38 protein-coding genes and 5 pseudogenes (1 of these 43 running past the window's edge) are annotated in these 57,671 nt (G+C 65.2%); 27 read left to right on the forward strand and 16 right to left on the reverse strand.

The genetic code is table 11. The annotated features are described in order from the left end of the window. Positions 1-411: 411 nt before the first annotated feature. On the forward strand, positions 412-1,239 hold the full coding sequence (locus tag AC0685_RS14005; RefSeq protein WP_478226159.1) for an APH(3'') family aminoglycoside O-phosphotransferase: 828 nt from the start codon (positions 412-414) through the stop codon (positions 1,237-1,239). A gap of 128 nt (positions 1,240-1,367) precedes the next feature. Here AC0685_RS14005 and AC0685_RS14010 read toward each other — a convergent pair whose 3' ends face one another. Both AC0685_RS14010 and AC0685_RS14015 read right to left on the reverse strand, forming a co-directional pair. After that, entirely contained in the window at positions 1,368-1,952 is a 585-nt protein-coding gene (locus tag AC0685_RS14010; protein WP_478225864.1) for a DUF6262 family protein, read from the reverse strand. After that, positions 1,949-2,581: a hypothetical protein gene (locus AC0685_RS14015; RefSeq protein WP_478225865.1), complete on the reverse strand. Its 633-nt coding sequence runs from the start codon at positions 2,579-2,581 to the stop codon at positions 1,949-1,951. The genes AC0685_RS14010 and AC0685_RS14015 overlap by 4 nt, the downstream gene beginning before the upstream one ends. A 31-nt stretch (positions 2,582-2,612) precedes the next feature. Between AC0685_RS14015 and AC0685_RS14020 the strand changes: the two genes are divergently transcribed. The 3 genes from AC0685_RS14020 to AC0685_RS14030 all read left to right on the forward strand — a co-directional run bounded on the left by AC0685_RS14020 (position 2,613) and on the right by AC0685_RS14030 (position 5,324). Then, entirely contained in the window at positions 2,613-3,641 is a 1,029-nt protein-coding gene (locus tag AC0685_RS14020; RefSeq protein WP_478225866.1) for an integrase core domain-containing protein, read from the forward strand. Positions 3,642-3,704: 63 nt separating this feature from the next. Further along, a complete protein-coding gene (locus tag AC0685_RS14025; RefSeq protein WP_478225867.1) occupies positions 3,705-4,040 on the forward strand; it encodes a hypothetical protein in 336 nt (111 codons plus the stop codon). Between the two features lie 372 nt (positions 4,041-4,412). Next, a complete protein-coding gene (locus tag AC0685_RS14030; protein ID WP_478225868.1) occupies positions 4,413-5,324 on the forward strand; it encodes a DUF4238 domain-containing protein in 912 nt (303 codons plus the stop codon). Positions 5,325-5,427: 103 nt separating this feature from the next. Here the strand turns inward: AC0685_RS14030 and AC0685_RS14035 are convergent, their stop codons facing one another. Both AC0685_RS14035 and AC0685_RS14040 read right to left on the reverse strand, forming a co-directional pair. Then, positions 5,428-6,462: a hypothetical protein gene (locus AC0685_RS14035; RefSeq protein ID WP_478225869.1), complete on the reverse strand. Its 1,035-nt coding sequence runs from the start codon at positions 6,460-6,462 to the stop codon at positions 5,428-5,430. 1,078 nt (positions 6,463-7,540) lie between these two features. Then, positions 7,541-8,800 carry an AlbA family DNA-binding domain-containing protein gene (locus AC0685_RS14040; protein ID WP_478225870.1) on the reverse strand — a complete coding sequence of 420 codons (1,260 nt, stop codon included), beginning with the start codon at positions 8,798-8,800 and terminating at the stop codon, positions 7,541-7,543. A gap of 46 nt (positions 8,801-8,846) precedes the next feature. On the opposite strand from AC0685_RS14040, the gene AC0685_RS14045 reads away from it, so the two are divergent. The 3 genes from AC0685_RS14045 to AC0685_RS14055 all read left to right on the forward strand — a co-directional run bounded on the left by AC0685_RS14045 (position 8,847) and on the right by AC0685_RS14055 (position 15,005). Continuing rightward, positions 8,847-8,999 carry a hypothetical protein gene (locus AC0685_RS14045; RefSeq protein ID WP_478225871.1) on the forward strand — a complete coding sequence of 51 codons (153 nt, stop codon included), beginning with the start codon at positions 8,847-8,849 and terminating at the stop codon, positions 8,997-8,999. A gap of 224 nt (positions 9,000-9,223) precedes the next feature. After that, positions 9,224-10,618 carry a hypothetical protein gene (locus AC0685_RS14050; RefSeq protein ID WP_478225872.1) on the forward strand — a complete coding sequence of 465 codons (1,395 nt, stop codon included), beginning with the start codon at positions 9,224-9,226 and terminating at the stop codon, positions 10,616-10,618. A gap of 130 nt (positions 10,619-10,748) precedes the next feature. Next, positions 10,749-15,005 (forward strand): DUF7779 domain-containing protein, encoded by a 4,257-nt coding sequence (locus tag AC0685_RS14055; protein ID WP_478225873.1) that lies wholly within the window; start codon positions 10,749-10,751, stop codon positions 15,003-15,005. A 35-nt stretch (positions 15,006-15,040) separates the two neighbouring features. Here the strand turns inward: AC0685_RS14055 and AC0685_RS14060 are convergent, their stop codons facing one another. Beyond that, positions 15,041-18,526 (reverse strand): DEAD/DEAH box helicase, encoded by a 3,486-nt coding sequence (locus AC0685_RS14060; protein ID WP_478225874.1) that lies wholly within the window; start codon positions 18,524-18,526, stop codon positions 15,041-15,043. 283 nt (positions 18,527-18,809) lie between these two features. After that, a complete protein-coding gene (locus AC0685_RS14065; protein WP_478225875.1) occupies positions 18,810-19,085 on the reverse strand; it encodes a GNAT family N-acetyltransferase in 276 nt (91 codons plus the stop codon). Between the two features lie 16 nt (positions 19,086-19,101). Between AC0685_RS14065 and AC0685_RS14070 the strand changes: the two genes are divergently transcribed. Then, positions 19,102-20,307: a WD40 repeat domain-containing protein gene (locus tag AC0685_RS14070; RefSeq protein ID WP_478225876.1), complete on the forward strand. Its 1,206-nt coding sequence runs from the start codon at positions 19,102-19,104 to the stop codon at positions 20,305-20,307. Positions 20,308-20,524: 217 nt separating this feature from the next. On the opposite strand, the gene AC0685_RS14075 is transcribed toward AC0685_RS14070, so the two are convergent. The 5 genes from AC0685_RS14075 to AC0685_RS14095 form a co-directional block, all read right to left on the reverse strand. Then, positions 20,525-20,794 (reverse strand): hypothetical protein, encoded by a 270-nt coding sequence (locus tag AC0685_RS14075; protein WP_478225877.1) that lies wholly within the window; start codon positions 20,792-20,794, stop codon positions 20,525-20,527. Positions 20,795-20,863: 69 nt separating this feature from the next. Beyond that, positions 20,864-23,701, reverse strand: a complete 2,838-nt coding sequence (locus tag AC0685_RS14080; RefSeq protein WP_478225878.1) for a CHAT domain-containing protein — start codon at positions 23,699-23,701, stop codon at positions 20,864-20,866. A gap of 88 nt (positions 23,702-23,789) precedes the next feature. Further along, on the reverse strand, positions 23,790-24,461 hold the full coding sequence (locus tag AC0685_RS14085; RefSeq protein WP_478225879.1) for a hypothetical protein: 672 nt from the start codon (positions 24,459-24,461) through the stop codon (positions 23,790-23,792). 1,087 nt (positions 24,462-25,548) lie between these two features. Beyond that, positions 25,549-26,196: an HdeD family acid-resistance protein gene (locus tag AC0685_RS14090; protein ID WP_478225880.1), complete on the reverse strand. Its 648-nt coding sequence runs from the start codon at positions 26,194-26,196 to the stop codon at positions 25,549-25,551. 77 nt (positions 26,197-26,273) lie between these two features. Then, complete coding sequence (locus AC0685_RS14095) at positions 26,274-26,702, reverse strand: hypothetical protein (RefSeq protein ID WP_478225881.1); 429 nt, start codon at positions 26,700-26,702, stop codon at positions 26,274-26,276. 633 nt (positions 26,703-27,335) lie between these two features. Between AC0685_RS14095 and AC0685_RS14100 the strand changes: the two are divergent. Next, a pseudogene (locus tag AC0685_RS14100) lies at positions 27,336-28,712 on the forward strand (PHP domain-containing protein); the annotation flags it as partial. A 201-nt stretch (positions 28,713-28,913) separates the two neighbouring features. On the opposite strand, the gene AC0685_RS14105 reads toward AC0685_RS14100, so the two are convergent. Beyond that, on the reverse strand, positions 28,914-29,366 hold the full coding sequence (locus tag AC0685_RS14105) for a hypothetical protein (RefSeq protein ID WP_478225882.1): 453 nt from the start codon (positions 29,364-29,366) through the stop codon (positions 28,914-28,916). A 430-nt stretch (positions 29,367-29,796) separates the two neighbouring features. Here AC0685_RS14105 and AC0685_RS14110 point away from each other — a divergent pair, with 430 nt between their 5' ends. From AC0685_RS14110 to AC0685_RS14130, 5 genes and pseudogenes are all read left to right on the forward strand, one after another. Further along, complete coding sequence (locus AC0685_RS14110) at positions 29,797-30,477, forward strand: hypothetical protein (protein WP_478225883.1); 681 nt, start codon at positions 29,797-29,799, stop codon at positions 30,475-30,477. Position 30,478: 1 nt separating this feature from the next. Then, the gene (locus tag AC0685_RS14115) at positions 30,479-31,600 is read left to right on the forward strand and encodes a sensor histidine kinase (RefSeq protein WP_478225884.1); all 1,122 of its coding nucleotides are present in this window, start codon (positions 30,479-30,481) and stop codon (positions 31,598-31,600) included. Continuing rightward, the gene (locus AC0685_RS14120; RefSeq protein ID WP_478225885.1) at positions 31,597-32,238 is read left to right on the forward strand and encodes a response regulator; all 642 of its coding nucleotides are present in this window, start codon (positions 31,597-31,599) and stop codon (positions 32,236-32,238) included. Before AC0685_RS14115 ends, AC0685_RS14120 begins: the two co-directional genes overlap by 4 nt. A gap of 47 nt (positions 32,239-32,285) precedes the next feature. Beyond that, positions 32,286-33,154, forward strand: a pseudogene (locus AC0685_RS14125) (IS5 family transposase). A 556-nt stretch (positions 33,155-33,710) separates the two neighbouring features. Then, the gene (locus tag AC0685_RS14130) at positions 33,711-34,124 is read left to right on the forward strand and encodes a hypothetical protein (protein WP_478225886.1); all 414 of its coding nucleotides are present in this window, start codon (positions 33,711-33,713) and stop codon (positions 34,122-34,124) included. On the opposite strand, the gene AC0685_RS14135 is transcribed toward AC0685_RS14130, so the two are convergent. Both AC0685_RS14135 and AC0685_RS14140 read right to left on the reverse strand, forming a co-directional pair. Beyond that, complete coding sequence (locus tag AC0685_RS14135; protein WP_478225887.1) at positions 34,071-36,008, reverse strand: site-specific integrase; 1,938 nt, start codon at positions 36,006-36,008, stop codon at positions 34,071-34,073. The two genes, AC0685_RS14130 and AC0685_RS14135, sit on opposite strands and share 54 nt — an antisense overlap. Then, positions 36,005-37,186, reverse strand: coding sequence for a tyrosine-type recombinase/integrase (locus tag AC0685_RS14140; RefSeq protein ID WP_478225888.1), 1,182 nt, complete (start codon positions 37,184-37,186; stop codon positions 36,005-36,007). The genes AC0685_RS14135 and AC0685_RS14140 overlap by 4 nt, the downstream gene beginning before the upstream one ends. Positions 37,187-37,346: 160 nt before the next feature. Between AC0685_RS14140 and AC0685_RS14145 the strand changes: the two are divergent. Continuing rightward, a pseudogene (locus tag AC0685_RS14145) lies at positions 37,347-39,290 on the forward strand (error-prone DNA polymerase); the annotation flags it as partial. 685 nt (positions 39,291-39,975) lie between these two features. Continuing rightward, on the forward strand, positions 39,976-41,550 hold the full coding sequence (locus AC0685_RS14150; protein WP_478225889.1) for a hypothetical protein: 1,575 nt from the start codon (positions 39,976-39,978) through the stop codon (positions 41,548-41,550). Positions 41,551-42,075: 525 nt separating this feature from the next. Here the strand turns inward: AC0685_RS14150 and AC0685_RS14155 are convergent. Further along, entirely contained in the window at positions 42,076-42,477 is a 402-nt protein-coding gene (locus AC0685_RS14155) for a hypothetical protein (RefSeq protein WP_478225890.1), read from the reverse strand. Positions 42,478-43,106: 629 nt separating this feature from the next. On the opposite strand from AC0685_RS14155, the gene AC0685_RS14160 reads away from it, so the two are divergent. Further along, positions 43,107-46,214, forward strand: coding sequence for an AfsR/SARP family transcriptional regulator (locus AC0685_RS14160; RefSeq protein ID WP_478226160.1), 3,108 nt, complete (start codon positions 43,107-43,109; stop codon positions 46,212-46,214). A 393-nt stretch (positions 46,215-46,607) separates the two neighbouring features. Here the strand turns inward: AC0685_RS14160 and AC0685_RS14165 are convergent, their stop codons facing one another. Then, complete coding sequence (locus tag AC0685_RS14165; protein ID WP_478225891.1) at positions 46,608-46,805, reverse strand: hypothetical protein; 198 nt, start codon at positions 46,803-46,805, stop codon at positions 46,608-46,610. Positions 46,806-47,310: 505 nt separating this feature from the next. On the opposite strand from AC0685_RS14165, the gene AC0685_RS14170 reads away from it, so the two are divergent. From AC0685_RS14170 to AC0685_RS14215, 10 genes and pseudogenes are all read left to right on the forward strand, one after another. Then, positions 47,311-47,901, forward strand: a complete 591-nt coding sequence (locus AC0685_RS14170; RefSeq protein ID WP_478225892.1) for a cysteine hydrolase family protein — start codon at positions 47,311-47,313, stop codon at positions 47,899-47,901. 56 nt (positions 47,902-47,957) lie between these two features. Then, complete coding sequence (gene hypE, locus AC0685_RS14175; protein ID WP_478225893.1) at positions 47,958-48,983, forward strand: hydrogenase expression/formation protein HypE; 1,026 nt, start codon at positions 47,958-47,960, stop codon at positions 48,981-48,983. A 31-nt stretch (positions 48,984-49,014) separates the two neighbouring features. Continuing rightward, positions 49,015-51,348 (forward strand): carbamoyltransferase HypF, encoded by a 2,334-nt coding sequence (gene hypF / locus AC0685_RS14180; RefSeq protein ID WP_478225894.1) that lies wholly within the window; start codon positions 49,015-49,017, stop codon positions 51,346-51,348. Further along, positions 51,345-52,334: an NAD-dependent epimerase/dehydratase family protein gene (locus AC0685_RS14185; RefSeq protein ID WP_478225895.1), complete on the forward strand. Its 990-nt coding sequence runs from the start codon at positions 51,345-51,347 to the stop codon at positions 52,332-52,334. Before hypF ends, AC0685_RS14185 begins: the two co-directional genes overlap by 4 nt. Before the next feature lie 31 nt (positions 52,335-52,365). Next, positions 52,366-53,538, forward strand: a complete 1,173-nt coding sequence (locus AC0685_RS14190) for a DegT/DnrJ/EryC1/StrS family aminotransferase (protein WP_478225896.1) — start codon at positions 52,366-52,368, stop codon at positions 53,536-53,538. Further along, positions 53,535-53,993 carry an NUDIX hydrolase gene (locus AC0685_RS14195; protein WP_410602526.1) on the forward strand — a complete coding sequence of 153 codons (459 nt, stop codon included), beginning with the start codon at positions 53,535-53,537 and terminating at the stop codon, positions 53,991-53,993. Before AC0685_RS14190 ends, AC0685_RS14195 begins: the two co-directional genes overlap by 4 nt. After that, positions 53,990-54,808: an inositol monophosphatase family protein gene (locus AC0685_RS14200; protein ID WP_478225897.1), complete on the forward strand. Its 819-nt coding sequence runs from the start codon at positions 53,990-53,992 to the stop codon at positions 54,806-54,808. The genes AC0685_RS14195 and AC0685_RS14200 overlap by 4 nt, the downstream gene beginning before the upstream one ends. A gap of 23 nt (positions 54,809-54,831) precedes the next feature. Next, positions 54,832-56,091, forward strand: a complete 1,260-nt coding sequence (locus AC0685_RS14205) for an MFS transporter (protein WP_478225898.1) — start codon at positions 54,832-54,834, stop codon at positions 56,089-56,091. Beyond that, positions 56,075-56,560 (forward strand): annotated as a pseudogene (locus AC0685_RS14210) (carbamoyl phosphate synthase preATP-grasp domain-containing protein); the annotation flags it as partial. The gene AC0685_RS14205 and the pseudogene AC0685_RS14210, both read left to right, overlap by 17 nt. 276 nt (positions 56,561-56,836) lie before the next feature. Then, a pseudogene (locus AC0685_RS14215) lies at positions 56,837-57,671 on the forward strand (ATP-binding protein); its annotated part runs 89 nt beyond the window's last position; the annotation flags it as partial.

Consider the following 57,671-nt stretch of genomic DNA (forward strand, 5'->3'; position numbering starts at 1 on the left):
TTGAACGCTTTCTCGATCACCTTCAGTGACCGCTGGCCGGGCGCTGAGACCTACTGACAACCACGGCCGGAAACACCGTTCGCGTTACAGTCCCCGTGGCGGCCCATGGAGTGCGTGTGACCTGCGTTGATCCGAAACCTACATGTTCGCGACGTCGTTGCGGCGCATGTGCCGGTCGGCGCGTCGGGGTAACTACGGTGCCGTCGTGGCGACGAGTGGCGGGCTGGGTGAGGAAGTTCATAAAGGTTTCCGGTGGGCGTTGCTCGATGAGGTTTTGGGTGTCTTGCGGCTCCGCCGCAAGAAAGGATCGGTAGTCCCGGTAAGGCGAATTCTGCGCCGTGATCTGCATCTGCATCACCTCGGATGAGGAACCAGGTAAACCGGTGGAAGCTGAGCATGCCGCTGGCTACGATGATCTTTGTGAGTGGGTCACCGGTTCATGAGTGGGAGTTCTTGCTTGCCCAGCACCATCCGGGCGGGTGGGAGCCCGTCACGAGTGGAGAGTCTGGCGCTTATGTCTTTCGCAGTGCCGACGGCTCGCGGTTCGCCAAGTGCGTACCGGCGGGGCAACAGGATCTCTTGGTGCAGGAACGAGATCGGGTCGATTGGCTCAGCGCCAGTGGCATCTCGGGGCCCAGGGTGCTCGACTGGATCGCTGACGCTGGTGACGGGTGTTTGGTAACCAGCGCCGTCCGCGGGGCCTCTGCCGACAGTGTGTCGGCAGAGGCGCTTCGGCAGGCGTGGCCTTCCATCGCTGAGGCCGTGCGTGGGTTGCACGCGCTGCCAGCGAAGGACTGTCCGTTCACCCGAGACCTGGAGGAGATGTTCGCCACCGCCCAGGACGTCGTCGCGCGCCGTGCAGTCAACCCGGATTTCTTGCCGGTCGAGCAGCAGCAGACGCCGCCGGCCGAGTTGCTCGATCGACTTGCCGAGCAAATCGGTCGGCGCCTTCGGCAGGAAGGCGCCGACACGGTCGTCTGTCACGGCGACATCTGCCTGCCCAACATCATCCTGGACCCAGGCACGCTCAACTTTGCGGGATTCATAGACCTCGGACGCCTCGGCCGGGCGGACCGGTATGCCGACATCGCCCTGCTGCTCGCCAACGCCCGGGAAACGTGGGACGACGAGAACCAGGCGATCGCCGCCGACGATGCTTTCGCCCGTAGTTACGGCATCACACTTGACACCGACCGGCAACAGTTCTACCTCCACTTGGACCCTCTCACTTGGGGATAGATTGCGGTGCCGGAGCACCGATTTCGTCGCCGGATGCTGCGTTGACGTACGGTCTGCGTCTTCGTCGTTTGCTGGCTGGCAGGGTCCATCCGATGGACAGGATGGGCGCCCGCGGTTCATGTGCCACTTCAGCTCCGCGTGCTGGGGTCGAGTAGCTGCACTTCGAGTCCGGCGATCCGCTTGTCTTGGAAGCGCACGTTCGAGCGTGCCGCTTTGAGGCGCTCGTCGAGTGCCTGGTTTTCCTTGGTGAGTTGGTGGACTTGTTGTTTGAGTGTGGTGCTCTCGGTGGTGATGCGTTGGATTGAGTCTTCTGTCCATTCGGTCTCCAGGTCGCGGACCTGTCCCATGATGTCGCCGATGTGGTTTCGCTGTTTGACGATTTCCTCGTGCGCGGTCTTCAACATGGCCTCGGCGTTGAGCGCTCGTTCCCGCCAGGACGCCTCGACCTCAGCTCGGTGGTGGGCATCGGCTGCTTCACGGTCGGCTGTTGCCGCAGTCCTGATTGTGGTGATCGTGGTTCGTGCCGTGGGGTTCTCGTAGAGGAAGGTGCGGGAGACGTCGGCTCGTCGTGCGACGCCGGCGATCGTGATGTGGGTCTTCTCCCGGCGCATGCGGGTGACGGCGTCCTGGACGCGTTTGAGCGCTGCGGTCGTCTTTTCCTGGCGGGCTGCGGTCGCTGCTGCCGTGCGAGACGAGTGACGGGGGTTGTTCACGGTTGAGGCTCCGGGGTTTCATCGGAGTTGATGGGGGAGGCGTCTGCGAGGTCGGATGCCCGGAAGGACAGGCTCCAGATGCGCTGGAAGTAGTCCTGGGGGCGCCGGAGGTCCAAGGCGAGGGCTTCGTCGAGCAGGCCCATGCCTGCTAGTGCTTTCTCCAAACCGTCGATGGCCCGGGCGGTGGGCTCGAAGACTTGGTGGAGGTAGTCGGCGCTGGCATCGTCAGGCGCGCGTTCGGCGATGGAGCGCCACTGCTCGCGTTTGCGGCGCCAGTAGAGAAGGTCGGCACCGGAAAGGACGAACTTGTCGCAGTTGTGGCAGTCCAGTTTCCAGGGGCAGGCGTCACCGTTGACGACCGGTTGGAAGGTGCAGAAGCCCCCTTCGGCCGGAGTACTGTGCCGGGACAGATCGATGGCGAGAGCATGAGCTTGCTCGCGGGTCATTGCGCTTGTGTCACGGGAAAGCAGTTCGCCGGGGTAGGGCGCGGCGGGTCCGGCGACCCATACGTGCTGGAGGACGTCTTCGATCTCGGACACGGCGACATGGGTGTAGCGCTCGGTCATGCGGTCGGACACGTGCCCGAGGTAGCGGCGGATGTGGATCAGGCTGGCGCCGTAGCGGAGCAAGGTCGGGGGTCTGTATCTGCTGGTGACGCGGGTGTTCGGTTGGCTGGTGCTGTGCTCGCGGTCGAATGCTGCGAAGGATGCGGAGATCCTGGTGTTGCGTCATCAGCTCGCGGTGCTTCAGCGTCAGGTGGCGCGGCCGCGTTTGACCTGGGCTGATCGCACGTTGTTGGTGGCGTTGGTGCGGCTCGTGCCGGGCTGGCGTCGGTTGCGGTTGATCGTGTCGCCGCGCACGATCCTGCGGTGGCACGCGATATTGGTGCGGCGTCGGTGGACTTACGGGCGTCGGCCGGGTCGGCCACGGGTTGCTGTGGTGATCCGCCGGTTGGTGCTGGAGATGGCGAGGGACAATCCGTCGTGGGGTTACCGGCGAATCCACGGCGAACTCGTCGGGCTGGGATACACGATCGCGGCGTCGACAGTGTGGAAGATCCTCAACGATGGGGGAGTGGACCCGACACCGCGCCGATCGGGACCGACGTGGAAGCAGTTCCTCGCGACCCAGGCCAAAGGCATCGTGGCGATGGACTTCTTTCACGTAGACACGGTGTTGCTGCGCCGGTTTTACGTGCTGTTTGTCGTCGAGCACGATCGTCGCCGGGTACACATCGTTGGGGCGACGGCTCATCCGACTGCGGAGTGGCTGGTGCAGCAGGCCCGGAACCTGCTGGTGGAGCTCGACGATCGAGTGGGGAGCCTGCGATTTCTGATCCGTGACCGCGACGCGAAGTTCACCGACGCGTTCGATGCGGTGTTCACGTCGGTCGGCATCGACGTCCTGCGGAGCCCTGTCCGAGCTCCTCGGGCGAACGCGATCGCCGAGCGATGGGTAGGCACGGCGCGTCGCGAGTGTCTGGATCGGATACTCATCGTCAACCAGCGTCATCTGGAGCAGGTGCTGGCCGAGTACGTCGATCACTTCAACCAGCATCGCCCCCATCGCTCCTTGGATCAACAATCGCCTGACCGGAGGCTGCTTCCCGACCAGATCACGGGCGTCGGACGGGTTCGTCGGCGTGATCGGCTCGACGGACTGATCCGCGAATATCAGCAGGTCGCATGATGTGACACAGTTTTCAGCACCTACAGGCTGCGTGACAACGAGCAACTCGCCAAAAGCGGGTTAGTGGAGATCAGCGAATTCACCCAGACCAATGATGCCGACATCGAAGACATCTTCGATCCCGCCTTCTACCTGGACTTGGTCAACCGGGCCTACGCCAAAGACCTGGGCGGCACGCCGATCACTACCACCGACCTCAACACCAAGGACCCGAGGATCGTCCGGCAGATCGAGAAGCACTTCCGCGGCAAGGACATCGCCGGGGGCAAGTTCAGCCACCTCAAGCCCGCGACCACGCTCCTGCGGGAACAGGCCGTGCTGGTTCCGACTCTCGATCAGACCGTTTTGACCAGGGCGGAGAACCTGTTCATCCGGCTCAACGGTCTGCTGCCCTCCTAACGCCCAACCAGGGCAGGCCCTCTTCACCAGCCAAGATAGGAGATGGTGGCCTGGCCTGGCCTGGCCTGGGCCTGCTGTTCCTGCCCTCCACCGCAGCCACCAGCGCGAGTGTCGACCCGGCCAGCACCTGGAATCATTACTTGCCCGCCCGGGACGCCAACATCACTGCCGTCGCTGCGGTGCTTGCCGCATTGGCCGGCGACTTTCTGTTCCAGTCGCTACAGCCAGCACCCTCCAACACCTGCACCGAGCTCGCGCAGCCCTGGCACGCCGTCGCCGAGCGAGAGGGACTGTCGGCCTGCGAGCTCGTCCTTCACTCGTTGTTCCCCGATCAACTGGACTGCCCGGCCGAACAGGAGTATGGGCTACAGCGTGAGCGTTCCGCAGAAGCACCACTACGTGCCGCAGTTTCTCCTTCGGCGGTTCGCGGGCCCCGACAAGAAGCTATTCGTCTACCGCACCGACAAGGAGGAGCGACCCGGTCGGGTCCACGTGCGCAAACTGGCGCAGACCTTCCGTGGGCACACGTTGTACTGGCCCGGGCGCGAGCCCGACCACGCCACCATCGAGGCCGGTATGGGCTCGATCGAAACCGCCACGGGCAGCGTCGTCGCGGCATTGCTGGGCAGCCGAGCTCGCACCCCTTCGCCGGAGCAGCGGGAAGTGCTCGGGTTCTTCATCGCCCTGCAGTGGCATCGTTCGCGCTTTCTCCTGGACCTGCTTCGGCGGGAGACCCTCGCCCCGGACGCCCAGGAGGACGATCTCGCGCGATCGGCCGGCGTCCGACTGATCATGCGGTCCGTGCTCTTCCCCTGGTTCGCGCGACGCGACGAGGAGTTCAGCCGGCCCGACGAATCACATTGCGATGTCGCCGACCGGCTCCAGCATGGACCCTGGCAGTGGCGCCTCTACCGCCCCGCCGGACCGAAGCTGGTGGTGAGCGACAACATTGTCTGCCTGTGGGGCATCGCCGACGGCGAAGCCAGTGAGATGCCCGAGCCGTGGACGCATCACGGAGTGGGTGTCGGGTTCGGCAACTGTGCACGGGTTACTATGCCGCTGGCCCCGAATCTCGGACTGATCATCCACCGGACCAACCGGCTAGACCTGCAGAACCTCACTGCTGCCGAATTCAACCGCGCCACCATCTACAACTCCAGGGAGTTCGTCGCCCGTCACCCCCACGGCTTGCCCGACCAGGGTCTGCGATGGGCATTACTTGTAGACCTGGCGACCCAGCGTCAGTGCAACCAGATCATCATTGAAGCCGCGCGGTACTTCTGACGTCGTGTTTCGGCTACCCGACAACGGGCCGGGACGCGCACCTGGCAAGGCCTGACCCTGCAATGGTCAAGCCTTGCCAGGCCCAGTCTGCTCTGGAGCGTTGCTAGTGAACTTTCGCTTCCGGTTCAGGGAGGTCGGTGTAGCGTTTTGTGACTACGAAGGACGTTCCGGCCAGCTTTCGACCGACGGGTGTAGCAGCCCATGCGCGAAGCTGCTCTGGCTGTCCGTCGCTGAGATTCAGCAGTTCGACGAGTTGGGAAGCATCGGGCGGAACCGGCATCGTGCAGCGGAGCACCGTTTCGCCTGAGGCAGAGCTTGGCTCTTCCTCATCGTCGTCGGCCGGATCCAGTTCCCACCAGCCTAATTCTACGGTCCAGCCGGTGCGGTCGAGCTCGCTGTTGGGGAGCGGTGCGAGCACGTCGAGGAAGAATCGGTCCGGTCCGTAGGGGTCGGGATCGTCAGAGATGTTGAGGTCGTCCAGTATGAGCCGTGCCTCGCGGTTGCTGCACTGCTCATAGGCATCGATCAGCAAGCGCATGCCATCCACCCCCTCCGCGAGCTCAACCTCTGTCGCGCCGAGCTCGAGGCGATCAAGGCGGTCACGATCAGACTCGCTCAACCCTTCGAAACCGCCACCGAACAGGACAAAAGGCAGATCTGAATCCCACTCCCGCCGACTGCTGCTCGAGGGAGGCTCGATGCCCTCCGTGTACTCGGCTAGCGCATCGCGGAGATCCCGCGCTTCCTTCTCCAGCTCGGCTGTGATCGCGGTCTGGACGGGAGCAGGCACGCTGGCTGTCGAGCGGTCGAGATCGGTCAGTGCCTGATGGAGGAGTAGCTTGACGTGCTCGTACCACAAGCTGTGCGTACCGACTAGCAGGGTTGAGCGGGCGTCCCGGTCAGTCAGCGCCGCGAGGTGCTCGTTGGGATAGAGCTCGAAGCCACCGTGTCGGCGATCTGAGCAGCACAGGGGCACGGTGGCGCAGGCGGAAGTCCGGTTGAGCGCAGAAACGATCTTCGTTGCTGTTGCCTCGTCGTCGACGCTGGTGACAGTCGCCGACTGCACGCCTATGGGGCCGCGAAAGGTAGCGAGAATCTGAACTTTCCCGCGGTTTGGATGCTGGGAGTAGATGGTCATTGGTGTCGCCTTTCGGTCGACAGCCCATGTGCGGGACGTCGACGATCGCTGAGGAACGCTGGAAAAGGTGGTGGCGAAGGCGCGATCCAACGCTCCATGCCTTGAAAGGATGTGGTGGTGGCTCAGGTCCGATCCCGAGCTCCTTGCCTAGCGAGAACCGTACCCGAGGTGTTCTGTGCAGGGCAACTGCTCGGACCAGCACCGCCGATCAAGGGTACGAACATGTGTTCTACTGTGGTGGCAGGCCGCATGGCCGATCGCGCCGTGGGGTGAGGAGGTGTGCAGGCTGAGTTGGCTGTTGCGGGAGCGTGCGACTGGGCGCGAGTGGCGTGTCGAGACAAGTGATATGGCTTGGGAAGCCGGCGGCTATGACCTTCGGCGTTTCGAAGTCCATGTAATGAGCGAACGGGTGGTCGGTGCTCCTGATGGTTACCCGGACCTGGCACCTACGGTGAGTCCTGCTGGAGGGGCGACTGACGTCGCCGGGCTGGTCAAGCACATCAGGCCGTGACTGAAACCGTGGGCGACGGCTTGAACGTGGTCGAGGTGTTGAGTCCGCCGAAAGGCCGAGGGTGTCGGTCTTGACGGACCTCAGCGGTTCTCGCTCAGCCACCAGTTAGGGGTACGGATCGGAGCGCTGCCGCTGTTGATGTCCGCGGAGTGCGACTGCAACCAAACGTGAGCGCCAACTAGCGGACAATTGCCCGGCTTGTCACGGTCACGATCGGACTGGTCATCGGGCTCGCTTTTCTCTTTCGGGTTCGGCAACGTGTTGAACCTGGCGCTGAAGCTGCAGGTGCCAGCGTTCGTGGCACCGCTGGTGGCGCCGGCTGTTGATCTGACTTGTGTTAGGCGCCACCCTTTTGGGCGCGCAGCTGGTATCCGAGGTGGCCGAAATCGGGGTGGGCCGGTGGCTAAACCGGCGCGGCTCCCAATGTCCTGATGACCGCCGGGTCGCAGCTGGCGGTCCCGGCGGTGGTGCTGGCCGCGACCGCGCAGAACCTGGCGAGGTTTCCTCACGGCGTGGTTAGTGCTCGCGGCGACGCTAACCGATCACGGGCGCTCCACGCTTCAGCCACTAGTCAGGTGTGCGCTCAACCCGAGCGGGCGGGTGGATCAGGTGCACTTCGGACACCCCGCCCTGATTAACGCAATCCTCTGCCAGGTCGCGCACTCGCCAATAGAAGTCAGTGGGTGCGCATGCAGCGTTGACGGTTGTCTCGACGGGCTGGAACCGGCGCACAGGGACCGACACCCCGTCGTAGTCGAAACCCATGTAGTCCGTGGTGACTAGCTTCAGCGGGTCGCCACCGTTCCACTCGATGGCGACCCGCACGTCGTACTCGTCGTTGCAGGTCATCTCCGCAGTTGCGCGCATGAGTGCCATCACGTCGGCGATGGCACATTCGACAGCTGCGGACTTGATCTCGGAGCCCCCTCGATACTCGCCATCCCGCGTCCGGTGCCCGCCGATGGCAGTTGCGAGGGTCACTGAGCCGTCGTGGTGGATGCTGATCCACGACTCTTTCCATGACGAAGTCGCCTCCGTGGCAGCGTTTACCGCTAGCCATCGGCGCAACCCGGGGCGAGGGTTGAGCCGATCCACGCTCTCCAGCGGATGGACCTCGGCTTGTGTCGCGTAGACCAAGGCGAGCCCTTCCGCAGTCTTCAAGATCTTTCGCGCATCATCCCGAGTCAAACGGCTCAAAGAAACCGGAATCCGCGGATGCGCCACCGCGATCAGCCACGCTCGGTCAACCGTGTCCCGGCCAGCGGCAGCATCAGCTGTAAGCGTATCCAGCGCCTCGGACGCATGGCGACGCTCGTCGAACCGGGCCCGGTACATGGCCTCGATCTGGCGCTCCTTCATCCAGACGGTATCGGCATCGTTCCTCACCGGAGCGCCGAAGTAGTCGTTCCGGTAGATCAGATGAGGCCCGTCGACGCTGGGCGGAACTTCGATCACCACGGCACGGTTTCCCTCCATGCCCAAGCGGTGCACGTTCAGGCCGAACACGGGTGGGGAGATCGCCGTGATCGCAGCACTCCGCAGAGATCGCTCGTAGCCTTCATCAAGAACGCCCACGTCGACTCGCGCCACCGCTGCTTTCTGCTCTTCGCGGACACCGTAGACGATCACACCGCCTCCGCTGTTCGCCATCGCCGCGACATCTTTCGGGAAATCCGTCTGCACGATCCCCTTCGCGGGCGGGAGCTCGGACTTCCAGTCCAAGTCACGCGACTCAGTCGCGCCTGCAGCGACTGCAGCGTCAAGAAGCTCGTCCACCAGCGGCCCTGGGTCCGCACCTACAACGCGATGAAGTGCAGTAAAGGTCATGCGGTCAGACTAAGCCGACCACCGCAACGAACCGAGGACATACGGCGTGAGCGGCGCCATCGGCCTATCGAACCAGCAACTACCACCGCAGGTTCCGCAGCTGCTGGTGGGATGGCTCGGCATCGCTCACGATGCAGTGGACAGCCGAAAGCACCTCTCCGCCGGTTCGTACACCTCCGTTGATCCTGATCAGGCATAGTCCTGCCGGAGCATTCACGCGCGCTGCTACACGGATCCTGCTTAGGCGGTTGCGGCAAGCGGGTGACTCCAGCTTGCCACGGTGGCGGATTTGTCGGTGGTGCGTTCTAACCTCAGGGCGTGCCGAAGTCAAAAGGGCGAAAGTCGAAGCGATCGAGCTCGGCGGCGGGATCCGGAGGCCGATCGGCGCCGCCTGTGATGCGCGCCGGCGAGGTTTCAGGGACTGTGAGCGGGAGCGAGGTGCATGTCTCGGCATTTCTGGATTTGGACCAGATCAGTCCGGACTTGCTTGTCGAGCAGTTGCTTCCGTTGTTGTGGCTCTGTCACCCGGGTGGTCCGACTGGGAACCTGTCGGTTGACAGCGCGATGGTGTTGCAGGCTGCCTACGCCCAGCTCGGCATCGTCGCTCAGGTATACACGGTCGCCGTGGTAGTCGAGGATCCGACGACTGGGGAGCGCACCCGCAATGGGAGTCTCGATCCGTCTTGGGACGGTGAGACCTTCCACGGGCACTGCGTACTCTGGCTACCCGGGTCGAATCGGTTGGTCGACACAACAGTGGAGCAGTTCCGAGAAGTTGCTCGCCACCAGGTTGGACCGATCGTGGGCAGAGCAGCCCTTGTCGATGGACATGGCTTGCAGGTCGCCGCGATGAGTCGAGACATGCTACCCGGGGGCATGATACTTCCGGTACTTCGAGATAGCGGGCTCGTGGTGCTCTACACCATCACCGGAGCGCGCTATCAAGACATCGTCACATCAGCAGCACCGGTGCTGCAGCACGAAGAAGAGTACCGGCGCGCGGGAATCAACCTGGCGAGCCATGCGCTGACGCTGTTCCGCCTCCCTAAGGTTACTCAAAAGGTCCGACAGGCACGGTACCCCCGGCTACATGCGTTGCTGGACACGATCGGGCTCACGGAGTTCGTCACAGACCGCGCCGGCGACTTCTACTTCAGACTCACCACAGGCGGCGCGGAGAGAAGCGTTCGTCTCGACAAAATTTCATTGTCAGATGAATTTGTCGGTGACTCATTCGCTGCGTCGGAGCACAATCTGCCTCATGTCAATGCCGATCCCGCGCAGGTGAAAGCGATCCTCGAAGAGGTCGACACCGAGGCTAGGACCGTGCTCAAACAGTCGAAGGCGATGGGCGGCGGAGATATCCCCGCTGTTCTGTTCGAGCCCCGCGCAGCCGTCGGTATTCAGCCACGCGGCGGAGCGGCGGTCGAGGCGCAGGCCGAGGGGATCATCGCTGCTGGCTTCGCGCGATTCGTTCTTGATCTCCGAGATCCGCCGCAACTGTGGTCCTGGTCCGTGCGAGTCACGCAGACCGGTCTTGAGCTGTGGGATCACGGCGGAATCTGGGCTCGCGCGACCTTAGAAGTTGAGCAGGCTTGGCTCGCGGCCGCAGCCGAGCATGGTGTGGTCCGGGTGATCTACGGAGTCTGTGTCGGTGTTCGTGTTCCCAGCTGGGCGACCTCATACACCAACGACGACCGCGACGCCGAACTCATGGACAGCCGAGATAGTGGAATCGTTGCGATCGCCGAGATTCCCTGGGCTGGCAACCATCGAGTCTCGAGGTCGTCCTTGTGGCGCAGGAGGCGATCGGCGTGATCCACAAAGATAGGACTTTGGCGCTCACCAGCATGTTCATCCGCCCACGGCACGGCAAGATCGCAGAGCTGATGGCTACTGGTGGAACCGACGGCTTCGGGGACTCCAGCAGTCGCGGGTGGGTGGCAGCGTGAGTGGCGAACTCGGCCTGGCTGGCTACCGGTTCCAGTATCACGTCATTGTGTTGACGGCGTTGGAGCTGTGGGCTGGCACAGAGGACACCCAAGTTGACTCCATCGTGGTCGAGGGACGCCCGGGGGCCGAGAAAGTCGACTACGAGCTGGTCGGCCGCGATATCCACGATGACGCAGTCGTGCAGGTAAAGAGCCGCTGGGGCAAGAAGACCTGGTCAGTTCGTGAGGTGTTCAAGATCCTCAAGTCTCTCGGGCTCGACGAGGAGCGCCCAGTCCGAGTTGAATTGGTGGCGAACGGCGTATTCAGCAGTCCTGCCCGGAAATTCGCCGACCTGCTGGTCGAGGCTCATCACTTGGATGACACGACCCTCATCAGGCGGTTGAGGGAACTCAAGGTCGCGGACCGGCTCGACGCTCGTACGCTTGCCATCCTTCGGCGCTGCGTCGTCACTGCGCGTTCAGAAGGTTTGCCCGAACTGAGGGATCAGGTGCGTGGGTACCTCAGACGGCTCCGCGCCGAAACCGGCCATAGCGTCGGGGACCAGGCCGCGGAACTGCTGCGGGCGTACCTGCTGAGCCTCGCGATGGACAAGGCCGGCGCCAACGATGTTGCCGGGCGCACGCTGACCCGGGGAGAGTTCTTGGCGGCGGCAGGCGCTTCGCGTACGACATTGGAGGAAGCACTAGCGTCCCGATGGGGCGTGCCCGCACGTCTCGACCATCGTGAGCTTGCCATACGGCGTGAACTCCTGCTCAACGAACTGGGAACCCATCTCAAGTCCGATACCGGAGCGCACGCGATCGACGGTCGGATTCGCACGTGCGTACTCGTAGGGCCCGCTGGCATCGGCAAAACAACGCTCGCACAACAGTACGCGCTCGACAACGCGGCCGAATTCGACTGGATCTACCAACTCACAGCTCGCAGCGACGACGATACCACTTTGATCGAAGATGTCCTGAACGAAGAACTGGAGCAATTTGCCAACTGGCTGCGGGACCGAAATATCGATGTGCAGCGCCATCGCGAACAGTCGTTGGACGACACATGTCGTGCTATAGCCGACTCCCTGTCTCGATGCACACAGTCGTGGCTGCTCATTATCGACAATGCCGTAGCCGCAGACGCGGTCATGCCGGTTCTTCCGGCTTCCGGCCACGGGGTCGTTCTGATAACGACACGAAACAGCGCTTGGCACGGGCAACAACCGGTCGTCAGAGTTGGCGAACTCACATCCGAGCAAGGGCGGGAGCTCGTGCTACGACGCCTTGCGGGTCACACCGTGGACGAGGAAGACGTCGACTCGCTCTGCGACCAGCTGGACTTCTTACCCTTGAGCCTGGTCACTGCGACAAGCTACCTGCGTAGTACCCGGGAATCCATCCGGGAGTTTCTGAGCACTCTCGCCGACGAAATGCGACGACTCGATGCCTTGGACTTCCCACTGCAACGGCTGGATGACTACGCGCGTACGGCTGTCGCAGCGGTAAACCTGGCGCTGCGGAAGTTGAAAGGCAAAAACGATGATCTCTCAACGGAGGCAATGACCGTTCTGCAACGCGCTAGCGTTGTCTTCCCTGATCGTATCCCTTCAAGTCTGCTGGCGCACGACCGTCACGAGTTCAACACGTCGGTTGCCGTCCTCGCGGAATTCTCCTTGATCGACCGCTGGCAAGACCAAGACGAGCGAGACTGGGTTCGCATACACCGCATCATCCAAGATGTCGTCCGCGCTGAACTATCCACGCATCAGGATGGCCTGGATCAAATACTTCGGGACGTTGAAATCAAGGCAACGGAACTGATGAGAGAATGCTCCCAAAGCTGGGACCTTGTGACAGGGGGAGCCTTGCGTCTGCATGCCATAACTCTGGCAGAGCGGCTCAAGCAGCATAAGCTGCAGAGCTGGCAGACGACCACGCCTATGCTTTCCAATGCGGGCATGATTGCGCAAGTTCAAGGTGACTTTATCGAAGCGCGGCGCCTTGTTGGCGAAGCCTTGAAGCTCATTCCGTCCGGCGACTATGACCCCCATGTGGCCGGGCGCCGCGGGAAGACGCTCATGGTGCTCGCCGGACTGCAACTTGAACACAATGAAATCGACGTTGCACGGGCGACCGTGCAGCGTGCGCTGCGGGCCCATGAAATTCACAGAATGATTCCGACGCACAACGAGGCTTGGATCTGTTGTCTGGCAACACAGTATCGAATAGATGCCTATGGTGGAAGCGAAGACACGGTTCGACGGCAGTTCGAAAAATTGCGGGAATTACCTGAGGCGACCCCTCAGGCCGCTTTGGTGCGCGCGGCAAATATGGTCAGAATTGCTCGCGATATGGACTGGAAGACAGGAAGTCGCGGCGATTTTGAAAAATGCGCAGAACGACTGCTTGCCTTGTCTGGGAATCAGGAATCCCAGGAGCCAATGGCCGCCGCAACTGCACACCTGTGCCTGGCGGAAACTCATGGGTCTAAAGGTGGAGTGGAAGCCGCGCTGCGACACTATCGACGCTCACATGAACTCATCTCGCAAGTAACTGAAATGGACCCAACTTTTGGTCCGGATGAATCACTGGAGCTCGTCCTAGGGTTGCTGGCTGTGCATCAGGATCAAGTTACTGCTCTCCCGTATCGTGACATCGACTACCTTATTTGTGAACTAATCAGAGACATTGATCGGCAAATGGATCAAGTGGATTGGAATTTAACTCAACGAACCTGGCTGACGATCAAGCTGCATGCCATCAAGGCAGCCCATGCTGCACATAATGGTGCTTTGAAGAGGTACTCGTTGCATGCGCGCGAAGTGAAATATTTCCTGCGCAAATATAAAGGTCAATTGCCGGGCAACGTTGTCAACCTGGCCGCCGGTGTTGCACTTATGGCGGAAATGGCCAAAAGACAGCATGAGCGAAAGGGTGGTCTCGGTGCGACAGGGGAACTTTCACAATCGCTCGCGGCGCCAGCCAGGCCGCAGTGTCAACCTGCGGTCTGTCTGCACTTTGACGCAACTGATGATGTTCGTCGAGTTGAACCGCCCGCAGGCCGAGCATTTGAAGAGGGGGGCAACAGCGTTCCTGGGTTGACGATCGACCGCCCACGGTCGATCATGCTACACGGGATTCTGCTGCGCCGGCTTATCCAAGATGGCGAGCCGGCACATGAGAGACTCGTAGAGGAATTGCATGCGCTCCGGGAGCGTCGGCAGGAAATCCTGGACCACATTATCGGTGCGTGGCGAATGGTTGACACAACATCATACCAGATCGGCCGGATATCAGGGCAAGCCATCGATGATATCCGAGAACGCTGCGATCGCGACCTGATTCGATGGCAACACGATGACAACGGCGACACTGTGCCAGCACGAGCTATCTTGCGCTGCCTCAACAATAGCTGGTACCCGGAGCTGAACAACGTCTTGAAGCAGGCGAACCAAGATGTAATGTCCCGCGTCTTGAGCGACCTCATTAAATTGGAATATCGACTTTTCGCCGAGCTTGCCCAGTTGACTGGCCGGAGCGTCCAGGATACCGCTAGAAATACCGAAGAGATCGCCGCGACGTTCGACAGTGAAATTATGTACGACGGCAGTCGATCCTACGATCCGCAGGACGGATGTATTGAGGTTGGACAGGACATCATCGGAGAAAGGATAAAGTTCCGACTTCATGATCCCGAAGCTGGCGGAGTTGATCACGCCCTGATACTCGGAGAAGATGGGCTTGGAAAGTCAGCGCTTCTGAGATTGATTACGTTGCAAGCGGCCATCTCAGGAGTGTTTTGCGTTTTTCCGGCGGATCCACGAAATGAGCACAATTATGTGCATGCGTGGGAATCTGCGGTCGATTCACCAGCTTGGATCGCCACTAATGTGAGCGAAACCTTGAATAATCTCGACGCCGTGAGTCGCATCATTGATGCGCGAAGGTCCGCAGGCGGGTACTGTCGACCGTCGCGTGAGCGCCCAGGAATTCTGTTCACGCTGGATGACGCCGACGACATTCTCTCGCTTCCCCGTGGTCGGTTGTTAATTGAAAAGCTCGTTACGCAGGGGTCTAATGTCTCCGTTGGTCTTGCGCTTGTCATCCGCGACCTTGGGAATCTGGAATTGAGCGAGGATCTGCTGCGTGCACTGATTGGTATTCATAACCAGACATTTTTCGGGCAAGATGGCGCCGAGGCGTTGGAAAGACTGAAGTCGGCTTGTGGTGAAGAAGGTGATCGCATCGGGGGCTGCATGACGCAATGATTTCGGCATGCTTGCATGTCAACTGAGGTCTGGCGCTAATTTCGGGCGGCGGGGATGGTGGTGGCGAGGATGTTGAAGTAGCGGAGGTGTTTCCAGTTGTCGTGGTTGCCGATGATGTAGAGGCGGCGTTTGGCGCGTGAGGCGGCGACGTTGAGGAGGTTGGGTTTTTCGGCTGCCCATGCGCGTGCGCCGGTCCCGTTGGGTTTGCTGCCCAGAACGAGGATCACGACGTTGGCTTCCTGCCCCTGCACGGTGTGGACGGTGCCGACGTTCTTGTCGACGAAGGCCCGGATGTGGTCGTCGCGGCGGAATCGTTCGGTGATGATGTCTTTGCTGCCTCGGACGACGTCGCGGAATGGGCTGATCACGCGGATCTCGTGTGGTTTGACGCCGTCTCTGGCCAGGTCGGTGAGTAGTTGGAGCAGGGCCTCGCCTTCGGCGGGGATCCAGTTGCCTTGTGACTGCCCGGATTGGACGTCGATCCAGGTGTTCTGCCCTGGGTAGTCCCCGTCGTGGTTGGTGCCGTAGATCATGAGGTCTCCGCCGTAGGCGATGGTGTTGGAGATCTCGAACATGGGGCGGTCGCAGCGGCGGTGGACTCGCAGGGGAGCGCCGACCCATACAGTGCCGCCGTCGGGTTCGGGGAGGGCGGTGCCGTGTCGCGCATGCCGGTCAGCGACGCGTTGAGCCGAGGTGTTTTCCGGGGTCCACTGTTCGTGCACGTCATGGTGGCGGCGCAACGCGTGCTGAGCGGGCAGGGGGAGCGTGACGATCGGCTCGAGCTGCTGCGGATCGCCGACGATCACGGCGCGGCGGCATCGCCAGAGACCGCCGACAGCCTGCTGGGGTGTTGCCTGGCCGGCCTCGTCGATGAACAACCAGCCGAAACTTTCGCTGCCCAGCCCGGAGAACAGTCGCGGCAGCGAGGCGAAGGTCGTGGAGATCATCGGCACGACCAGGAACAAGGCCTGCCACGCGGCCAGCAGAGTCTGCGGCTTGAGCTGGCTCTTGAGCGTGCCACCGATGACGGCGGCGATAACGGCCAGGTTGCCGCGGGCGTGCGGCTCCGCGGTCAGCAGGAAGGTCTTGTGCAACCGCAGCGCGGCCAGGAACAGCTGATTACGTGCCGTGGTGAACTCCGGGTCGGCCCACGGCGCGCACAGCTGAAATCGTGCCTCGTCGGCGAGCTCGTCACCAAAAGGCACAGTGGTGGGCCACTCGGCTCGGGCGGCATCGATGCGAGCCTGCACCGCGGCCAGCGTGTAGGTGGCATCGCTCAGGGCATTCTCGTTCCGCTGATTCTGTAGCACGGCTTCGTGCAAGGCGGACTTGCATTTGGGGACGAATTCAGTCCACTGAGCGAGGGTGGTTTTGGCGTTGTCCCGGGCCTTCCGCAACTTGCCATGCTGGGTGTCCCATTCCTTGCCGGCCCGGAAGCCGGTGGACAATGAGACCCAGCATCCTGGCCTGTGGTTTGGCCAGTCCTCGTACTCCTCGTCGGCTTTCCGGTAGGCGTGTTCCGCTCTGTGACACTGCTCGGTGGCATGGCGCAGATCGTTGTTGAGCTGCTCGCAGGCGGCCTGTGACTGCCGCAGTCTGCCCTCGGCCTCACGGACCGCATTCCGGCGGGAATTGAACTCTGTAATGGCTTCGGCGGCGATTTGACGAGCGGCGGCGAGTCGCTGGACCTCTGCTTGCGCGTCGGTGAACGCGGTGACCGCGGTGTCCCAGTCCTCAACGATGTCCGGGTCCGCGCGTACCTGCTTCATCAGGTTCAACAGGCCGACATTGCCGGATTCGTCGTTCAGCTCGTCCGTGTCAGTCTCATCGTCCGCATTCTGGCTTCCTGCCTCGTCCGAGGTCTGGCGGGCGCCGTCACCCCACCAGAATCGGCTGGCGAAGCTGTTGCGGTTCTTCATGTTGCCGAGCGCCGCAGCGATCATTCCCCAGGCTGGGCTGCCCAGTACATGCGAGGCGAGGTCGGTGAAGTAGTCGACGGCCAAGGCCTCGTCCTCGGCCCCGCGTACCGCGTCCATGGCCGGGATCTCCGCTGTCACATTGGCTGCCGCGTCGTTGCTGGCGGTGGCGACCACCACCTCGAACCCGGTCAGCTCTGCCCGCAGTCCCCGCACAGCGGCGCTGTATCGCTGGCCGAGCGCCACCCTCTCGGTCACGTCTGTGAAGGCGTCCTTGGGGTTCTGCAGCGTGGCCAGGTGGGTAGCGCGTTCGACGACGATGGCGGCCAGGACGTCACGCAGCATGGTGGTCTTGCCGGTGCCGGGCGGACCGTTGACCGCGAACAAGCCTGAGTTGTCGCCGAGTTCGGACATGATCTGGTTCACGGCGAACTGCTGGCTGATCACCAGTGGCCGCGACACCGCGGTCGGCCAGCGTCCACCCGGGATGCAGCGCGGCTGGACACCGTGGATCAGCGGGTCGCGCCCGGCGCGCACATCGACCCGGCCCGCGGCCGGGACGTCGGCGAGGTAGCTGGTCAGCCCGGCGCCGACATTCCCGGAGTGCACGGCGTCCTCGATCTCGGCCAGGTCGGCGGCGATGTAGCTGTTCAGGAAGTTTTGCCCACCAGCCTGATCCACCTTGGTCTCCGGGACCTGCGTGCAGGCCACCCGGACCCCGTGGGCGTCCAGCACGTCCGCAACTCCCAGAGCAGAGGCCAGCTCCGAGACGAACGTATTCAGCGCGGCCGCGGTCATCCGCAGCCGCGGAACCGTCATACCTGCCTCGCTGTCGCCTGCGGGCCGGTCCGCGGCGTCACCCTCGTTCTTGGGCGAGGACTCCGAGTCGCGCGGGGTCAGCAGCTTTTCCGCGAAGGTGCCAGCGACCGCTCCGGCGATCCCACCGACAACCGGACCCGCGACCGCGCTGACTCCGGCGCCGACCGCCGTCGTCACCGCGGCGCCCGTGGCTTTCGCGCCGGCCGCGACCGCCTCCTTGGCGGCGCCTTTCGCCTGTTCGGTGACCGCCTTTCCCGCAGTGGTCAAAGCAGACTTGACCACGCCGTTCCCCGTCGACCTTGGCTCCCGCTTGGGAGGTACCAGCTTGTTCAACGCGGCCACGAACTCGCGCTCGTGATGCGCGAACCCGTCCAGCCAGGTGCGGTCGTCCGGTCCGGGTGAGGCCAGCCTGCTGATCGCCCACGCGCACGCGGACAACGTGGCCGAGTTCTCCACCAAGCATCCCTCCGCGTCGAGGGTGAACGCGAACAGTGCGGTCTCGCCGTCGTTCCCGCGGGCATCGGCCGGCACACTGTCCTCACCGAACGCGGTGGTCAACGCGGCCCGCGCCGCCGCCACGTCGTACAAGCCGCCATACACCGTGAACTGCCACGTCTTACCCTCGCGCGGCCGACGCCGCGCGATCGGATGAGAAGCCTGCCACGGCGCCGGTTCATCGCGGGCGACATCCACGACCACCTGCGTCGAGTCCTGCCGCTGCCCGGCTGGAGTGAGTTTCGGAACCCCCGGCGGACTGAACATCTCGATGGTGCGCCAGAACCGCACTACCCGCTCCGACTGCGCATGATCCCGCACCAGAATGGCTCCCCTCCACTCACGATGATCACGCACCCTACGGCAAGATCCACAGCAGAGTTGAGTTTGGTCATTCACCATGCCGATCAGCGCCTCCGCTGTCACGATCGCCCCACCCGGTTCGTATCGCCAGCACACCCTGACATGGCCGACAACGCCATCACCTACGCAAGCGGGCATCCAGGTTCGGCTAGGCGACGATCGCTGGCTTCAAGAGTGAGTTTTGACCTCACCTGCTGGCCGCCTGCCTCGGTCAGCATTGCGGAGTCCGACGTTCCTCTGGAGAGGACTTCGGATTCGGACAGGCGTTCAGAAACGCGGCGCCTGCGGGGGTGTATGGCCCCTCGACGCTGGAGACCGGAAACCGAGACCTTGCCTCGGCCAGTAACCGCCGCGCGATCCCGCGGCGTTGCCATGCTGTCGCAGTCCAGATGTGGCCTACCGACTCGTAGGCGCCGTCCTTATCGCGGTCGTATAGCACCACAAATCCGGCAAGGCGGCCACTGTATACTGAGGTCGCCGTCACCACCGGTTATGACGACACCGTGCGGATCTGGCACCTCGCCACAGGCGAGGAGATCACCACCATCGCCGTCCACATCAAATCGGTGACGGCGGTGGCCTGCAGCAGGCTCGACAGCCGACCAATCGCCGTCACTGTCAGCCACGACCACACTGCGCGGGTGTGGGATATCGCCACGGGCGAGGAGATCACCACCTTCACCAACCACACCCGTGCGGCGCTGGCGGTGGCCTGCAGCATGCTCGACGACCGACCGGTCGCCATCAGCGCTGGCGAAGACCGCACTGCGCGGGTGTGGGATATCGCCACCGGTGAGGAGATCACCACCTTCACCAGCCACCCCAGCTCGGTGCGGGCGGTGGCCAGCAGCATGCTCGATGGCCGACCGGTCGCTATCACGGGTGACTACGAGGGGGTTGTTCGGGTGCGGGATATCGCCACCGGTGAGGAGATCACCACCTTCACCAGCCACACCGACTCGGTGATGGCGGTGGCCAGTAGCACCCTCGACGGTCGACCTGTCGCCATCACCGCCGCCGACGACACAACTGCGCGGGTCTGGCGATTTCCTGCCGTGGCCACAACTTCGCCCGCATCCCGCGGCCACTCTGCCAATATCTGCGCCGAGACAAGCAGCGTGCTGGATGGCCGACCGGTTGCGGTCACCAGCGGCGACGACGGCACTGTGCGGATCTGGGATCTCGCAACCGGCGAGGAGATCACCACTCTCGGCAACCGCGCAGACTTAGTGATGGCGGTGGCCAGCGACACTCTCGATGGCCGACCGATTGCCGTCACCAGCGGCAAAGATGACACCGTGCAGGTCTGGGACCTTGCGACCGGCGAAGACATCACCACCTTCACCCACCACACCGGCCCGGTCATGGCACTGACCTGCAGCAACCTCAATGGCCGACTCGTCGCCATCACTGGTGACTACGATGGTGTCGTCCGGGTTTGGGACCTCGCCACCGGCGCTGAGATAGCCACCTTCACCAGCCACACGGATACGGTGATGGCGGTGGCCAGCAGCACCCTCGACGGTCGACCCGTCGCCATCACCGCCAGCGAAGACGACACCGTGCGGGTCTGGGACCTGGACACCGGCGACGAGGTCGCAATCTTCGACCTTCGCAGTATTCGCGGCGTAGCGATTGGGCCGGGGGGTGAACTCATCATTGCGGCAGGGTGGGATCTCACAGTCCTAGATCGCATCGCGAGACGCTGAATCCGCGGAGGAACGGCCACTTCCCACGTGCCAGAAAGTCTGGGGAAACCCGTTGTGGCGGCGGCAACATAGCTTCTTTCTACTGGTGCAGTGCACATATTCGATCGTGCGGAATTGGCCAGACCCATCTCGCTCATGTCCCGGCGGCGTCGGTCAGCGACGCCTCACAGGTGGCGCACAGCCCTTCGTTGGTGAGTCGCGCGACCGGGTTGGGTAGTTACGGTTCGTCGATGACAGCGCGTAGGGTGCGGTAGAGCCGCCGGAACAGAGCTTGCTGGTCCTTTCTCCCTGCGTAGCGGTGGGGCTGATGTAATGGGGTCTCGGTACCGGCGAAGGTACGAGTCAGGTCGGCGAGGTGGCGACGTACGACGCGGGCGCCGTTGGCCTTGAAGTTGGTCGCCGCCCGCTTCTGTTCCGGCGGAGTGAGAGTTGGGTCGGCGGGCGGCTTGCGGTCGGGAGCGAACAGCACCAGTTCCAGACGGTTCATCGCCACGCCTGGCGATGCCGATATGGGCTTCGGCGGCGCTGAGCCCGATCGTGAAATGAGCCACGACGGTTACCCGCCCAGATAAATGAACGCGCCCCAGTCTCGATAACTGGGATGATGCTCGCGGGTGTGTCGCTGAGCCTTGTGAAAGGCGGACACGGGCGCGATATTTTCACGCAGGCCGGTGTAGAACCGGACGAAGAAGGTGTGGGCCACGTCCGGAGCGACCGGCCACAGCGCACCGACGACTGCGTGTGCGCCCGCACGCAGGAACGCGGCGGCAAGTCCGTGCAAATTGTCGTGGAAGTCGTATCGCAGGAGGGCGGACTCACAAGCGCTCAGCGTCACCAATTCGACGCCTCGCAGATCCTGCCGGAGAATATCGATGGCATGGAGCGACGTTCCCTCCAGATAGACCCTGGCGAACATCGGCGCGTCCGCGTCTTGACGGCCATGGGCGGCGATATGGAGGTATCGCCGACCGGGTAGCTGTTTGAAAACGGCGGAGGGAGTGGCGTCCTCGCCGACAAGGGCGGCGGAGCCGAATAGTGCCGCGATGTGCCGTGCTTGTTCGTGGAGTGAAGGCTCTTCGGTCAGTCCTACCGGGACACCACCGGCGGCCGAAGCGACCGCGAGCACGCCGCCGGGCGCGGCTGCGGCCGGGCGGAAGAGGCATTCCGTGGACGGGATGACACTGATCGCGAATCTGTCGGCGAAGATCCCGTCTCCGAACGGGATTAGATGCAACGGCAGGAAATACGTCGACTCGTGTGGCCACAGGATCAGGTGGTCCCGCTGCGGGCCCGCGATCTCGTCGAGTGCACGGAGAAAGGGCTCATGCAAGTAGCCGGCGATATCCCGCAGCTCGGCGGTCGCCGCGCGGGTGACCACCCGATGCAGCGGCTCGTCGGTCACTGCCCGGCGCAATGACTCGACCGCACGGCCGAAGTCCGAGAAGACCGTCTGACCGATTTCGAGGTCGTCCCCGGGAAGCGTGAGACTGCTCAGCATCCGTCCAGGTTTGACCGGGTCGTACATGCCCGCGATCATGGCCTTGTCGGAGGTGATGATCATGCCGTGATATCCGCGGGTCAGCTTGGCCCCCGCGGCCCCGACCAGCAAGGCGAGCAGTACCGCGTCCTTGGGCAGCGCCCGTTGGATCTCCTGGAGCGATCGGGCAGGCGCTCCGGCGGTGGAGAGCAGCAGCCGGTCGGTGTCGGAGGTTTGGATCCGGCGACGCAGGTTCCGCTGTTGCTCGGCCGGCGTCGCGCCGGGCTCGCGTTCTGCCGGTTGCAGATAGGCACTGAGCAACATCTCGTCGTCGACGAATTCCGTGATCGGGCTGTCTCGTTCGATCTCCGCCGTCGACAGGTCTGTCAGCGGCCATTCGTTCCGCGGATCCGGCGTCATCGGGCCTGGAGCCGCCAGCGCCACGCTCAATCCGCGGCCTTTGACCTGTTGGAGAACGCTCAGCACGGCCTCGATTGTGATCGAGCGGTCGGCGACCCATCGGCCGAGCAAGGAGGTGAGGCAGTCGTTCATGATCGACCACGCGGCCTCGGGCAGATACGGCAGGACGTCGCGGCCGAGTTCCGTCAAGTCTTCCACCACGCCGCGATCCAGGTCCACGAGATCCTCGGACGACGCGGCCTCCAGCAGCTGCGCGACGGCGTCGAGGGAGAACGTCGCCCAATCCGTGTGGGACCACTCGGCGAGCGCGCGGGCAGCGGCGATGAGCGCGGGCACCGATCGGGCCGGTGAGTGGTTCAGCTCCATACGCGACCGATAAGCGGCTACATGCGTCGAGACCCTGGCGAGCCTGTCGGTCAGTTCTGGGGCGTACTCTCGCACGGCTTCGGCGGCCCGGCCATCGGAGGCGTCGTAGGTATGGATGAGCGCGTGGATCCGGCCCAAGGCTACAGCCCAGCCGGCAAGTCCTTCCTCGTCCTCGTCCGTGGGTGGGCCGGCCCGCTCCAGTTCGAGGCAGCTTGGGAGCTCGTCCGGGACGCAATGGGCGATCGCGATTTCGGCGAACCGGCGCTGACTCTCCATCTCGGGGTCCTCGAGGAGCGGAACCAGCATCCTGATCACCTGCTCGAGCTCCTGCGAGAGTCCCAGCGCGCCGAGCGCCCGCATGGCGGTCATACCGGCGGTGACCGTACTCGCCGGTCCGTCCGGCATGGTGTCCACAAGCGGCGCCACGACATTTCGCGACAACATGGCGCTTTTGCGTCCTCGCAGGCACAGCAGCCAGTACAGGCGATTGCACGCCAGTTCGTTCCGGCCGACGGGAAGCAGCGTCATCGCTTCGGTACACCAGGCATCCACGACGGATAGATCGACATCGCCGCCTGCTTCGTGCCTGCTGTACTCGGCGAAGGCCATCTGAGCGAGAATCGCGCCCCTGTGGGCTTCTTTCGCTTCAACGCAAGCCTTCCGGAAATGGTTCACGGCGGCGGCCAACTCGGTCGCCGCATCGGGCATATCCGGATCGGCGACGCCGGAGGACGACAGGCGCCGAACCCGCCACCGCGCCTGCTGGCGACGGAACCCGCGGTGGACCTTGTACTCGATGTTGACCGGGTCCAGGGCGTACGGAGCCAGGCGCAGCATCCCGCCCCAATAGTGATCGTGGCTGTCGGCGAGCCCGATCTTCTCGGCCACAGCGACAGCACGCCGATACAGCCGGACGTCGTCCCGAAACGTCAACACCTCGGTCGCCGCCCGGACGAAGACTTGCCCGGTCGCCCGTACCGCCACCGGGTCCGAGGCGTAAACGACCGCCCACTCGTAGATGAGTTCGCTCAGCAGGCAACCCAGATGCCGGTCGTCCCACGCGACGCGCAATACCCCTGACGCCAGACTCAGCAGGTCGTCCGTAGCGAGCCAGCCGGGATCCTCGCGCACCCGCCGGCGAGCCTCTCCTTCGCTGATCGAGCCGATCCGGACAAGCCGCAGCAACGCGACCAGGTGCCCGACCGCAGGATCCTGCATGTCAACTCGCCGACAACCGGATGGTCCGCACTGACGCCGGGATGTCCGCTCGATACGGGACCAGGCCGAACCGGCGCTCCCGTCTTGTCGCGGCCAGCGCGAGGTCCGCACGGCACGCCACTCTCGCGGACGTGCGTGCCACAAGCCTCAAGTGGTGTACACCCACGAGATTCACCGCAGCGGTAGCGGTGAACACCCATTCGCTCTGGCTTTCCCCCTCACCTTGCGCGACCAGATGCTGCACGTCCGTCTCGTACTCAGTGGCTCGTTCCAGGGCGCCGTCCACCGGGATGAACTTCCCTGCAGGACCGAGTGTCACCACCCGCTTTCGGCGCACCGGTGTGGCCATTCGAAGGGGCTCCATCGACCACACCACCGGATCGGGCACACCGGCGACCCGCGCCTGCCGCAGTTCCACGGACAGCAACGCACTGACGATCGGCGAATCACCCGAGCGGAAAGTGCAACTCAGGTGCACAAGGTAGTAGTGGTGGTCCTCCGCTTCCGCGTCCAGCAGGGCGGCCAATTCCTCCGACACCCCCGGTGTATCCGGGCCGAGCCGGATCGCGTCCGTTCTCCCGAGACTGACCTGCCCTGGGACCACAAGGTCGTCGAGGCCACCGAGCGTCCGCCTCCGTACCAGGTCGACTTCGACCTCGGACAGTTCAGCCACTGGCGGTTCAGCTTGCATACGCCCTCCCCGGAACACTCGCGCGGTCCAGGTTAACGGTCCGAACCGGACCGGGCACGCGCGGCGACGGCGGATCAGTCGTCTGCCTGAAGCCCCTTGTCGATCAGGGTTTCGGCGGTTTCGCGACCCACCCGGAGGACGGGGGCGGCGCGGTCGTGTCGTGATCGGTGAACTCGTAGACGTGACGGTCCGCACGCGCACGGCGGCGCGGAGGTCGGCGATCATCCTGCCGCGCATCAGGTCGGACAAGGGCCAAGGCGGTCGCGGTGATGGCGACTGCCTCCGGCAGGTCAGCGATCACGCCGGTCAGTACCGTCGCGCCCAGCCCTCCAGAATCGCCTTGAATCCCGTCGTCTCCGGATCAAGGAACTACACACCCTCAGTGAGCATCATGCGGGCCGTGCCAGCCAAGTCGTCCTCCATCTCCCGCATGTTTCATCAGACACAACGATCTGGCGTTGGGTTGCGGTAGGCTTCACGCGTTCGGGCTAAAGTCAAAACGTCGATCGAACTGCCCGATGGCGGCGTTCGTCACTCCACCTTGGACGCGCGGCTTGACGCCCTCGGAAATGTCGGCAAGCCTGCGAACTGCTGAAACGTAGCGCGTTAGTCCTGTTGTGATAGATGCAACTCCACTCATTCTTGTGACGACAGCTGTTAGTTGGCACCACGATTTCGCCTGACGTGGCGTATCTCGGTCGGGTACAGGTGATGGATGGCATGAACGACAGGTGCTGCTTGGCACGAAACCTGGCGGGTGTGTCGTATGTTGGTGGCCAGTTTGAACTCCCCGCTTGCGTGCAGCTGGGTGGATCTGGCGTGGAGCGAGTCGTCGTTCGTCGACGGCTCTGCGCGGCTGCGGCTGGAGGACTGGCCTCGCCGGTGGTCGGCGGTGGTTCGTCTCGGCGGCGGTCAACCTTCGGTTGTTTGTCGCCCTGCGTGTGCCAGCGGCCGTGCCGCTAGGACGGCCGCCGTCCGCAGGCCACACCGGACGATTCGACGGCGCGGGCCAGTGGGGCAGACCTGGGAAGCGGCGCGGTCGAGCGCGGGCCGCGCCGCCCCACGATGGCTACTTCGGTGTTGTGCGTGTGTGCTGAGCGTCCGGCTGGGGCGGGTGCTCGAGTGTGCCGGTGGCGGCTTGACCGGGCTGCGCGCCGTGTTGCTCTGCGGCGTGACGGTGTGTCGTGTCCTGCGGTCCGCTGGTCGTCGCTCGGGCGTCTGCTGCGGCCACCAGTGCCGAGATGCCGAAGAAGATGCCGAACAGCCCGAAGACCTGGGCGATGGCCACGGCACCGATGCCCGGGCGCAGCATGACGACCACGCCGAAGGCGATCGACAGCAAGCCCGATAGCGTGTACACCACGCTCCGGCCCGCAGTTCCGCCCTGGCGGACCGCCATGACGATTTCGGCGATCCCCGCGGCGATCGCCCAGATTCCGATCACCAGGACCAGGACCAGCGCCGTGACGCTGGGCCAGATGATCGCGACGACACCCGCGGCGACGTTGATCAAGGCGAACAGCAGGTGCCCGAGGACCGGGCCGGCGCGGCGGGACATGGCCATGAGCACCAGTTCCGTGACGCCGGCGAGGAAGGTGTAGACGGCGAACAAGATGACGAACGCGCCGATGGTGATACCGGGCCAGGCGAGGGCGACGATCCCGACGAGGATGGCGAGGATGCCCCGCCACACCAGCCCGGTGGTGCTGAATCTCATGGTGTGCTCCATCCTGCGAAAGGCCGGAGCCCGGGCATTTCCAGGACGCCCGGGCCGGCCGGGATGTGAGGGAGTTTTCAGTGCCGAGCCGTCAGTTCGTCGGCCTCCGCGCGGCTGACGGCGGCCTCGATGATGGCGTATTCGGCCTGGTCGAGGGCGTAGACCGCGAAGTCGACCGCGACGATCGCGTCCTGTTCGGCATCGTCGGCCCGGTGCTCGGCATGCCGGGTGTCCCGCTCGGTCTTGTGCTCTTCGGCCTTGGCCCGGATGCCGGCGAAGTGGCTGTCCAGCTTGGTGTGCAGCTCGCGCCACTTCGTGTTGGCGTCGGCCCGGGCCTTCGCCATCCGCTCGCTGGCCTTCGCGGGCTGGTTCTCGACGGCGGTCTTCAGCGTGTGCAGCCTGGCCTGCAACCGTTCCCGGTCCTGGGCCACGGCGGCCTGGACGACGTCTTCGGTCTTCTTCGCGCGCGCAGACAGCTCGTTGAGCTCGTCCGAGAGTTGCTTCACCACGAACCCCTTTCAGTATCGACTGTCGGGGGCTGGCCGTTCCTTCGGACCAACCTCCGAATGGACGGCGCACGGGCTCGGTGCCGATGTCGACGCCTTGGCCCGCTCGCGCCGCGTGCCCACCATCGTCGCTCCGCCTGCTCGTCGCTTGGGGCGAAGGTCCCGAGAAATCGGGACGTAGTCCTTGCGTGACCGGAGAGACCCTCACGTCATGACTTCCACGGAAGACCACTGCGCGACCGGGTGCGGAAGGAAGTGCATGATGACGGCCGGAGCGGGCGATCCAAAAGCGCAAGGATCAGCACCGGACAGCATCCAACAACGGGCTCGTCGCGGCCGCGTCGTTGGAGCGCGGACGAGGCTATCGATGCCTTGGGCTAGATATCCCAGTACACCAGGACCGCCTCGTCCTAGTCTGTGGCAACAAGCGCTCACAAGTGACAGATATTGCTCACGGTCACAACAGAGTGGCCTCGGCCACCTCCATGCCAACTAGCGCTGGGAGATGCCAACTAGCGACTGTCGTCACAATTCGGGATTTGACAAAGTTGCAGGTAAGACGCACGATCGCACAGGCGTTCGATGTTGGTGCTGTCTTCCCCACGGCTCCTCTGGTGTGTCGTGGAGTGGTCGATGGCGTGGAGTGGTGGTCCGGCGAGCTGGTCTGAGCTGGAACGGATCGCGTCGGGCCGTCCACCGGCGGGTGACGGTAACGACGCGCCGGCGTGGTCGCGGAAGCGTGAGGGGTACGCGGGGCCGCCGCCAGACCTGATGACGCCGAGGTCGGATGACGGTGGTGGTGCGCTGGCCCGAACCCCGTATGCGGAACTGCACTGTCATTCAAACTTCAGCTTCCTGGATGGGGTGAGTCATCCGGAGGAGCTGGTGGAGGAGGCGGCGCGGCTGGGGCTGGACGCGATCACGCTGACCGATCACGACGGCTTGTACGGGGCGGTGCGGTTCGCCGAGGCCGCGAAAGAGCTCGGTGTCCGCACGGGGTTCGGCGCGGAGTTGTCGCTGGGGCTGACGGAGCCGCAGAACGGGGTGGCGGATCCGGCGGGGACGCATCTGCTGGTGATCGCCCGCGGGCTGGAGGGATATCAGCGGTTGTGCCGGACGATCTCGACCGGGCAGCTGGCGGGGGAGAAGGGCGCCCCGCGGTACGAGCTGGATCAGGTGGTGGAGGACCTGCGTGGCCATGTGCAGGTACTCACCGGGTGCCGTAAGGGCGCGGTACGGCGCGCGCTGGTCGAGTCCGGGCCGGCGGCGGCCGCGGAGGAGCTGCGGGTGCTGGTGGACCGGTTCGGGCGGGACTCGGTCACGGTCGAGCTGATCGATCACGGCCTGCCGCTGGATTCGACACATAACGATCTGCTGGCGGGGATGGCCGCCGAGCTGGGACTGGCGACGGTGGCGACCACGAACGCGCACTACGCGGCCCCGCAGGACGCGGTGTACGCGGACGCGGTCGCGGCGATCCGGGCGCGCCGGAGCATGGAGGACATGCAGGGCTGGCTCCCGGCGGCGGGGATGCAGTTCCTGCGCTCGGGGGAGGAGATGGCGGAGATCTTCGCCCGCTACCCGGGTGCGGTGCAGCGGGCGGCGCTGCTGGGGGTGGAGTGCGCGGTCGACCTCACGTTGGTGGCGCCGGAGTTGCCGCCGTTCCCGGTCCCGGGCGGGCACGACGAGGCGTCCTACCTGCGCGAGCTGACCTACGCCGGTGCGCGGGAGCGGTACGGGACCCGGGACGACGCGCCGCGCGCGTACGCGCAGCTGGACTACGAGCTCGGGGTGATCACCGAGCTGGGGTTTCCGGGGTATTTCCTGATCGTGTGGGACATCGTGCGGTTCGCGCGCGAGTCCGGGATCCTCTGCCAGGGCCGGGGGTCGGCGGCGAACAGCGCGGTGTGTTTCGCGTTGCGGATCACCAGTGTCGACGCCGTGCGCTACGGGCTGCTGTTCGAACGGTTCCTCGCGCCCGAGCGCGACGGCTACCCCGACATCGACGTCTTCACCGGACTAGCCATCGAGGTGACAGCTCCCAGCTCAGCAGGTGTGCCTCGTGACCGACCCGTCTCCTTGAGTTGCATCCTCAGCCAGCTCGGCGGCCTGATGGAACGGCAACGCGCGACCAGCGGCATGAGAGTGCGTTGGTGGTGCATGGTTTCGGCGGCGGTCGCAGCAGCCTGCTCGGTTAAGTGACAGTGGTGATCAACGGTTCGGAGCGGAGGCTGGGTTCGCCGGCGGGGGCCATGGGCGGCCGGTGATCGTCACTGTCTCGATGTGGTGGTGCGGTGCGGCGTCGTGAGGAAGCTCATCGGGGGTGATCAGCCATTCGTCAGCTGAGGACGCGACAGCTAAGTCGCCGGCGTCGAATCTGAGGAGAACTCCGCCCACGGATGGCTCCGTGGAAGACTGCCGGATCAAGGTGGCATCGCGAAGTCGGGAGCCGACGTACCTCGTGAGAAGGTTAGGTGCCTGAGCGGGAGCGACTTTGCCTTCGCCGTACTCGTCCATGTCATAGGAGCTATCGGGCATTGAGTCGTCCAGGTGAAGCAGATCGCCCGTGCCGTGTAGCAGCAGAACAGGTGCGTGGCGAAAATGCAACCAGAACCTCAGCAGGGCGTTCTGCTTGCCTTGGTACCAGTGCCACTCTTCGGTCACCGACTCCAGTGTCAAGCCAAGTCGGGCTCGAAGCAGCGTCGTGGCCCGGGAGCCGTCGTCCGGAGCGAACATCGCCGCAGGATACGGTGCCGGTCAGGCGTGCCGCGAGCGAAATCGAGGCATGATGCCACTGAACTGGCGGCGGTACTGCCTGGCTCGGCTCGTCCGCTCATCGGCATGAGAGCGCGTTAGCGGCGCGCTGTCAGGATCATGGGCCGCTTCTAAAGAGACACGTGGCGTATCCATCGGACGATGCGTTGTGGACGCCCGGCGATCCAGCGTGTCGGCTATGAAACAAACGAACTCAATGCCTGTTCCCGCCGGGTCTGGCCGCTGGTGGCGAACGCCGGCTCTGATGGATCGCAATGTCTGGTTCCCAGGCCGGGTTATCGGGGGCGCGGCGCTTGTGCTCGGCCCACTCCTGTGGTGGATGGGACTGTTCCTGCGGTACCTGGCGTTGCAGTCGGCGGACTTCACGGATGAGCAGTTGGCGAAGTTCGCCCGGCAGACGTTCGCCGCTCCGTCACAGTTGGCGGCCTACCTGCAGAAACCCGCTCTGGTCACGGCGGGATACGCGTGCTTCGCCATCGGCGCCCTTCTGTTGTGGCCGGCGTTCGCCACGCTCGCCCGTGTCGTCGCGTCGCGGGCTCCGGTGCTCGCCTTCTGGGGCGGCACTCTCGTCATCATGAGCCTGATCGCGCGGCTGTGGCGCGCCGGAGTCGATCACACCGCCTTCCAACTGGCCGAATCACAGGGGCTCGACCGAGCAACCGAGTTCGTGCTGGCCAACTACGCGGACATCTCCTACGGTCCCTGGCGCATCGCCGTCACGGCACATGCGTGCCTGTACCTCGGGATGCTGTTGCTGGCGATCGGTGCGTTCCGGTCGGGAACGTTCGGCCTTGGGCGCTGCCTGCTGCTGCTGTGGGCGGGGACGCTGTGGGGAGGTGTGCTCAAGGCGGTGCACCTCGCAGACCTTGTCGAGTACGGTGCCCTGTGCCTGGTATTGGTGCCGTTGGGTGTCCGGGTGCTACGGGACCGGGTCACCGAGCTACGTGCCGATTTGTGTCCGACCAGCGAGGCTCGGCCGTTGCGGCTCCTGAGCTGGTGAAATGCGTAAGCTCATCGAGTGGGATCCGTGCATGCGTGAACGGCTGATGAGGTGGGTGCTTCCGGCCACGGCGTTCTGCGCCGCCTTCCTGCCGGTCACCAGGCCGCCCGGGTTCGGGTTCGCCACGGTGCCGGTGTACGCCCAGGCTGTGGTGGTCGGGTTGATGGCCGCCGCGGCAGCCCGCATGGTGCCGCGACGGCACTGGCCTCTGTTCGCGGTCGCGGCGGCCGACGCGGGGATCCGGTCACCAGGGTTTCTGCTGGCGGTGGCGTCCTGTGTCGCGGCGACAACGTACCGGCGGCCTCGGCACCTGATCGTGTACACGGTGGCCGCCAGCTTGCTGGCTGTGCTGCCCCGGCCCGGTGCCGACTTCGTCTCCTCGGTCGGTGGCGCGCCGCTGTTCGTGTGGTTTCCGTTGATCATCGGGTTGTGGCTGGACGCGCGGGCCCAGGTGGTGGCCGGGCTGCGCGAGCGCGCCGAACGGCTGGTGCTGGAGCAGGCCGCGCATACAGAACAAGCCCGTGCACACGAGCGGGCGCGTATCGCGCGGGACATGCACGACGTGGTGGCCCACAGGGTCTCACTGATGGTCCTTCGGGCGGGGGCACTGGAAATCAACGCAGACGACGAGAAGACCGCGGCCGAGGCCGAGCTCATCCGCGTCACCGGTAAGGAAGCGCTCACCCAACTCAGGGCCGTCCTCGGTGTCCTGGAGCAGGCAGGACAGGACGCATCCCCGCCACGTTTGACGCTGGCTGATCTCGACTGGCTGATCGAGCAGTCCAGATCGGTCGGCGTCGCGGTGGAACGGAGCGATGAGGGAACACCGCGCGAAGTGCCCACCACGGTGGGCCAGATCGCCTACCAGGTCGTCCAGGAGGCATTGACCAACGTGCACAAACACGCCCGCACCGCCACCACACACATCGTGCTGCGGTATCAGCCCTCGACGCTGCAGGTCACCGTCAAGAACACCGCGCCGCGCGGGGCCGCGCCGGCGATGCCCGGCAGTGGGCTCGGACTGAAGGGCCTGCGCGAGCGTGTCGAGACACAGGGTGGCCGTTTCACTGCCCGTCCGGAACCGGATGGCGGCTTCCTGGTCGTCGCGGAGCTTCCGGCATGATCCGGGTGCTCCTCGTCGACGATGAAGCCCTGGTGCGGACCGGACTCCGCATGATCCTTCAAACCACGGACGACATCGAGGTGGTCGCCGAGGCGAAAACCGGCGCCGAGGCGGTCACCGCCGTCGCCCGTCACCGGCCCGACGTCGTGCTCATGGACGTGCAGATGCCCGGCATGGACGGCGTCACCGCGCTCGCGGAGATCAATCGTTCCGCGAACCCACCCAAGGTCGTCATGCTGACCACCTTCGACCGCGAAGAACACATCTACGGTGCACTGCGCGCGAAGGCGGCAGGATTTCTGTTGAAGGACACCGCCCCGCAGGACTTGATCGCCGCTGTCCGTTCGACGGCGGACGGAAGCGCGGTGCTCTCGCCCACCGTCACCAAGCGGGTCATCGACACCTTCGCCGACACGCATGCCCCGGACACCCGCTCCGCCAGGGAACGCCTGGCCGCTCTCACCGAGCGCGAACGAGAGGTCGCCCGGACGGTGGCCCGGGGGCTGGCCAACGCCGAGATCGCCAGGGAACTCGGCATGACCGAAACCACGGTCAAGGCCCACATCAGCCGGTCACTCACCAAACTCGGACTGACCAACCGGGTACAGATCGCGCTACTCGTCCGCGACGCCGGCTAGGGCGTGTCCTGTAAGTGGTTGAGCTGTGGGTCTGGTAGTTGTGCCCGGTGGCTGGTCGGAGTGAGTTGACGGACAAGGCGTGGGCGGTGATCGAGCCGCTGCTGCCGCCGCGGCAAGGTGGTGGCCGTCGGTGGCGGGATCATCGCCAGGTGATCAATGCGATCCTGTGGAAACTGCGCACCGGCGCTCCCTGGCGTGACTTGCCTGATCGCTACGGGCCCTGGAAGACCGCGCATGAACGACTGCGGTTGTGGACCAAAGACGGCACCTGGGATCGGATCCTGGACCGGGTGATCGTCAAAGACGACGCCGTCGGGGACCTCGAATGGATCATTTCGGTGGACTCGAGTGTGGTCCGGGCGCACCAGCACTCCGCTGGGGCCCGGAAAAAAGGGGATGCGGCAAGGGAATCGAAGCCCTCACCGTCGACGGGGAGGGACTCGGGCGGTCCCGCGGCGGGCTGAGCACCAAGATCCATCTCGCTGTCGACGGACGGGGTTTGCCGATGCGGTTCCTGCTCACCCCGGGCCAAGCCGGGGACAATCCGCAACTGGTTCCGCTGCTGGACGACATCAGTGTCGCCCGCATCGGACCGGGGCGTCCGCGGTGCCGGCCGGAGACGGTGATCGCGGACAAAGCCTATTCGCATCCCTCGACCCGCCAGGCGATGCGGGACCGGCAGATCACGTTTGTCAGCCCGGACCGCGATGACCAGATCGCCCGCCGCGTCGCCAAAGGCTCCCGCGGCGGGCGACCACCGGCCTTCGACGCAGAGGTCTACAAACAGCGCAACGTGGTCGGACGGTGCTTCAACCGCCTCAAACAATTCCGCGACCTGGACACCCGCTACGCCAAACGCGCCGCCTACTACCAGGCCGAACTCACCATCGCCGCCATCATCCTCTGGCTCCGATGACTTACAGGACACGACCTAGTCAGGCGAGCGGGGAACGTCCACCAGCCCGATCGTGATGCTCGAGGCCTTCGGCGGGCACCCGTGTAGAGCTACGTTCTTCAAGGTCGGACTTTCCGCGTAGCGAGAGCACCTGATTGATCTCAAGCTCTAGCAACTGCGCGACACGGGCACATTCCGCCCAGCACTGTCCCTTCACCTGCCGCCTTGAATCTACCGGGGTCGGACTTCCGTGGGCAGCGCAGCACCAGATGCCGGGACGGTCTGTCAACGGACAGACGAATCCAGAGCCGGGCTTCATGATCAGCGCGGTCACAAGGCAGCCAGCGCCACAACCAGTCCACGACCCCGGAACAGTCGAACCTGAGACTCTACGAAAATCGGCGCGGAACCGACACCGAAGTCGCCGTTCGCGCCACCAGAAACACAGTCACCGTCCAGCACGATTCTCGGTGATGATCGGCATGCCGAGGCTGACCGGGCTCCTGTCCTCACGAGAAAGCGTCTTGTCGAGCGCGACGAGCTTCCGCGTGGCTTCGTTCAGGCTGGTTTCAAGGCCTTGAACTTCACCGAGCCAGCCGTTGAGTTTCGCTTCCTGGATACGGTCGCGGAGGTTGACGATGATCTCGGCCAGACGAGGCCGGGCACGGGGGTCCAGCCGGAGGCTGGGGCAACGGATACAGGCGTGCTCGTGTTGGCAGGGCGTGCCGTAGGGCCTTCCGCATTCGCCGAGTTCGAGCTTGCGGACCTGGAAGTGCTGTTGGAACTCTTGCCATTCCTGGTCGGTGGGTTCACGGTATTCTGCTTGAGGTCGTTCGGATCGTCGCCGGTCGACGTAGGCTCGATACGAGCGGATGAGTTCCTCGTCGAAAATGGCCAGGTATGCCGCAGTGGTGTTGATGTTGGCGTGGCCGAGCAGTCAGGCGAGGATGTGGACGGGCAGGCCGCCGCTGATCGCGTCAGTAGCGAATAGCCGGCGGAAGTCGTGCGGTGTGAAACGCAACGCTTCCCCGGCCGTGTCGCGCAGGCCGGCTTTGGCCAGCAGTTGGTTGAGCAACTCCTGGACAGTACGATGGCTGGGCACTTTCCAGCGCCAGCCGACCTTACGCTGGAACAGGTGCGGTAAAGGGCTCCCGACGAGCCGCTCGTGCGAGTCGTAGCGGCTGGTCAGCGGAACGGTGCCGCCGTTGTGTCGTCGGAGCCGGGTGATGATCGCCGCGAGAACGCTGGCCAGTTCCGGGCTGACGAGGAGCAGTCGTTCTTCATGGCTCTTGGAAGGAACGATCTGCAGCATCGGAATGATCTCGCCGGTGTCCGGAAGCTGGTAGGACACCAGGGCGAGATGGGTGAGTTCGAGCAGTTCCTCTGCCCGGACACCGGTGTGGCGGAGCGTCTCCACCATCGCCCATGTCCAGAACGCCTCGTCCTCGGCGCGCGTCAGGTCGGCCCGTTCGCCGGTGGCCAGGTTCTCGACGACCGTGGTCGCCGGGTGTTGATCTCGCCGAGTGCCAGCCTGGTGTGACGTGCCGATGACGCGCTGATAGTGCTGTGCGTCATGGCTGAATCTTGCGCCTGGCGAGGCGGTCTGAGCAGTCTGGAGAAAGGCCGCGTAGTTGGTGCGTTGTTGTTCGGCGAGGTCGACCAGCGCGGGAAGGCTCGGCAGGCGGTCTCGGACTCGTTGGTGCATTCTGGCGGTGGTGGCTTTCCTTGCCTTGGCGATGCCGGTGGTCTCGCCGCGACGCACTGGGCTGGGAGCAGCCCACGTAATCCAGCTCGGATCGTCCTGGGCCCACTCCTGAATATCGAGGTAGAAGCTGCGAACCTGTTGCAAAATCTCGAAATATGCCTTTCGTGGCCGTGTTGTGCCGTCCTTGCGGGTCACCACACGCAGCCGCTGCTTCCACGCCTCTGCGACCTCTGGCAACAGGGCAAGACTGTCGATGCCGGGGTGGTGCTGTTCGAGATCAGTCCAGAAGTTCCTAACCAGCCGGACAGTCAGGTTGGCGACGGTGCTGTAGTCCTGTGAGGTGCGACGTTCCTCGAGATAGCGGACAAGCACGTCGCGTATTGGTTTGCACCTGACCCTGTAGGCATCGACCAGGTCTGCCATAGACCGCTGGCCGAACCTGATCGCGTCTCGTAGCGTGTCGTGCTCGCCGAGGTCAGCGACTCCACGCAGAAGGTCCCACGCGGCATGGGCACCTCGGCTATGGCCAGCGGGCGTGCGGACCGCGGCTCGGTAGGCAAGCACATCCGCAGCGGTCAGCGACTCCACCGCGCGTCCGGTGTGGATGCTCATTTTTGCGATGGTCCCCCGGCCCTCACGAACGTGGTGGGCCGCTATCCGCAGTTCGGTCGCGCGCTCGTCGAGTGAGGAACGGACGTCAGGAGGGGTCGTTCGCAGCAACTCCTCACACATGCCGGGTGGGTGGAAGACGGCTAGGAACTTGTAGCTGGGCAACAGAACGCGGCAGAGAATCAAAGTCGTCACTCCGCTCGAGAATTCGGTACGGATCGTGTGCAGGCTGCGAGTGTCCGTGGGGTTGGCAGTTCCGAGCCACGTCGTGTTGTTCTCGCCATCCACGCCAGTCGAGAGCCATCTCTGCTGCCATCCGTCTCCGGGGCAGGTCATGAGCCAGGTGAGTACTGCGCGCGTTCCGGAGCGCCGCAGCGAACGTGTGCCGTCTGCGGCATCCGCCCATAGCGGCAGTGTCGGCAGGAGGCCCTCGACGTCGTCGGCGGCAAGATGGTTGTACGGGCCAACCCGGTCTGCGCTGCTGGCGAGGTTGTCGTGAAGCTGAAACAGTGGTGAAGGCTTGGCCGATGGACGCTGTGGCGAGTTCACGGTTTCCGTCATTTCGCCTCGCCGCCGAACAACACGTCCAGATCCGCTGCGTCGTATCCGGCTGCCGGCGGCACGACTTTCTCCGAGACGCGGCTTGCCCGATGTGTCAAATGCTGCTGAACCCGACCGATCACTTCGGACTCGGCTTCTTCGAGGTAGATGTCCGCGGTGGTCGAGAGGTGTTGGTGGCCAAGGATGTTCTGCACGTCCTTCATTGACAGGTTCTTGTCTCTGGCCATCCTTAGTGCACACGTGTGCCGTAGGTCGTGCATGGACCAGTTGGTTCCGAGTGCGGCGTTGACACGTCGCAATACCGCTCGGAGGGCGTCGTAGTTCACCGGATGGTGGTGTAGCCCGTGTCCATGGTCGCGTCGGCGCAAGGTCCGCCACAGCGGCTGATCTGGTTCCAGCGGGGAACCGAGTTTGGCGAGGTAGAGCATGAGCCACACAAAGGCGTCCGGACTGACCGGCAACCACTGCTCGGACTCGCTGCCTTTCCGGCGCACCCGAACGCGCTGGTCGCCCCAGTCGATGTCACAACTTCGAATTCCCAGCAGTTCGGTCGCGCGGGCTGCGTTGCTGATCGCCATCGCCAGCATGGCGCGATCCCGGTTGGACCGCAGGGCGCTGAACACAGCGTTCCACTGCGCGTCGGACATAGCCCGCGGGGTGCGCTTCGGGATCTTCGGGTTGTAGCGGAGCCTGCCACCAGGACGGAAGGGCTGCAGTGGGTTGTGGTGCGCGTTGGCGCGGCGGCCGCGCGTAGCCAGCGGTACCGGGTTGACCAGACCCACTTCAGAGTCCAGCCAGAACTCATAGAAGCTGCGCAACACCGCGTTGCTGTGCCGCACAGTTCGCGGCTCATATCCATCGCCGAGATAACGCTTACGGGTCAACGGATTCACCGTGCCTGCCGTCGCCGCTGAGCCTCTGCGCGGCGAGTTGCGCAGTTTGTCCGCTTGCCCCAGCCACAACACGAGATCCCGCACCTCGGCTGAACTCGCTCTGTTCCATGCGACCTCCACCGCGATCAACCAGCGCCACCACCGCAACAGGGCGTAGGCGTAGCTGCGCACCGAGCTCGGACGATTGCCCCTTGCGACGAAGTCAGCCAGAAAACGACGGACGGCCTCAACCGGAACACCGTCGGGGTCCACGACCAGCCAGGGCACCACGCCGGCCGCGTGCACGACACGTCCCCACCTCGGGAGACGGATCGCCGTGACGTCTCGGTGGCAGCCATCCAACACGGCAACTCCTCGCTTCATGATCAGGAAGCTGAGTTGTACCGAAAGGTTCTGATGAGACGCGGCCTCGTGTCGGCGTGTCGTCTGCTAGTCCGGTCAACAGGTCGACATCGAGTCCGATCGGCGCGAGGAGGTCATCCAGTACGTCTTCGACACGCACGGGCGCCGCAACGCGGCGCAGGTGGCGAACGTGATCACCTACCGGGCGCCGTCGGCGATCCGGGATTCCGCCCGTGCCCTGGGGTACAGCCCCGGTCAGCAGGACGCGTTCGCCAAGGCCGCCGACCGGTGGAACAGCGTCGCCGCGACAGCCGGACAGGACGGGCACGGGATCCCGCGGGATGTGCTCGGGCTCGCGGCCCGGTTGGAGGGGTTCCCGCGGCATCTCGGGATCCACTCCGGCGGCATGGTGCTCTCGAAGACGCCGGTGTCGGAGGTGGTCCCGGTCGAGTGGGCCCGCATGGAGGGCCGGTCGATCCTGCAGTGGGATAAGGACGACTGCGCGGCCGCCGGGCTGGTCAAGATCGACCTGCTCGGGCTGGGGATGCTCTCGGCGCTGCACTACATGCTGGACCTGATCGCCGAGCACCACGACACCGTCATCGACCTCGGGCAGATCGACCTCGCCGACCCGAAGGTCTACGACATGCTGTGCGCCGCGGACGCGATCGGTGTGCTCCAGGTGGAGAGCCGCGCGCAGCTGGGCACGCTGCCCCGGCTACGCCCCCGCACCTTCTATGACCTGGTCGTGGAGGTCGCGCTGATCCGGCCGGGCCCGATCCAGGGCGGATCGGTGCACCCGTATCTGCGGCGCCGCCGCGGCGACGAGGCATGGTCGCACGCCCACCCACTGCTCGCCGGGCCGTTGGACCGCACCTTGGGTGTGCCGTTGTTCCAGGAACAGGTGATGCAGATGGCCACCAGCATCGGGTCGTTCACCGCGGCCGAGGCCGACCAGCTGCGCCGCGCGATGGGCGCCAAAAGGTCGGCGGCGAAAATGGAACGGCTCCGGGACCGCTTCTACGCCGGCGCCGCGGCCAACGGGATCACCGGCGAGCTGGCCGACACGATCTACGAGCAGATCAAGGCGTTCTCGGGGTACGGCTTCCCCGAGGCGCACAGCATGTCGTTCGCGTTGCTGGTCTACGCCTCCGCCTACGTGAAGTGCTACTACCCGGCCGCGTTCACCGCCGGGTTGCTGCGCGCCCAGCCCATGGGCTTCTACTCCCCGCAATCCCTTGTCGCCGACGCCCGCCACCACGGCGTGAAGATCCGGCGCGCCGACATCAACCGCAGCCTCGCCCACCCGACCTTGGAACCCGACCCCGACAGCACCGGCGGGGTCGCGATCCGGCTCGGCCTCGGCGGGATCCACCACCTCGGCGACGACCCTGTCACCCGCCTGATCACCGAACGCGACCAGCACGGCCCCTTCACCGACCTCCGGGATCTCGGCTACCGCACCGACCTCACCACCCCCGCGATGCAGGCACTCGCCACCGCCGGCGCCCTGGAATCCCTCGGCCCGGACCGCCGCCAGGCCCTCTGGGCCGCCGGACCCGCAGCCGCCAGCCGCGACACCCACCTGCCCGGCATCGCCTCCGGCCTCGACGCCCCAGCCCTACCGGGCATGACCGCCTTCGAGATCACCGCCGCCGACCTGTGGGCCACCGGCATCTCCCCGGAAGAACACCCCATGCAGTACCTGCGCGAGCATCTCAACGGCCGCGGCGCGCTCACCACCGCCGCCGTCACCCGGGCGGGGAATGGCGACACGATCTGGGTCGCCGGAGCCGTCACCCATCGCCAACGCCCCGCCACCGCCGGTGGCATCACCTTCCTCAACCTCGAAGACGAAACCGGCATGCTCAATATCGTCGTGAACCAGCGCCTGTGGGATCGGGAGCACAAGATCGTGCGCAGCTCACCCGCCCTGCTGGTCCACGGAGTCGTCCAATCCCGCCACGGCGTCACCAGCCTCTCGGCCGACCACTTCGAACCACTCGACCTGAGTGGGCTTGCCGGAAAATCGCGAGATTTTCGGTGAGAACAAACAAATGCAGGGTCTTTGTAGGGTCTCATTTGATCTTGCATTTTCTCAGTCGTCGTGTCATCTCGATGGCATATCCGCCCATGCCGGTGAGACTCCGCAGGTCAGGCGCACGCGAGGCGGGGTCGCTTGGGCGACCACGGGCGCGGAAATGCCACGAGTTTGAGACTGATCTTGGTGACATTGCGGTGAGACAAGCTGAAAGCCGCAGGTCGCGCAAGATCGACATGTCATCGGCGGTGAGACCCTACAGGTCTTTTGTAGGGTCTCAAATCTGACTTCATTTTCTCATTGACGACTTCAATCCCGGTTCATTTATGAAGCGGAGATGAGACTGGCCGTCTGGGTGGTTGTTGTCGACACACCGAGGTGGCTCAGTTCCAGTGGACTTGCCTGGTGGAAGGGTGCCTCGCCAATTGGCTACCCAGGTGTAAGGGAGCAGTGGTGGTCACTGCGGGCACGCCTAGATCGACGACGGTCAGCTACTGCCGTGCGGATACGCCATCCGAGGAGGCGCGTGACTGTCCGCTCATGCCGCTGACCGCGCTGTCGCGAGGCGCGCATGTGCCGAGTTGAGGATGACGTCGGTAACGCTGCGGGCTGGGATATTTGGTTTAACGCCAAGGTTCGGGACTTGTATCGTCCATGGCGTGTTGTCGTGGATATGCGGGGAGTGACGTCTGTGTCGGTTGACCTGCCGGTGGTGATGGCCGGGGTTGCGCTCTACGAGCACATTCGCCGGAATCTTGATCCGTCCGGGCGGCTGCCGGCAGAAGTGGGGTTGCCGGATGACGCCAAGGTGATGTCCGATCGGCTTCGGTGGGTGCCTGGTGCCATGGATGGGGTCATCGGTCACCATGGATCCGCCGACGGCACTGACCGCGCCACTGAGGTCGCACGCTTGCTGGCGACGGCGTGCCAGCGGCCATCGGCCAGGCAGCTCCGCAAGCTCTATGCCGGTATCACGGATGACGACGTCATGGACTACGTCGACGCGTTGATGGAAAGGCTGGGCCGCGAGCGGCTGGACGGGAGGGCGCTGCATAGGGTCGGGAAGTGGCTTGCCGTCACGGCCCCCGATCGAGGGCCGGTCAAGCTGGGTATCGCACTGCTTGGTGTCACCGGGCTCGGAGACGACGTGGCCGTCGTGCGGACGCTCGGCGCACACGAAGAGTTCACCCTCTTTTGCGCAGTGGCCATCTCCAACGGGCTACCCGCCCCGGAGTCGGAGTTGTGGGCGCTGGCCGCGTCGGTGGATGGCTGGGGCCGGATTCATTGCGTGGAGCGATTGCGGGACACGACCGATCCGGACATTCGCTCGTGGATCCTGCGTGAGGGATTCCGAAACTCCATCATGTACGAGTACTTGGCCTGCATTGCCGCCACGACCGGAGGTCTGCTCGAAGCTCTGCGCGGTGAGACGGTCGATCGGGGGTTGTTGACCTCCGCTGGTGAAATTCTGGAAGCGTTGATCACGGGTGGACCGGCGGAAGACGTCGACGACTACGAGTCCGGCGCCGACGCCGTGGAGGCGTTTCTCGCCACGATGACCACCCGGGCGCAGACCCTTCAGGACTTCTCAACCGTGGCTACGATCCGCTCCTTCCTCGCCCGCGAGACCGGGTGGGACCAGCGCAGCCAGAACGGCTGGACCGCCACCCGCCGACAAGCCTTCGAGCACGCCAGTGACCAGATCCTGAGCCAGGATTCATGGATCGGCCGCATCACCGAGGGGCTGGCATCAGACGACCCCGTTGAGTTCTCCCTGGCAGACCGTGCTGCCCGTGTCCGGGGCATGGACACCTTCGACGCACACCTCGAGAAGATCAAGACCGATCCGTTCGGCAGCGGGTGGTTCCACGCTTGGCAACAGGCAGACACCGGGCGTGCTCAGCAGTTGGCAGACCTGGCACATACCCTCCTGCCGATCGACCAGATCACGACCGGGCCAGCCGATGAGCTGGGAATGGGCCCGCAATGGCGCGCCCACAATGCGCTGGACTGGACCCTGCAAGCCCTGCGCGACCATCCGGGCACCGGAGCCGATCTGCTGCTGGCAGGACTGCACAGCCCGGTTACTCGCAACCGGAACATGGCGCTGACAGCGTTCCAACAGTGGCCGCGAACCGCATGGCCGGCCGACGCTCGCGACGTGATTCACGACCTTGCACGTTCCGATCCCAACGACAATGCACGCCGGTTCGCCCTCGAACTGACTACCGGACAGGTAGAGGAGGACAAGCAGCATGATCGGTAAGACAACCACCCTCAGCTGAAAAACCACATCTCGAAGAGAACCAGCTCTCCATTCGCACGCTCATGCCGATGTGCGTTCGTTCGCCAACGTTCGCGCTTCCTGCGGTCCTCAATGAGGCGGCATGCAGTTTTAGGGATCTCACAGCTACGAGGTGTCGCCGAGATCGATCAGTTGCCAATCCGCTACTTGTTGAGAAGCCGCGAGTTCCGCAGCGTGCACCTCTGGACGTTGTTCGGCCAGCCGACGCCGGATCTTGACAGCTTCGGTGATCGCGGCCAGCCCGCTGTCAGCCCAGCTCAGTCTTGGTGAATGCCGTTCGGCGGTTGTGGCGACCGCTCGGGACCTTAGGGTTGATCTGAGGTCCGCCAAGTAGGCCCGGACGACTGGTCGCTGAGTTATCCGGGCCTACTTGGCGGATTCGACGCCCGTGCGCGGTCGCGGGTACCGTCTCAGCTCTATTCAACTGCCTGCTGTCCGCTGGACGCCCTTCACGTTCTCGGCCTGCGGGGTGGCTGAACGGTGGGTCTAGTACAGCTTGTCAACGCAGTTGCTGACGCCGCGGTAGCAGGTCTGTCCCTTGATGAAAGTCCCGGCTGCGTCGGTCATGTAGAGCCAGACCTTGTTGGCCCCGCCGGTGACGTTCGCGTCAAGGCTCATCGGTGCCGATCCAGTTCTGTTACACCAGGTGCTGGAACTCTGGAAGTCCAGTGAGGTGCTGCCTGCCCACGCCCGCCCGTAAACCCGACGGCAGTCGACGGCCCTGAACGTTCCGGCGACGCCGACCGACCGGTTGTACCAGGTGACCGTGCCTTTGTAGTAGTTCGCCCCGTCCACGATCGAGAAGGTGCTGGTTGGGTATTCGGCGGCAGTGGCGGGTGCCGCCGCGAAGACCATCCCGGCAACCGACGCCACCGCCGCCACGGCCACGCCGCCCTTCCTCGCGCGACTCTTGCCGCAAGCACGCCGGGTGCCGCTCTCCGCAACTGCAGCAGAGCCGGCTGTTGCCAGACTCAGCCTGGGAACAGCAGTGATTACGGCTGCCAATCCTGCGATCATCCGTTTAACTCGCATGTCGATCCCTTCTGAAGTTTCCTGGTTTCTACCTGTCGTCCGGGCTGTTTCGTCGAGTTCGCAACGATGCCCGGTAGAGACATCCGAGAGTCGTTCCACCGCCCCGGCGAATTCCGCCCTCCTTCTCGTTGATCTGTAGCGATGTCGTGGTCGACGGGCGGGAACGGATCCCGGGTCCTTCCGTATACTCGTGTGCGGTATTCCTTCCTCGGTCGTCGGTGTCGGGCGTTCCGGTGCTGTTCCACTTCCCTGTCGGAGTTCGAACCCACGAGTCCCGAGTAACGATCACGGGCTTTGTTCGTGCTGCGGTTCGGTGCCCATGGGAACGATGCGGGTCCGATCGTGTGAACTTCTCCCAGGTTTTCTGTACTGCGCTGCTCAGGTCGCTATGCCTGTAGCCCTAGGGGCAACAGGGGAAGGGGGCGGCGAGCGTGGTAGTGGTGCGTCTGTTAGGTGAGGTTGGCGCGGAGGTCGATGGGCGGCCGGTGGACCTGGGCACGCCCAGACAGCGATGCGTGCTGGTCGCGTTGGCGGTCGACGCCGGGCGGGTGGTGCCGGTGGATCGGCTGGCCGAACGGGTCTGGGGTACCGATGTGGCGCCGAAGGCGCGATCGACGCTGCACAACTACATCTCCCGGCTACGCCGAGTGCTGGCCGGTGCGGACGGCGTGGAGATCGTGCGTCGGTCGGGCGGCTACGTCTTGACCACTGATACGACCGAGCCGGTGGTGGACTTGCACCGGTTCCGCGATCTGCGCACCAACGCCGATGCGGATGACGACGAACAGGCCGCTCGGTCGCTGACTCTCGCATTGGAGTTGTGGCGGGGGCAGGCTCTGACAGGCGTGGACGGCGAGTGGGCCGATGCCGAACGTGACCGGCTCGAGTTGGAACGATCGGCCGCGCAGCACGACCTGGCAGACGTCCTGCTACGTCTGGGCCGCGGCGGACAACTCGTGGCCAGGTTGGCCGAGCAGTCCAGTGCGGCCCCCTTGGACGAGCGAGTGGCCGGCCAGTACATGCTGGCCCTGCACCAGGCCAGCCGCACGGCCGACGCATTGGAGCACTACCGACAGGTTCGCGCGCGACTGGTCGAGGAACTGGGTTCGGACCCCGGCGAGGCCCTGCGAAACCTGCACGGCCAGATCCTGACCGGCGGCTCCGGACACGGGGTGGATCCGGAGCGCGGCATCCACCCTCGGCGCCGCTCGCGATCCGAGGTCCGCCCGATTGCCACCGGTATCGCGCAGTTGCCGTCTGTGCCACGGAGTTTCGTCGGTAGGGAAGAAGAGCTGAGCGTCATGGGTGGAGTACATGACGGGGTCGACGGCAGCCCGGTAGTGCACGTCCTGACCGGCACTGCGGGCGTGGGCAAGACGGCACTGGCACTGCACTGGGCCCACGGCAACCGGGACCGCTTCCTCGGCGGACAACTGTTCGTCAACCTACGCGGACACAGCGCCGGAACGCCGCTGACAGCCAGGCAGGCGCTGGAGGAGTTACTGCAGGCGCTCGAAGTCGCGCCGATCAGGCGACCCGCCGGCGTGGACGGCGCGGCCGGGGTCTACCGCTCGACGTTGGCGGATAGGCAGATGCTGGTCGTGCTCGACGACGCCGTCGACGCAGGTCAGGTTCGTCCCCTGCTGCCGGGCACGACGGACTGCACCGTGGTGGTCACCAGCCGCAACAGGCTCGACGGCCTCGTGGCACACGAGGGTGCCCGGCAACAGCGGCTGGACGTGCTGGGCTTCGACGATGCCAAAGCGGTACTCGACCGGATCATCGGCGGGACGCGCGTCGCCGCCGAACCCGAAGCCGCCAACGACCTGGTGGCACTGTGCGGTGGGTTGCCACTCGCCCTCCGCATCGCCGCCGCGCACCTCGCCGCCCAGCCGAACCGCTCGATCGGCGACTACACGACCGCGCTGCGCGGCGGCGACCGGCTCGCCGCGCTGGAGCTGCACGGCGATCCAACCGCGGCCGTCGGCGCCGCCATCGAGTTGTCCTACGCAGCCAGGGCCCGGTCGACGCAGCGGGCGTTCAGACTGCTCGAGCTGGTGCCGGGACCGGACACGACCGCACCCGCAGTCGCGGCGCTCGCCGACACCGGCCTCGCCGAGGCCGAGCGCGAACTGCGGGACCTGGTGGCTGCGAGCCTGGTCGAAGAACCTGCCCCCAGCCGCTACGCGCTGCACGAGCTGACCCGGCTGTATGCCGCCGACCGTGCCGTCCAAGACGGACGCGACCCCGTAGACCGTCTGCTCACCTGGTACGCGATCGCCGTCGACAGCGCCGCGGACATCCTCGATGCCGGAAGGGTCCGCCTGCCGGGGAGCACTTCATGGACAGGCCACGAGCCGATGTCCTTCGACAGCAGCGCTGCCGCCTTGGCCTGGTTCACCGTGGAGGCGTCCAACATCACGGCGATCGTGGGACTGGCCTCGGCCACCGGTCAGCACCGACTGGCCTGGCAGATGACCGACGGGTTGAAGGGGTACTTCCTGCGGGGCAACACCGCGCAGTGGGAGACCGTCGTCCGCTGTGCCCGCCATGCCGCGCAAACCGACGGCAACCCACACGCGGTGGCCGCGATGGACAACAGCGCCGGCGTGCTCGACTTAATGAGGGGCGACCACGCCTCGGCGGTCGACCACTTCGAGTCGGCGTTGACCGGAGCGACAGGCGCCGATTGGCCCCTGGGCAGGTGCACCGCATTGTCCAATCTCGGCACCCTGCACTACTACACCGGTACTCTGCCGGCAGCGTTGGAACACCTGCGTCGAGCCGACGAGATCGCCATCGCCGAATCCACGTGCCTGATCCACACCGGCTCTGTCCTGATCAACCTGGGGATGACCACGCTGAGGCTCGGCCGCCCGACGGAAGCGCTCGATTACCTCACCAGGGCACGCGCCGCGCAGGACGCGTCCGGCCACTACCGAGGACGCGGCGCCACACTGACGGGCCTGGCCGAAACCCACTTGCACCTCGGCGACCTCAAGAAGACCGAGGAACTCCTCGACTCGGCGGCTCCGCACATTCGACGGGTCTCGGCTGGCTACGAGACCGCCTGGTACCTAGGGGTGAGAGGGAGGCTCGTCGCTCTCCGCGGCGACTACGACCAGGCTGCAATCCTGCTCGAACAGGCAGTGGGAGCCGCAGAAGGCCACCACGCCGTCGCGGTCGACACACAGAACACACTCGCCGCGATGCACTGCTTCAGAGAGCGGCTCGACGAAGCCGAGTCGCTGCACCGACACGCACTCACAGCCGCCGACCACTCGCACTACCGACAAGGGCGGATAGAAGCACTGCTCGGCCTGGCGGCGGTCCACCACCACCGCGGCCACCTGGCGTCCGCCGTCCATGACGCCACCTCGGCACTCGACCTGGCCCGCCACACCGGCCATCGACCTCACGAGGGCCACGCCCACGCTGCCCTCGCTGCGGTCCATGTGCACCGAGGCGACCACCGGCCAGGCGCCGACCACGCCGAACAGGCACGACTGATCCACGCAGAGACGGGGCACCTGTTGGGCGAGGCACAGGCCCTGCTGCTCACCATGACGGCTGGACGCGACGAAACGACCTGAGCGCCACTGGCCTTGGTCGAGCACCAGCCCTTCATGCTCGCGTGCACCCAGCCGGAGTCATCAACGAGCGTCCGGAACGGCGCCTCAGTCTCGGCAAGCGCCGCCACGAGTTGCTCGTTCACCACACATACTGCGGCAGCATCGGAGGAACACGCAGACTGAGACTGATCATGGTGACATCACCGTGAGACAGCCTCTGGACCTGCAGGTCGCACAAGATCGACATGTTGTCCGCGGCGTGACCCTACATCGCTGTAGGGTCTCAAATCACTTGGCGGATCCGCCAAGTGATTGAGACAGCTAGTGCCGTCCTACCTGGCAGGATCTCACGGAGCACGTACGCCAGTTTTCGCCCGGCGGCATCACGGCGAGTTCGGCGGGCGAGCGCTTCCCTCAGGCCTGACGGGCGGCGGCTTCGTCGACCGCTCCGCCGACGCCGATCGTCGGCGAGCCGCTCGCCCGTGCGTGCTCGACCGCGTTCGACCCGGTCGCGAACACGACGTCGTGGCCGTGCTCCCGGGCGGCGACGGCCAGCGGCAGCAGCGGGACGATATGGCTGTAACCCGTACCGGCGGAGAAGAACAGTCGCATGGCCGAAGGTTCCGATGTCTGGCTCCCCAGGGGACGAAAGGAGTGAGCCATTTGTTGTAAGTAATCGGTTCCGGGAGGTGGGCGAAGTGGTTCGATGACTGATGACGCAGGGATCCCGAAGGGCTTGATCCTTTTGTCGCCCTACGGATTTCGGAGCTGCCGCAGATGTGTGATGGCCCTCGTCGACGCGGGTATCCGTACGTGACGGGACGGAAATCTGTGGAATTCTCCGAAGTTCGGGTAATTGATCTTTCGGCGCCGAATTCGGGGCTTGACATGGTGGCATTCGCTGGGTAGACAAAGGTGTGTCAGTGGTCTCGACCATTGAACAGCTGGGGCGGGAATCTGAAAATAAAGGGGGACTGGGGGAGCGAGTCTTTCTGAGGGGATTCGTTTGCGGCCTCGGGTCGCTCTCTGGGGACTTCTTTGTTCGATCCTGCTGGATCGTTTTCTGTGTCTCATGGGTGTTTTCTTTATTCGTCATTCCTCTTGAGAAGGAGCTGTCATGGGCAAAATCGCCGTCATCACCAACGATCTTCAGGGTGACGTGGTCTATCTAACCCCCGAACGCACAGCGGTGATGACCGACGCGCAGCCCCACTACATCGCCTTCCTCGACGAGATGCGGCGCCGCGGCCACACGGTCTACCACCTGCAGCTGATCAACCTGCCCGACGACCCGAACGCGAACCGCCGGGCGGACGGAACCCTGCCGCTGCAACGCGAAACCGAAGGTGCGGCGATTCTCCCCGCGTTCCTCGGTGAGGGCGACGTCGTCGTGGAGAAGAACAAGGACAGCGGTTTCTACGAGACGAAATTGCACGATCTGCTTCAGGCGGAGGGTATCGAGACCGTCGTGGTCACCGGATTGCAGACCCAGATCTGTGTCCAGACCACCGCCGCCGACGCGTTCTTCCGCGGTTACAACGTCTGGGTGCCCGCCGAATGCGTCGTTTCCGACAAGACGGCGGATCGTGACCGTTCCCTCGCCTGGCTCGCCGGGTATTGCGCCACGGTCGCGAGCTCGAAAGAGATCTTGGAGACCCTCGACGCGATGGGTGAACTGCCCCGAATGGTCGTCAAGACCCTTCCTTGAGCACTGTCCGAAAGGGCTTCCGGCCCTCGCTCGAAGAAAGGAAGGTAGGACGCCCGATGACAGACTCGGTGACCGGCCTCGACGAGGTCGTTCTGGACCACGGAAGCGGAGCCAAGCTCAGCGGTGAGTTGATCTCCTTCGTCGTCGAGACACTCGGCGAGGTGTACATCGGCGAGATGGAGGACAGCGCGATGCTGTCCCTTCCCGCCGGGCGGATCGCGATGACCACGGACTCGTTCGTGGCCGATCCGCCGTTCTTCGGCAACGGGGACATCGGCAAGATCTCGGTCTGTGGCACGGTGAACGACCTCGCCGTGGTCGGCGCGCGGCCGCTCTACCTGACGCTCGGGATGATCCTGGAGACGGGCCTGCCGATGGCCCGGCTCCACCAGGTGTGCACGTCGATCCGGGAGACGGCGCTCGAGGCGGGCGTCCAGATCGTCTGCGGTGACACCAAAGTGGTCCGCAAGGGCGAGGTCGACCAGATCTACCTCAACACCGCCGGCATCGGCGTCTTCGAACGCGCGCCGCTGCGGATGCGCGACGTCCGGCCCGGTGACCGGGTGATCCTCAGCGGACCGATCGGCAACCACACGGTGCACCTGCTGTCGATTCGCGAGGGCCTCGGCTTCGAACAGCGCGTGCTGAGCGATTGCGCGCCGCTCAACGGGCTCATGGACACGCTGCTGACGACGGTCGGCGAGGGCGTGGTGCATTCGGTCCGGGACGTCACCCGCGGCGGGCTGGCCGCCGTCCTGCACGAGTACGCAAGGGCGTCCGGGCACGCCGTCCGGTTCGAACAGGACCGGCTACCCATTCAGTTCGAGACCGTGATGGCCGCGGACATGCTGGGAATCAACGCGATTCACGCCGCCAACGAAGGCTGTCTGTGCCTGTTCGTCGATCCGGCGGCGGAGCAGGAAGTGCTGGCCGTGCTCCGCTCGCACAAGTACGGCGCCGAGGCGACGACGATCGGCGAGGTGACGGAGGACGCGGATCCGATCGTGCTGAGGCGCGACGCGGACGGACGGGATTCCGTGGTCGAGGAACTTCAGGGTGCCGAGCTGCCGCGTCTGTGCTGATCAGTGAAGTGCTGAGCGGGGAGGTGACGAGATGCCGAGTAGTGATGTGAGTGTCCGGCGGAGTATTCGCGTGGCAGGCGTGGTCCAGGGCGTGGGGTACCGGCCCTTCGTCTACAAGCTCGCGTTGAACTGCGACCTGACCGGCTGGGTGCTCAACGACCCGGAGGGTGTGCTGATCGAGGTCACCGGCAGGCCGGAGGAGGTGCACCGCTTCACCGAAGGCCTCAGCACGCAGGCGCCGCCCCAGGCCAGGGTCACGGCGGTCCAGGTGAACGACCTGCCCGAGGCCGAGGTGCGGCCGGAGGGGTTCACCATCCGGGAAAGCAGGCACAGCGGCCTCCGGACCACGGTCGTACCCGCCGACTCCTACGTCTGCGCTGACTGCCGCGCCGAGCTGCGTGATCCGGCCGACCGCCGCTACCGGTATCCGTTCATCAACTGCACCAACTGCGGCCCGCGGTACTCGATCATCCGCGAGCTGCCCTACGACCGGGCCGTCACCACGATGGCGGGCTTCACCATGTGCCGCCCGTGTGCCACCGAGTACGGGGACCCGCTGGACCGTCGCTATCACGCCCAGCCCAACGCCTGCCCCGACTGCGGTCCCCGGTTGCTGCTGGCCGGTTCCGGCGGTGAGACGGCTTCGGGGGAGGAAGCGCTCGCCGCGGCCACGGCGGCGCTCGCCGAGGGCGGCATCGTCGCGGTCAAGAGCGTCGGCGGGTTCCATCTCGCGGTCAACGCCCGAGACGGCGAAGCGGTCGCCCGGCTCCGGACCCGTAAACGGCGTGATTCCAAGCCGTTCGCGGTGATGGCTCGCGACCTGGGCACGGTCGAAGGGTTCGCCGAGGTCCGTCCCGCCGAGGCCGAGCTGCTGCTCTCGCCTTCCCGGCCGATCGTGTTGCTGCGCAAGCGATCCCCAGGACTGCCGGAGCAGATCGCCCCGCGCAACCCCAATCTCGGCGTCATGCTTCCGTCCGCGCCGGTGCACCACCTTCTGCTCGACCACGCCGGACTGGACACCCTGGTCATGACCAGCGGCAACATTTCCGGCTACCCGATCGTGTACCGCGACGAAGACGCGCTGGCGCAGCTCTTCGCCGTCGCCGACCTGATCCTCTACAACGACCGCGACATCGAAGTCCGGGTCGACGACTCGATCGTCCGGTACTCCGAGCATCCCGAACTCGGCGAGCCACTGGTCGGTTTCATCCGTCGGTCCCGCGGCTACGCGCCGTATCCCGTGGAGGTCGGCACGCAACTGGCGCCGCTGGTGGCCTACGGCGCCGAACTGAAGACGACCGTCGCGTTGAGCAGCGGCTCACGTGTCTACGTCAGCCAGCACATCGGCGACATCAAGAACGACGAGACCTTCAGCGCGCATCGAGAGGCCGTCCGGCATCTCGCCGATCTCCACGACCTGCATCCGCGGCACGCCGCGGTGGACCTGCATCCGCAGTTCCGCGCGACCCGGTTCGCCTTTCAGGAGCAGGGCGAAACCTTCGAGCAGGTCGTCCCGGTCCAGCACCATCACGCGCACATGGCCTCCTGTATGGCGGAGAACCGGCTCGACGGCGAGACCATCGGTGTCATCTTCGATGGCACCGGCTACGGCGACGACGGCACCATCTGGGGTGGCGAGTTCCTCGTCGGCGGCTATCGCGATGCACGCCGCGTCGCGCATCTGCGGACCGTGCCGCTTTTGGGTGGCGACAAGGCGGTCACCGAACCGATCAGGACGGGGTTCGCGCTGGCGCTGGACGCGTTCGGCGAGACATCCGCCGCGGTCAACGCCTTTCCGGTGCTGGAGACCCTCGACGAGCAGGCGCGGCACGTCTTCGCGACCATGGCGCAGCGTGGGATCAACGCTCCACCCGCGTCCAGTATGGGCCGGTTGTTCGACGGCGTCGCCGCGTTGCTCGCCATCACCACACACGCCGAATACGAGGCGCAGGGCCCGATCGAGCTGGAAGGTCTACTCGAACGCGACTTCACCATGGCCGAGCAAGCACACCGGTACCGATTCGGCCTGAACGACCGGGAAATCGACCCTCGGCCGGTGATCAGGGCGCTCGCCGCGGACCGGGAGGCGGGGCCGGACTCCGCCACGTTGAGCCGTCGTTTCCACTCGGCCGTGGTCGACATGGTCGTCGACCGATGCCAGGCGCTCCGGGAGTCCGGAACGCACCGGGTGGTGCTCTCCGGCGGCGTCTTCTTGAACGAGTTCCTGCTGGTCAACTGCATGGTGGAACTGCGGAAAGCGGGATTCGACCCGTACTGCCACCAGCAGGTGCCGACCAACGACGGCGGCATTTCGCTCGGTCAGATCGTGGTGGCCGACGCCAGGCTGGGAGACGACGCGCGATGAAGAAGTACCTGATCACCGGCGGGCGAGGATATATCGGATCGGTCCTGACCAGGCGACTCTGCCAAACCGGAGCAGAGGTCGTGGTCGTCGACAACGGTCTGGTCGGCGGTCCGGAACTCGAACTGCCCGGGGTCACCTACATCGACGGCGACGTCCTCGACACGAGTGCCTGGGACAAGGCCCTCGACAGTGTGGACGCGGTGGTGCACCTGGCGGCGATCGTGGGCGATCCGGCCTGCGGTGTCGACACGGACACCGCCTGGGACGTCAACTATCTCGGCACCATCCGCGTCGCCGAGGCGTGCCGGCGGGCCGGGATCCGGTCGCTGGTCTTCGCTTCCACTTGCAGCAACTACGGATTCACGGCGGACGCGGAAGTGGGTGTCCTGTCACCCATGGCGCCCCAGTCGGTCTATGCCGAATCCAAGGTGCTGTCCGAGCACTATCTGCTCTCCCTGCCCCGTGACGAGTTTTCCCCTCGTCTGCTGAGGTTCGCCACCATCCACGGCCTTTCCCCTCGGATGCGGTTCGACCTCGCCGTCAACATCATGACGGCGAACGCCGTGGAACACGGCCGGGTCACCGTGCACGGCGGGACCCAGTGGCGGCCCTTCCTGCACGTCGAGGACGCGGCCGCGGCGGTGCACCTGGTACTCCAGGACGACCGGCCCGCCGCCCCGAGCATCTACAACTGCGGCTTCGGCGAAGAGAACTACCGCATGGACTCCATCGGCAAGCTGATCGCCGAGGAGATCGACGGCGTCCGCATGGAGATTCTCGAAGAGCACACCGATCCACGGAACTACCGGGTGAACTTCGATCCCATCCGGCGGGAACTGGGCTTCACCCCGAGCCGCCGGGTCGTCGACACCGCGCGGGAAATCCGGGACGCCATGCGCGAAGGGAAGTACTCGGACTTCACCTCGCCTCGGTACAGCAACTACCTGACCGCGGTGGCCCAGCGCGTTGACCCGGTCTCGGCGTGAGTTTCCGTCTTCCACCCTCAGGAGCCCGACCATGACCGACCTCAGCCCGAACACCCGGCCGAGACGTTTTCCCGAACTCGTTCCCATGGTCCGCCCGACCGTGGAAGCCGATGCCGAGATGGAGCTGGCCGTCAAGGAGATCCTCCAGTCGGGGATGCTCACCAACGGGCGGTATGTAAGGGAATTCGAGGAGGCCGCGAGCGCGTACCTGGGGGTCGATCACGCGGTCGCGGTCAGCAACTGCACCACCGGGTTGATGCTCGTGTTCCGTTGCCTGGAGCTGACCGGTGACGTCGTCGTCCCGAGTTTCACCTTCATGGCTTCCGGCCATGCCCTCCGCTGGGCAGGGCACGGGATCCGGTTCGCCGACTCGGATCCCCGCACCTGGACTCTCGACCCGGAGGCCGTGGCCCCGCTCCTGCCGGGGGCGGCCGCCGTGCTGGCGGTGCACACGTTCGGGGTCCCGTGCGACACCGGCCCGTTGCAGGACTTGTGCGACTCCCGGGGGATTCCGCTCGTCTTCGACTCCGCGCACGGCTTCGGCAGCCGCTACTCCGACGGGAGCATGGTCGGCACCAAAGGGGTGGCCGAGGTGTTCAGCCTCAGCCCGACCAAAACCCTCAGCACCGGCGAGGGCGGGCTGATCACGACGAACGACGCCGCTCTCGCCGCCAAGCTGAGGATGGCGCGCGAATACGGCAATCCCGGCGACTACGACAGCCGGTTCGCCGGGCTCAACGGCCGGATGACGGAGGTCTCCGGGTTCATGGGCGTACACGCGCTCAAACGGTTCTCCCGCTGGATCGGCATCAGGCGTTCCCTGGCGGAGCGCTATCGCTCCCGGCTGGACGGACTGCCCGGCCTGGAGTTCCAGACGATTCCGGAGGGCGCCGCGACTTCGTACAAGGACCTGGGGATCCGCGTCGACGCCACCCGCTTCGGGATGACCCGCGACGAGCTGGCCGAGCGGCTGGCGCAGGAGAACGTCAGCACTCGCAAGTACTTCAGCCCGGCCTTGCACCAGCAGACCGCCTATCTGGACGTCCCCGCCGTCGCGGAGCTACCGGTGACCGAGGAACTGGCTTCGAGCATGATCACGCTGCCGCTCTACTCTCATATGCCCGCGGGGGTCGTCGACGAGATCTGCGACCTCGTCCGCGAAATATCCGCGACAGCACAGAAAGCAGGCGGTAGAGCATCGTGAACGACTACGTGGCGGAACTGCGGAAACTGGTCGGAACCCGGCCGCTGATCCTTCCAGGGACCTCGGTCGTGATCACCGATCCGGCCGACCGCGTCCTGCTGCTGGAGCGGGTCGACACCGGCGGCTGGGGGCTGCCCGGCGGCCTCATGGAGCCGGGGGAGTCGTTCGAGGAGACCGGACGGCGGGAGGTCAAGGAGGAGATCGGCCTGGAGATCGGCGACCTGAACCTGCTGGGGCTCTTTTCCGGAGCGGAGTACTACTACCGCTATCCGCATGGCGACGAGATCTACAACATCACCGCCGCGTACGTGGCCCGCCTGCCGGAAGACGCCACCATCGTCCTGGACACCGCGGAGAACAGCACCTGGCGGTTCTTCGGGCTGGACGAGATCCCGGACACCGTGATCACTCCGGAGCAGCCCATCATCGCGGAATACGCCAAGGTCGCGTCATGACCGGACGGGATCCCGGATTCGCGGAGTTCATCGAGATCTGCCTTCGCGAGGCGTCCAAAGTGGCCGTGGGAATGCGGGGCACCGGCGAGACGACGGTCAAGCCGTCGGACGTGAACCAGCTCGTGACCGACACGGACCTCGCCGTCGGTGCGCTGCTGACCGGGCGGATCGGGGAACGGTATCCGCGGCACGCGATCCTGGAAGAGGAGAGCGGGGCGACCCCCGGCGACGACGAGGTCACCTGGATCGTGGATCCGTTGGACGGCACGAGCAATTACGCCGCGGGCAGCCCGCTCTACGGGGTGATGATGGCGGCGGTCGGCGCCGGGGGCGTCCTCGCGGGCGGGCTCGCGCTGCCGGCGTTCGACACCGTTTACGTCGCCGAAGCCGGCAAGGGTGCCACGCGCAACGGGCAGCCGCTCGGACCGCTCCCGGCCACCGGTCCGGAGAAGTCGTTGGTGGCCTTCGGAATGGACAAGGGCCCGCCCGGCCTGATGGCCGCCGAAGGCAGGCTCGCCGCCGCACTGGGGACGGCGTGCCTCGGCGTCCGCATGAGCAACAGCGTCTTCGACATCTGCATGGTGGCCGACGGCGCTTACGGGGCGTTCGTGCATCGCAGTTGCCGAATCTGGGACGTGGCGGCAGCGTTGTGCGTTCTGGGGGAGTGCGGCGGGGTCTGCACCGATCTCGACGGGCGGCCGCTGGATCTCACAGACCCGCTGACGAATGCGGATCGGGTCTTCGAAGTCTGCCTGGCTTCGGTCAGTGTGCATCCAGCCGTGATGACCGCGCTGAAAGCGGCGGCCCCGGCGTGAGGGGATACTCGCAGGACGCCAGAGTGAGTATCTTCGCCCTGATCCTGGGATTGACCTGCGGCTACGACGCCACCGCGATGGCGGGAGCGCTGCTGCTGGTCACCGACCACTTCGACCTCACGACGACCCAGCAGGGTTCGCTGTACGCCGCCACGGCGGCGGGCTGGATCGCCGGCGCCGTTTTGGGCAGCAAGCTCGTCAACGTCCTCGGCCGCCGCAAGACCCTGCTCGGCTTGACACTCCTGTACCTCGTGGCCACCGGCATCGCCGTCACGGCGGCGAATCCACTGTGGCTGGGCGCGGGCCGGTTCGGGCAGGGCACCGCGATCGGCATCGCCATCGTGACGACCCCGATCTTCATCGCCGAATCGGCCACCACACGAGCTCGCGGGCGCATCGCGGTCCTCTACCAGGTGGCGACCTCCGTCGGGATCGCGATGGGCTACTTCGGCAGCTACTTCCTCGCGGACAGCGGGCAGTGGCGGCTGATGCTCGCCATTCCCGGCGTCCTCGCCCTCGCCACCGCGTTGTGGCTGCTGGGGCTGCCCGAGACCGAACGCTGGCAGCAGCTCCGGCGGGAGGGAGCCGCACGCCAGGTGGGCGTCGTGCGCGCGATCTTCGGTCCCCGCTACCGGAGACTCACGCTTTTCGTCGTCACACTGGGCTTTTTCGTCCAGGCCACCGGCATCAACGCGATGGTCTTCTTCAGCCCGCGGATCTTTCAGCACATCGGCTACACCGATGACTTCGGACTGCTCGTCCTGCCCGGTTTCGTCCAGCTCGCCGGTGCCGCTGCGGCGCTCGTCTGCGCGCTGACGATCGACCGGTTCGGCAGGCGGCCGGTGCTGCTCACCGGGACCACCCTGATGGGGCTGGGACACGCGCTGCTGGTGATCGGTTTCGCCACCGATTCTCCCGGTGTGGTCGGCTTTCTCGGTCTCATCGCGTTCATCGTCGGCTTCAACTCAGGCTTCGGGGCGCTGGTGTGGGTCTTCGCCGCCGAAGGCTTCCCGGATCACCTTCGAGGCGCCGGGGCGTCGGTGATGCTGCTGACGAATCTCACGACGAACCTGTTCGTGGCCCAGTTCTTCCTCGACGTGCTCAACGCCATCGGCGGCCTGCTGACCTTCCTCGTCCTCTTCGCCATCACGGCTCTGGCCTGGATCTTCGTGTTCTTTCTCGCTCCGGAGACGAAGGGCCGGTCGCTCGACGAGGTCCAGTCCTATTGGGAAGCGGGCAGGCGCTGGCCCGCCCCCGACGACACCCATGCCGCGGCGTCCTGAACCGCGGTCGGTGCTGGTGATCGGCTCCGGTCCGATCGTGCTCCGGCATACCGCCGCGGCGTGCCGGGTGCTCAAGGCGGAGGGCCTGCGGGTCACGATGGTCGACAGCAACCTGGCGACGATGACGACCGACCCGGAGTTCGCCGATTCCACCTACCTGGAGCCGATCGACCCCGGCACGGTCGAGCAGGTCATCGCCAGGGAACGGCCGGACGCCCTGCTCCCCACCCTCGGCGGGCAGGCCGCGCTCGACACCACGGTCGCCCTGTACGAGTCCGGCGTGCTGACCCGGTACGGCGTCGAGCTGATCGGCACCGGCATCGACGCGATCCTGGCAGGCGAGAACCCCGAGGAGCTCGCCCGGATCGCCGGGCGGGCGGGGGCCGAGATGGTGCCGGAAGCGTCCGTGCCCGGCTGGGAGAAGTTCGAGCTCGAGGTGGTCCGTGACCACGAAGACACGGCGGCCGTCGCCTGCTCGACGGAAGGATCCGGCTCGCTGACCGACCGGGTGTACCGGCGGATGTGCGACTTCGCCGTCGCGGTGACCCGGGCGGTCGGTGCCGGGCCCGGTGGCTGCACCGTCCGGTTCGCGGTCGACCCGCCCGGCGGCCGTGTGGTCGTGACCGGGTTCGACTCCCGGGTGGCCGGGTCCAGTGCGCTCGCCGTCAAACTGGCCGTCGGTCACACCCTGGGCGACCTCGGTTTCGTGACAGCGCCGCGGCCGCCGGGCGCAGGCTCGACCGGCGACGCGCTCGAGATCGACGTCGACGCCCTCTACGACGGCCAGGAGTTGTATCTGGGCGGGGTGATGGAGCGCTTCGAAGCCCCCGGCGACCCGGCCTGCGTGCTGCCGCCGATCACCCTCGGCCGCGCCGATCTCGCCAGGATCCGCGAGGCCACCCGAGTCCTGGGCGAAAGCACGGGGCTGCGTGGGCCGCTGAACGTCCGGTACGCGCTCACGCCGGGTGCTTTGTCCGTCCTGGAGGCGAATCCGCGGGAAGACCGCACCATCCCGTTCGTGTCGAAGGCCACCGGCGTGCCGCTGGCCAGGGCCGCCGCACGGGTGATGCTCGGCGCGCGCATCGCCGACCTGCGCGCCGAGGGCATCTTGCCGCTCATCGGAGACGGCGGCACCCTCCCGCCGGACGCCGCCGTCGCGGTCAAACAGGGCGAGGTGATGGGGATCGACTCGAATTTCGGCACCGCCTACGCCAAGGCGCAGGCCGCCGCGTCCGGTCCGTTGCCCACCAAGGGCCGGATCTACGCCGCGTTCGCCGCCCGCGACAACCGGTCGATGATCTTCCCGGTGAAAGCACTGGCGGACAACGGTTTCGAAATCCTGGCCGCCGAAGGAACCGGCACCATCCTCCAGTACCTGGGGGTACCGGTCACGATCGCCCGCGAACACTCCCTTGTGGACCTTGTTGTGGCAGGCGAGATCGTTTTGGTCGTCGACACCCTGCCTGGGACACAACAAGACGAAATCCGCTCCGCAGCGGCGGCCCGCGGAATCCCGTACCTCACGACGGTCCAGGGACTGGCCGCCGCGGTACAAGGCATCGAGGCCGTCACCCGCGGCC

The sequence above is a fragment of the Amycolatopsis sp. NPDC043889 genome, assembly GCF_056435645.1.

Bases quoted from the DNA above. Each gene is read 5' to 3' on its own strand.
- AC0685_RS14005 (WP_478226159.1), top strand. From the start codon at position 412: ATGATCTTTGTGAGTGGGTCACCGGTTCATGAGTGGGAGTTCTTGCTT.
- AC0685_RS14035 (WP_478225869.1), bottom strand. From the start codon at position 6,462: ATGACCATCTACTCCCAGCATCCAAACCGCGGGAAAGTTCAGATTCTC.
- AC0685_RS14040 (WP_478225870.1), bottom strand. From the start codon at position 8,800: ATGACCTTTACTGCACTTCATCGCGTTGTAGGTGCGGACCCAGGGCCG.
- AC0685_RS14075 (WP_478225877.1), bottom strand. From the start codon at position 20,794: ATGAACCGTCTGGAACTGGTGCTGTTCGCTCCCGACCGCAAGCCGCCC.
- AC0685_RS14090 (WP_478225880.1), bottom strand. From the start codon at position 26,196: ATGAGATTCAGCACCACCGGGCTGGTGTGGCGGGGCATCCTCGCCATC.
- AC0685_RS14110 (WP_478225883.1), top strand. From the start codon at position 29,797: ATGGGACTGTTCCTGCGGTACCTGGCGTTGCAGTCGGCGGACTTCACG.
- AC0685_RS14115 (WP_478225884.1), top strand. From the start codon at position 30,479: ATGCGTAAGCTCATCGAGTGGGATCCGTGCATGCGTGAACGGCTGATG.
- AC0685_RS14120 (WP_478225885.1), top strand. From the start codon at position 31,597: ATGATCCGGGTGCTCCTCGTCGACGATGAAGCCCTGGTGCGGACCGGA.
- AC0685_RS14135 (WP_478225887.1), bottom strand. From the start codon at position 36,008: ATGACGGAAACCGTGAACTCGCCACAGCGTCCATCGGCCAAGCCTTCA.
- AC0685_RS14165 (WP_478225891.1), bottom strand. From the start codon at position 46,805: ATGCGACTGTTCTTCTCCGCCGGTACGGGTTACAGCCATATCGTCCCG.
- AC0685_RS14170 (WP_478225892.1), top strand. From the start codon at position 47,311: ATGGGCAAAATCGCCGTCATCACCAACGATCTTCAGGGTGACGTGGTC.
- hypE (WP_478225893.1), top strand. From the start codon at position 47,958: ATGACAGACTCGGTGACCGGCCTCGACGAGGTCGTTCTGGACCACGGA.
- hypF (WP_478225894.1), top strand. From the start codon at position 49,015: ATGCCGAGTAGTGATGTGAGTGTCCGGCGGAGTATTCGCGTGGCAGGC.
- AC0685_RS14185 (WP_478225895.1), top strand. From the start codon at position 51,345: ATGAAGAAGTACCTGATCACCGGCGGGCGAGGATATATCGGATCGGTC.
- AC0685_RS14190 (WP_478225896.1), top strand. From the start codon at position 52,366: ATGACCGACCTCAGCCCGAACACCCGGCCGAGACGTTTTCCCGAACTC.
- AC0685_RS14200 (WP_478225897.1), top strand. From the start codon at position 53,990: ATGACCGGACGGGATCCCGGATTCGCGGAGTTCATCGAGATCTGCCTT.